Source organism: Staphylococcus hominis subsp. hominis, from assembly GCF_002901845.1.
Taxonomy (GTDB): domain Bacteria; phylum Bacillota; class Bacilli; order Staphylococcales; family Staphylococcaceae; genus Staphylococcus; species Staphylococcus hominis.
In genome coordinates this window covers 219,826-277,496 of the sequence record NZ_PPQE01000028.1, presented here as the reverse complement: position 1 = coordinate 277,496, position 57,671 = coordinate 219,826, and the positions used below count along the sequence as shown (strand labels likewise).

The following is a 57,671-nucleotide window of genomic DNA, read 5'->3' as shown; positions in this document are numbered from 1 at the left end:
CAAGAGGAAGGCGCACAAGTATTAATTGATTATATGACGCAACACGACGTATCTTATATTCCTCAAGTTGTCAATTTTAAGGTAATTATTTAACATTCATTTTACATTTTATAAAAAAGCGTTCTAAATTGAATTCACTCAATTTAGAACGCTTTTGATTAATGATCAAATGTAACATACTTTTTTTCATACAAATGATTAATTGTATTAATTATAATTCCTAAGATAATAATCCCGCCTGATACAAATGTAATCGTAAGATATGGGAATCCCATTGATAATAGTATTGATCCCACAATGGCACCTAAAAAGTTAGCAATATTAAAGACTGAAGCTGCAAGTGTACTTGCAAGTAATGGTGCCTCATGTGCACTTAAAATCACTTTACTATTTAATAGAGGCGTTGTACCGAAAGTGCCGAAACCAAATAAGAAACAAATAATAATTGCTAAAATCGCACTATGCACTGCTGTTACAAATAAAACAATCGTTATAAACAATAACACAAAGGTATAGAACAAGTACTGGGTAAGTTTATGTTCTGGTACATTACCTGTAAGCAAGTTACCAACCACACCGCCAAGGCCAAACATAAATAAACATACAGTTAAACCAACAATTCCAAATGGTGCATATTTATGAATCATTGGTTCCATAAACGTATAAGTTGTGAATACGCCTGAATAACCAAAGACAATAATTGCCATTACAATTAAGATATGTGGATTTTTAAATACTTTTAATTCTTTTTTCACACTCGCTTCTGTACTCAATGCAACATGAGGTACAAACTTCATCATTCCTAACATAGTAATGACAGCTAACAAAATCATGACGCCAAAGACAAAGCGCCAATTCGCAAATCCACCTAAAAATGAACCGAATGGCACGCCAATCATCACTGCAATTGTTAATCCGGCTTGAACGAGAGCAATCGCTTGTGGTTTTTTACCACGAGGCGCAACAGCTGCCGCCACACTCATACATACGCCAAAGAAAGGCGCGTGCATAGAGGCTGACAATAATCGAGATAACAGTAATATTGGAAAATTCGGTGCTAACATCCCTATTATATTACTTATAATAAAAATGGCCATCAATACTGGGAGTAAACGTTGTGCGCGCACTTTTAAAGTAAATACACGCATTAATGGACCGATTAATGCAACACTAATTGCATACACACTAATTAATAACCCTGCACTCGAAATAGGCACTTTCATATCGCTTGCAATTTGAGTTAATAATCCTGTAACAACATATTCTGCCATTCCAACTGTAAATGTACCTAACATAAATATGAAGAACATCATTCTGTTATCTTTCATTATTGTTTCCTCCTTTCTCTCTAAAAATCATATGAAAGATATACTACACAAAATTACATTCTCTGTGAAGAGATTTTTTTAAATTTTTTATTTCTCAAAAATATAGTAATGACAAGTTTTCATATTTTTTCATTATGTTAAAATTAAGACAACTTCAAAAGGCTTAACTAACGTTTTATATAACCTAATTTCTATTAATATATATATTTATATTCAATGTATTGAATATTGTATTTTATAAAATATTTTTCCTCGGTTGACGTTGAATTAACATTAATGCCACAACAACGCATAAACCTCCTAAAATTAAATGAAGCGTGAAGGGCTCTCTTAATCCTATAATTGAAAATAGTGTCGAAAATAGTGGTACTAAAAATAAGAAACTACTCGCCGTAGTTGCCCCTCGTTGGCTTAAGCTATAAAACCATAATCCAAATGAACCTACAGAAGCTGGAATAATAAGCCAAAAGAACCATATCCATCCCCAATGATTAAGCGAACTAAGTGTATAATGTTCTTTTAAAACGAGACTCATTATCAGCATAAACATACCACCAAATAATAGTTGCCATCCTGTTAAAACCCAGGGCCCTTTATCAAACACTACCTTTTTTGTCACTATTGTATTGATTGACCAACATAATGAACCAGCCAGTGCAAAAAGCGTTCCCCATCCAAATAATGTTTCATCTAATCCGAGACATAATCCTACTCCAAACACACCAAGTATAAGTGAAGTAATTTTAATTTTTGTTAACCTTTCATCTAAAATAAAATGGGCTAAAAAGGCCAGCCATAGCGGGTTCGTAAATAATAGAATAGATGATATAGAAGAAGACACGCCAAATGCCATTGCAAAATTTAATAATCCCATCGTCCCTGCTGTTTGTAAAAATCCAATAACGAACACTAATATAAATCCTTTATAACTATTCCCTTTACTTGTGGGTAGAATGCCCCTTTCCCCATTTCTCATAAATGTAAGGATTAACATCATACATCCTGCGATAACAAATCGCCATCCACCAAGAAGCATAGGTGGAACATGTTCATTTGAAATTAAATATTTGCCAGTTGGAAAAGATGATCCCATAAAAATAGTCGTAAAAAGAATGGACATATAAAATGTTATTGAAGTATTTAAATGTTTTTTCACTGCTGTCGTCTCCCTATTTTTAATTAAAGATAATTGAGATATATTTTGTCTTTAAATACAATTATATAGGAACTGCTTTATTTTTTAAATATAATATAAAAATATTATATAATAAGTTTGATAGGAGGCTTATATATGAAATTATCTACCGGTTGGGAACAAGCAATATATGTCTTATTAATTTTAAACCAACTCCCTCGTCAGTCAGTAATGACATCTACCGCTTTAAGCAAGCGACTTAAAGTTTCTGATTCTTACTTAAAAAAAATAGTAAAAGCATTAGTAAAAGAAAATTTGGTATATTCAACAACTGGTAAAAATGGAGGATTTACACTTAGAAAAAAACTCAAAGATATTACTTTTTACGATGTCTTTTTAGCTATTGAAGGTCGTGGCAATATCTTCTCAAGTCAACATTTACTTACCAACTTTTTAGGAGAAAAAGAAGGACACAAAGCACAACAATGTAACATCAGTATAGCTTTAAATCATATTGAACATACATTGATTTCTACACTTTCTAATATAAATTTAGACGATATATACCAAGATATTATCAAGCTTTATAATCTTGAAGACATTATACAGTGGATAAGATTAAATAGTAAGACGCTTTAGACATCCGGATGTCTAACATCAGACAATCGTTAGTCTTACCCATAATTTACTTTAGATACTTTTTGACAAATATATTTGTCAAAATGACTATGATAATATACACTGATTGTGAGGAGATGATGATGATTGCGAAATCGATTGAAAGAATTACGAGCAAGAGAAGGTTATAATCAAACGCAACTTGCTAAAAAAGCAGGCATCTCACGTCAAACTGTATCTCTCATTGAAAGAAATGACTTTACACCTTCTATTTTAACTGCTATAAAAATAGCTCGTATTTTTAATGAACCTGTTGAATCTATCTTTATAATTGAGGAGGAAGATTTATGAAAATAGGTCGTTTTATAATCACTTTGTTAATTGGCGGACTGATTGGAGGATGTATAGCTTTATTCATTGACTACAACCATAGCTTTCACTTCTTTGGAAATTATCATTATGCTACACATTCAAATGTCATTTTAATCTCATTAATCTGTGTGGCACTTATCCTAGTCTTAAGTATGTATTTAATTATGATTCAAAAAAAGGCCGTTCATTACAAACGTTTATCCGAAACACATATTGATGAAGATGAGGCGGATTCATATGATAAGAAAGCTAATTTAGCATATATGCAAAATTCATTTATTTATTATCTAGAATTAACAATTAGCTTTATTGCTCTTTTTATCATTGTCTTAGGAAATGGAAATTCTAGTGCTAGTAGTTGGGCATTACTTCCTTTTATGACAACGATTATTTCCTCGGTAATTACAGGATTATTTTATCGTAAATTTGATTCTCGCTATCCCAAATTAGGAGAAAAAAATTATGCTGAGAAATTAATTAATATTTTAGATGAAGGAGAACGACATATTTACTTTAACTCCTTGTTCAAAACATTCTATATTAACCTATCTTTAATTATGATTGGTGCAATATTTTTAGGCTTTTATTCATTAGAAACTGGCCATTCCCAAACATTAGGGATCTTTATTTTAATCATTTTGTTTATTTATAATGGATTTAGTCATTTATTAAAAACATATAAATTTTATCATTCATAGTTTTCATTTCTATAAAGAAAGGATCATTAGATGACACATTTACTTCAAGTACAACAACTTAATAAATCGTATAAGAATTCAAATTTCGAATTAAATGATATTTCATTTACTTTAAATCCAGGTGAGGTCATTGGCTTAATTGGTAAAAATGGATCAGGTAAATCCACACTTATTAACACATTAGTGGGTAATCGATTTAAAGATTCAGGAGAGATTTCTTTTTTCAATCAAATTATTTCCGAAAAAGATAAAGATTATAAAGAGCACGTGGGTGTAGTTTTTGATGATTTACGTGTACCGAATAAATTGACAATAACAGAGATTGATAAAGTATTTTTAAATATTTTTAAACATTGGAATAGTGATCAATTTTTCAATCTTATTCAATCATTTGAATTACCTAAAAATAATCAAATTTCTACTTTTTCTAGAGGGATGCGCATGAAAGCAGCATTAGCCATCGCACTTTCTCATGAGACAAAATTATTAATCTTAGATGAAGCAACAGCTGGTATGGATGTTTCAGGACGAGAAGAAGTGTTAGAAATTCTCGAAGATTATGTATCAAAAGGGCATGGTATTTTACTTTCATCTCATATTTCAGAGGATATGGAACAACTTGCTACAAAACTTATTTTTATGCGCGATGGTCATATTCTTTTACAAGAAGACAAACATATATTACTAACTGATTATGGCATTATCGAAACAGATGAAACTTCCCCTTTAGACTTACCTCAAGAGGTAATCATTGCTTCACGAATACGTCATGGTCAACGTCAAACGTTAGTCAAGCAACGTCAACACTTTGAACAAGCACGCCCGCTTCAAAGCATTGATGATGCTACAAAATTAATTATGCGAGGTGATAAATAATGAAAGGACTTATACTTAGTAGTTTTTATGCTTCTAAAAAATCGCTCATAACCTATTTAATTATTGGTATCGTATTAAGTATTGTGTTTGCATTTTTTAGTCCAATGATGTGTTGTTTCATGCTAATGGTCATGTTATTATCTCCCGTATCAGATAACTTAAAACGTGAAAAAGATTCTAAATGGATGTACTATGTGTCTACCCTTCCTACACATAGACATACTTATGTAAAAGCATACTTTGCCTTTTATGGTTTACTCATTTTACTTGGTTTGATAATTGGCGCCATCATTTGTCTTATCGTGACTCAAGATATTATGGTTACATTATTTTCAGCATTCATAGGTATTGGGATGGCTTGTACGTATGCATTAATGTTTCCACTCACATTTAAATTTGGTCCTGAGAATTCAAATGTCATTATGCTTACTACAGCAGTTGTTGCTGTTGCATTATTTTTATCCATGTGGTTCTTTGCTGTTATGCCAATACTCATAAAAGCAGGTTCAATAAGTAAAATCGCTTCAAACCCACTCGTTTTAGTAGCAACTGGTAGTTATGCATTGCTTGGTGTTATTATTTTTGTCATTTCTTATTTTTCATCACTATCTATTTTTAAGAAACAAGAACTATAATCACCAACGTGTGTTCATTGAAGAACACACGTTTGCTCTATTTTATATTTTGGATACATATTGATTAAGGAGGAGAAACTATGGATATTAAAGCAATTGAAGATTATTTAAATATTGAGTCTCAACGTTATCCTCAACCTACTTTAGATGCACTTAACTATTATATGGAACGCTTTATGCTAACCGTTCCTTTTGAAAATATTAGTGTTCAAAATAAAGAAAAGATTTCAGTTGATTTAGATTATTTATTTAATAAATTTATATATCAACATCGTGGTGGGTTTTGCTATGAAATGAATCACTTCTTCGGTAGCTACTTAGAAGCTAAAGGTTTTAAAGTGTTTCGAATGTCAGCAACCGTTCATCAGCCTAATGGCAACTACAGCCCTAAAGGCTCTCATTTATCACTAGTTGTTCTTATTAACAATGGTTACTATATTGCTGATGTGGGATTTGGCGATTTACCATTACAAGCACTCCCAATAACTTCAATTGAAGCGACACAAATTGTGTTTGAAAAGACAGGTCAATTTCGTGCCATTTTTGAAACCCCTACGATGTATCTTCTTCAAAAACTGGAAGAAACAACGTGGGTAACACGTTATAAAGCAGAGTTTATTTCTCGTGATATTCATGATTTTGATAAATTGATTAACTACAATACCTCACATCCTGAATCTATATTTGTAAAGCAACTCATGATTACAAAACCACAAAATTTTGGTCGAGCTACGATGTCTTATCATCACCTTACCCTTACTAAAAGATATAAAAAAGAGCAATTCGCTGTCACACGTGAAAATTATAAAGATTTTTTAAAAACCTATTTTAATCTTGACGTTACTATTCTTCCTTTAGAAAAGTGAATACATTTACTACTGTCGCGTAATAACAACAATGAGGTGAAAACTATGTCTGATATTGAAATTATTGAGCAAAACAAAATAACTTAAAAAATATTTATCTTTGATGAACCTACAACAGAACTTTACGAAGACGATTTACCTATTCTCGTTGACTACTTTAATCATTTGATTGATGAAGGGAATACTGTCATTTTAATCGAACATAATTTAACAATGATGACAGAAGCAGATGGATTTATTGACATTGGACCATTTGCTGGTAAACATGGAGGACAATTATTGTATGCTGGAGAACCTAAAGGACTCCTAGATATTAACAACTCTGTTACAGCAAAACATTTAAGACGATATATTGAATAATAATGATTTAACCCCCGCATGCCCTCAAACACGCGGGGGTTAACATTTACCTACACACTATTATAATAATTTATGTTGCTTCAAGAGTTCTTCTACAAACGTACCTTTTATTTTTTTCAAGAACGTGTGTAATGCAACTTGTTGTATTTTATTTTGCTCGGCTAATGTTTTCAAGTCTTTACGATCATTAAGTTCATACATCGCATCTAATAAGACACGAATATCAAATTCTGTCGCCATGACTTCTGGAACACCTCTATCTATGTCCAGTAATTGATAAACTGCTTCCATCGCTGTTCTTACAGAATATTCTGTAGTAAACACTGTATCTCTTTCTGTCTCTGCGAAGTTACCAATGAAGGCTAAGTTACGAGAGTGCTGAGGGACAACAAGTGGTCGATCGCCAATCGCTCTTGGCATGAAATATGAACAAATATAAGGCATATATACAGGAATCGTATTACAATGTTGTGTTGCGAGGCATTCTATTTGATCAATAGGTAATCCCATATGATATAACCATTCTTGACATATTTCATGACCACTACATTCAACAATCGGTTTATGGATATAATCGCCCTTCTCATCTGAATATAAAGCGTATACCCATACACTCACTTCATCTTTAGGTTGTTGTTTGAATTGTTGTTGACGATTCACAGTAAAACTCATTTGCCATTTAGAATCGTTCACTGTGATAATCCCACCTGTAACTGTTTTTCCAGCTAATGGATCCCGTTTACATAAACGTTCGATAGCTTCAATGACCGTCTTGTTATTTGTCGTTACCGTTGCTGAGACGAACCAACTTTTATCTGGTAAATCTTTATAAAACTTTTCAGGATTACCAAACTCAGGGCTTTGTTTGGCTAAGTTACGCCATAAGTTCCAACTTCCGCCAATATCTTTTGTAGGAGGTGCGGGTGTGTCATTATCACCATATGTTGAACTTTCTGTGATACTACCATTAGTAATAAATACGAGATCATCGGGTGTGAGCTGAATCGTTTCTTTATTACCATTTCGTTTTAGTTCAATTGTTTTAGCAACTTTGTCTTTGGTAGTAACATCTACTTTAACGTCAAGCACTTGAACATTATATTCAAATTGCACACCATGGGACGTTAAGTATGCAACCATAGGGCGTACGAGTGATTCGTATTGATTGTATTTAGTAAATTTTAAAGCACTAAAATCAGCTAATCCTCCAATGTGATGCACAAATCTCATTAAATAACGACGCATTTCCATCGCAGAATGCCAAGGTTCAAATGCGAACATCGTTTTCCAATAAATCCAAAAGTTCGAATTCATGAAATCCTCTGACAAGACATCTGAAATTGTTACATCATTTAAATCTTCTTCTTTCATCAAACATAATTGAAGTATGTCTTTCATTGCTTGTTTCGTTAAAGTAAAGTCTCCGTCTGTAGGCAAGCGTTGACCCCTTTCTTCAATAACACGACATCGTGAGTAGTTTGGATCTTCTTTATTTAACCAATAAAACTCATCTAAAACTGAAGCATCTTCAATTTCAAGTGATGGGATGGAGCGAAATAAATCCCATAAACACTCGAAATGGTTCTCCATTTCTCTGCCACCACGCATGACATAGCCTTTCATTGGAAGTTCAGTTCCATCCAAACTTCCACCAGATTTAGATAATTCTTCTAAAATGTGAATGTTTGACCCATCCATTTGCCCATCTCTAATTAAAAAACATGCAGCAGCTAAAGAAGCCAATCCAGAGCCGATTAAATAAGCAGACTTTTGTTCTACATGTTCAGGTTTCTTCGGACGTGCAAATGCTTCATAATTTCCATTACTATAGTACATATGATTCACTTCCCAATTTATATTTTTTAGTTATCTATGAAAAGTAGTAAACTATAAGTAAATGCTTTAGAAATTAATCTACCCTTCGCTTATATTATAATCATTTTATAAAATATTATTGTGAGTCAGTTAAGTGAAAATGTAACTTAAGTGACATTTTTGATAAAATGTCCTAAATGAGAGGTGAACAACATGAATAATCAAGATTTACGTGTACAACGAACAAAAAAAGCACTCATTACTACATTCTCAGATTTGCTTGAAACGAAATCTTTTGACAATATCACGATTCAAGATTTATGCGAAAAAGCAAATGTACGTCGTTCTACATTTTACCGTCATTTCAATGATAAGTATGATTTACTTAATCATATTGTTGGTACATTAATTGAATATTTTCGAACGTTACATTTGCCTGAAATTGATCCAAAAGATCCGAGACAATTTTTCAATAAATTTATGAAAGATATTTTACTTTTCATTAGTGATAACAAAGCAATGGTAAAAAGTGTCATTTCTATCAATATTTATAGTGAAGTTTATCAAATTTTATATAATCAAATTTATGCAGTGGTTAAACGACAAATTGAATTTGATAAACAAATTGGACAATTTTACATAGATGAGTTCATTTATGGAGAATTTCTAGCTGGAGGCATTTTAAGCGTTATTCTAAACTGGATTCAGTATGGTCAACAATCCATTGATGACGTGTCTTCAGATATCGTTACCATGATTTGTGGAGCGAGAGAAGTTCATTTAAAGTTATTAAAATAAAACGAGAGCGGGAAACAAATATCGTACTGACTTATTAAATTGTTTGACCTTCATCTCACAATTAATAGTACGGTAAAGGATATCCCGCTTTTATTTAGAACCATTTCCATACTTTTTTAGCATTTACTCGTGGATACGTCGTTTCTGGTAAGAAATCACGTTTATAATGCACATAGGCTTTTCCGTCTTTATTGATTCGTATATCCCATTTTTTATTATCTTTAGGAACGGTATCATATAAATTTTTATCTACTTTATATGTCTTACCGCCAATCTTATGTTCTCCTTTAGATAATACTTTTTTGTATTCATATTCTTTGCGATAATGTTTAAAAATCGCATTCCCTATTCGATTACGATTGTATTTAGCATTATTATCCATATACGGTGCCACATTCATAACCACTTCATTGAGTCGAAGGTGATTTTGTTGGTTAGTTAAAGCAATATTATATCCTTTATCACTCGTACCCGTTTTCAATCCATCTGTACCTTTTAAGTAAAGTGGCTCATGTTTAATTGATAAATTAGTATTGTTAAAAGTATAACCTTTTTGAGTATCTTGACTAAGTTGCGTTATGTTTAAAATTTTCGGATGTTTGGCGATTAAGTGATGAGATAATATCGCAATATCTTCTGACGTACTTTTAGGATAAATATCTTTTCTATATTTCTTTGGTGCTTGTTGTCCAAGTAAATCATTAGCAGCACCTGCTGGATTCACAAAATGTGTATGTTTCATATGAAAAGCCTTAGCTTGTGCATTCATTTTGTCTGTGAACGTTGACGTATTGCCGCTCACTTGTTCTCCTAAAATCATTGCGGCTGAATTGCTTGAAGGTAAGGCTGCCTGTGTTAATAAATCTTTAATAGTATATATTTGACCTTGATTTAAAGGGACAGATGTTAAATTTGGCTTTTTAGATAATTGATCATACGCGCTCGTGATTTTAACTTTATCGTCTAACTTAAGTTTTCCTTGATGAACTGCTTCTAATGTTAAATAGAGGGTCATCATTTTAGACAAAGAAGCAGGATCCGCTTCTTTATTTCCTTGGAAATTATATAATATTTGTCCTTGTTGTGTCGTAAGCGTTACACCATCAGGTTCATAATTTGAACTTACTGCAATATTACCTTCTTTATTTGTAATATCAACAGGTGTTTCTGCTGCATCAGAGATTGACGTTCCAAATAATGTAAATAAACTAAGTATTCCAATACTTTGTGTTACTTTCAAAAACATTATATTACCTACTTTTTATTTTTATAATATTGTATAATATATTTTATAACAACTTTATAAGCGAATTACAACTAAGTATCTAATATATATTCTTTAATTATAAAATAAAGAAGAGTTGGACAAATGGTCTTACGAATTTTATCCAACTCTTTTGGTTACAGTATACTATTGATAGGATTTATCTCCTTTAAAATATTGACGATCTGTCTCACTATAAACTTTACTCGGATCTAAAAATGGTTTTAATTTATATTTAAAATCATATAAATTTAATCCATCAATCGCAACACGATCTTGATAGACACTATCATTGCCGATATCTGTAAAATTATTGGGTCCTACACCTGCTAAAAATTTAAATCCTTCATCACGAACAAGATATTGATATGCTTTAGACCCTCTATCTTGAGCACCGTGTGGATAAATAAATACATCTGTTTTGCCAATAATTGGCTCTACTTCGTTTTTCCAACGTTTCGTATCACGAACAATTTGATCATATGAACTATTTGCAAAATCGATATGTCCCCATGAATGACTTGCAAATGTCCAACCATCTCGTTTCATTGCTTTGACAACTTTTTCAGCGTCTTTTTTACGTTTTAGATAATCTTTATTATTTAACTCATTTGTTCGATAACCTAACACGCCATTATATCCTGTTAGCGCAACGACGCCTTTTTGACCATTGAGTGAAAAGTCAGGATGGTCTTTCACGAATTGATTCAATATAGGTACAATATCATTTGTTTCACTTGTTGTTACCTTACCATTTTTATCTTTAGTTTCAGAAACGACATGTTGCTTCTGATCTAACACTAAACGATCTGCATATCCATGACCTCTCATGTACTCATAATAATTCATATCATCAATGGATAAAATTAATGGTTTCTTACCTTTAGGTAATTTTAATTCTTTTCTAGTAATTGTCTTTCCTTTTAAATCATAAGCCTCATGTGGATCTATTAATATGTAATGGTGTTTATAAAGTTCGTTTAATGAACGCTTAAACTCATCAGCTGTAATCATCCAATCAAAATTACCCTTAGCTTGATTCTTCTCTTGTGTAAAAGCTACTTTAGGTTCAGTAATCACTGGATGATAAAATACATGTGCAATATCACCTTGATACACTTGCCAATCTTTTTTATTCTGAGTACTTTTTTTCGCATATATATTTGCGATATTTTCTTTATCCTTTTTAGTGTCTTTCTTTGATGATGACAATGTTGAAAATTGACATGCACATAAAACTATAGATATTAAAACAATAAGCGTGCTAAGTAAATATGTCTTAGTCATATAGTTACTCCTTTAAGTTATAGAAATATTATAATACCTTCCAACATTATATAATAATTTTATATTATTTATAATAGATGTGTTTCAACTTTTGAATACGCTTATTTTAAAATAGACTTAACACGTTTATATACAAAACCTACATATCTAAATCTTGAGCTATATCATTTATTGTGGGCATACCACCTTGTGCGCCAAGTGCTGTAACTGAATGACTAGCGGCGACATTAGCAAATGCAATAGCTTTAGCAAGTGAATCGTCTTTTTGTAATCCGACTGCAAGCGCACCATTAAATGTATCCCCAGCGCCTGTGGTATCTTTTACTTCTCGTTCAATTCCTTGAATTTCAATTTGTTCTAAACCATCGTAAAATACAGCACCTAATGCACCTTGTGTCACAATCAATTTATCAGGATAACGTTCTAACGCTTGATCAATGTCTCCTTCAAACATATTTTCACTTTCAGTTTCATTTGGTGTTAAATATGTTACTTGTTCCAATATATCATCTGAAATGTCTCTATATGGAGCTGGATTTAAAATAGAAGTAAGTTCATGTTCATAGCAATAATGAACAGTGTGAGCAACAACATCAGCTGGAATCTCTTGTTGAAGTAACACAATATCTCCTTTATTTGCTTTTGATAAAGCTGAGTCTACCAAAGAGACTGTGACTTTATGATTTGCTGAAGGTACAACAATAATACTATTATCATTATCAGCTAGTGTAATGTGTGCGGTACCTGAAGGTCCTTTTACTTTTTTTACATATTCAACATTTACATGATTATGCTTTAGATTTTCAAGAATTTGTTTACCTAACATATCATCGCCAATACACCCTACCATGTGAACATGGTCACCTAATCTTGCTGCTGCCACTGCTTGATTCGCGCCTTTACCACCTGGTGTAGTGAAAAATGTATTTCCTAATACTGTTTCACCTTTACTGGGCACTTGGTCAGTCGACACAACCAAATCCATCGACATACTTCCCACAACATATATACGTTTCATATTAACCCTCTCCTTTTTCTTTCTCATCCATATCATATCTAAATTAGCATAAATAATAAAAAAAAGAGTGAGACAACACATTTAAAAAGAAATGCGGTCTCACTCTCATTAATATGTTCTAACTTTTAACTTCATGCTGCTCTTTACCTGCAAACATCACAAGCCACGTTGCAAAAATAAATGGAGCGGTGAAAATAGGAAGACCAATTGGGGCTAATGTTGTAGCTAATGCACCATGCATCACTACTGTTAATAATAAACCAGTAATCACTGCAAGAATCGGATTGAATTTTGTTTTAAACGTCGCACCCAACGCAATACCCGTTAATATTGAGTTATAGCCGTACAATCCATCAGTAATAGTGGGATAGTCTCCACCTAGTAATGTGATACATATCACTGCTAAAATACTTGATACTACTGCATAGATCCCGCCTTTTACTGAACCAATAAAAATACCAATAATAATTAACAGACTACCAATGATTGATGTCACTAAGAAAATTTCACTAAAGTTTGTAATGATACCGCTAATAAAATTCACATGTGAATGACTGATGTCTGGATGTTTAATTTTAGTAGGCAAAATATCTATTGTGATATGCATTTTTGAAAATTGCATGCCCATTGCTAAAATTAACCAAGTCATAAAGACAAATGGAAAAGTTAACATGGGTAGACCATATGGTTTTAAAATTTCTCGGATTGCAGCTCCAACTGGTAAAGTAAGAGTGGTCGCTACAATAAGTACAATCCAATTCACTAAAGATGCTTCTAAGAATAACGCTAACCCGATTGCTGTTAATACTGAATTGTATCCAGCTAATCCATCATGGACTTCATCCTCACTATAATTAAAGTGCGGCGCTAGAATAAGTGCAATGAGACTTCCCACTGTTGCTCCTAATCCAATCTTCCAATTTGCAATAAATAATCCTATCAGAATACACAGCCCTGACCATTTATTATTCATAAATATGACTTGAGCAATATTTTTTAAGAAAATCTCTACATATTTCATAAACTCACCTTTATTATTTTATTCATTCCCTTTCTAATTATTATACCTTTTAAACACTTTTGTAACATTAAAAATATATAGAAATTTAATTTAAAAAGTAATTTTAAATAAAGTTAAAAGATAAATTACTTGTAAAAAATATTCTACAGTTTTATGATTAATGTTGCAGTACTTATTTTTAAAAGAAAGAAGGCATAACAGTGCATTTTACTCAACGGGAACAAGATAAATTAATGATTGTCGTAGCTGCTGAAGTAGCGCGTCGACGCAAAGCACGTGGCTTAAAATTAAATTATCCAGAAGCATTAGCACTTATTAGTGATGAATTACTAGAAGGTGCACGTGATGGTAAAACTGTAGCTGATTTAATGAGTTACGGTAAACAAATTTTAAATAAAGATGATGTCATGGAAGGCGTCGATAGCATGTTGACTGATATTGAAATTGAAGCAACATTCCCAGATGGAACTAAATTAATCACTATCCATCATCCAATCGTGTAAGGAGGATTTATAAATGAAACCTGGTGAAATTAAAATAAAAAATACAGAAATTGAAATTAATCAAGGTCATTTTGAAACAGTGATCAATGTTAAAAATACTGGAGATCGTCCAATTCAAGTTGGTTCACATTTTCATTTCTTTGAAGCCAATAAAGGTTTAAAATTTGATCGTGAAAAAGCATATGGGAAACACTTAGATATTCCTGCCGGTGCTGCTGTTCGCTTTGAACCTGGCGACGAGAAAAAAGTTCAACTCGTTGAATATGCTGGTAACCGTAGAATTTATGGTTTCCGCGGTTTAGTTAACGGTGAAATTGACGAAGATCGCGTTTATCGTCCAACTGGTAAAAACAATGAATATGCTGCGCCAAAAGGTGATAATGGCGAAAAAAATATGAACAAAATGGGAGGTAAACAGTAATGAGCTTTAAAATGACTCAATCTCAGTATACAAGTTTATATGGTCCAACTGTTGGCGATGCAGTACGACTAGGTGACACCAACTTATTTGCAACTGTTGAAAAAGATTATGCAAATTACGGTGAAGAAGCAACGTTTGGTGGCGGTAAATCTATTCGTGATGGCATGGCTCAAAACCCTAACGTTACACGCGATGACCGCAAAGTGGCTGACTTAGTATTAACAAATGCATTAATTATAGATTATGACAAAATTGTTAAAGCAGATATCGGTGTTAAAAATGGTTATATCTTTGCAATTGGTAAAGCAGGTAACCCTGATATCATGGATAATGTAGATATTATTATTGGTTCAACAACTGATATTATCTCAGCTGAAGGTAAAATCGTAACAGCTGGTGGTATCGATACACACGTTCACTTTATTAACCCCGAACAAGCAGAAGTTGCGCTTGAAAGTGGTGTGACAACACATATCGGTGGTGGTACGGGTGCATCAGAAGGTGCTAAAGCTACAACCGTTACACCTGGACCATGGTATATTCATCGTATGTTAGAAGCTGCTGAAGATTTACCAATTAATGTTGGTTTCACTGGTAAAGGGCAAGCTGTAAACCACACTGCATTAATTGAACAAATTCATGCTGGTGTGATCGGCTTAAAAGTACATGAAGACTGGGGTGCAACTCCTTCAGCGTTAAGTCATGCATTGGATGTAGCAGATGAATTTGATGTACAAATTGCTCTACATGCTGATACATTAAATGAAGCAGGGTTCATGGAAGATACAATGGCCGCTGTAAAAGACCGTGTTTTACACATGTATCATACAGAAGGTGCTGGTGGTGGACATGCGCCAGATTTAATTAAATCTGCATCGTATCCGAATATTTTACCGTCATCTACAAACCCAACATTACCTTACACACATAATACTGTAGATGAACATTTAGACATGGTTATGATTACACACCATTTAAATGCATCTATCCCTGAAGATATTGCTTTCGCAGACTCACGTATTCGTAAAGAAACGATTGCAGCTGAAGACGTATTACAAGATATGGGTGTATTTAGCATGGTAAGTTCTGACTCTCAAGCGATGGGTCGTGTGGGTGAAGTTATCACACGTACATGGCAAGTTGCACATCGTATGAAAGAACAACGTGGTGCTCTAGAAGGTGATACTGACTATAACGATAACAATCGTATTAAACGTTATATCGCAAAATATACAATTAACCCTGCGATTACACATGGTATTTCTGACTATGTTGGATCAATCGAAAAAGGTAAATTAGCTGACTTAGTTCTATGGAATCCAGCTTTCTTCGGTGTAAAACCTGAACTTGTTGTTAAAGGTGGATTGATTAACTCAGCAGTGAATGGTGATGCGAATGCTTCTATTCCGACATCAGAACCTATGAAATATCGTAAAATGTATGGTCAATATGGTGCAAATAAACAACACACTGCGATTACATTCGTTTCTAAAACAGCATACGAAAACGGTATTTATAACCAACTAAACTTAGAACGTATGGTTCGACCAGTCCATGGTATCCGTAATCTTACTAAAAAAGATATGAAAAATAACGATGCAACACCTAAATTAGATGTTGATCCACAAACATATGAAGTATTTGTAGATGGTGAAAAAATCACAAGTGAACCAGCAACTGAATTACCATTAGCACAAAGATACTTCTTATTCTAGGAGGTACTCAGATGATAGTAGAAGACATTCAAGGCAATATCGCTAACCTTTCTGCAGAGGAAAAACAAAAGCATGTAGAAAAAGTATATCTTGAAAACTCTGATCTAGTTAAACGTATTCAACGTGTCACAACAGATCACGGTAATGAAATCGGTATTCGTTTAAAACAACCTATCGATTTACAATATGGCGATATTTTATATCAAGATGACAACAATATGATTGTAGTAGATGTAAACTCGGAAGATTTACTTGTCATTAAGCCACGTAACATACAAGAAATGGGAGATATTGCGCATCAATTAGGTAATCGTCATTTACCTGCGCAATTCACAGAAACTGAAATGCTTGTACAATATGACTACCTAGTAGAAGATTTATTAAAAACGCTAGGTATTCCCTATAGCCATGAAGATCGAAAAGTGAATAAAGCCTTCAGACATATAGGTCATTCACATGATTGATCATTCACATTTACGACTATTTCAGTTCTGTGATTCACAATTCCCTACTGGCGCATTTAGTCATTCATTTGGACTAGAAACATATATTCAACGTCAAGCTGTTCACGATGCAAATTCATTTAAAGAATGGTTAGAACTCTTTTTAAATGAACAGTTAACGTATTCAGATGGACTTGCAATGCGTTTAGTTTATAACGCTTTAAATAATGGTGATACAGAAAAAGTATTACAACTTGATCAATTAATTTATGTCCAAAGTTTACCAAGAGAAACACGCATAGGTGCAAAACAAATGGGTACACGTATGGTAAAACTGGCCATGGAACTTTATGATAGTCCATGGATTAAATGGTACCATCAACAGATGAAAGATAAACGTGCAAAACTGCATCCAGCTATTTGTTTTACAATGCTAGGACATTATTTAGGCGTCGATATTGAAACGATTATTGATTACTATCTATATCAGAACGTTTCCAGTTTAACGCAAAATGCAGTACGTGCAATTCCCTTAGGTCAAACAATAGGACAACAAGTTGTGACGGAGATGATTCCATATATCGAGCGTACACGACAACATATTCTCACATTAAACGAAGAAGACTTTGGTTTAACAGCTCCTGGTTTAGAGCTTAATCAAATGGAGCATGAAAACGTAAACGTGAGAATCTTTATTTCATAGGAGGTAATATACATGGCAAATCCAATTAAAATTGGTGTAGGCGGTCCTGTAGGTGCAGGTAAAACACAATTAATTGAAAAACTTGTACGTCGTCTATCAAAAGATATGAGTATTGGCGTGATTACAAACGATATTTACACAAAAGAAGACCAAAAAATCTTAGTGAATACTGGTGTTTTACCAGAAGATAGAATTATCGGTGTGGAAACGGGTGGCTGTCCACATACAGCAATTCGTGAAGATGCATCAATGAACTTTGCTGCAATCGATGAATTATTAGATCGTCATGAGGATATTGAACTTATTTTCATCGAATCAGGTGGCGATAACTTAGCTGCTACTTTCAGTCCTGAATTAGTAGATTTCTCTATTTATATCATCGATGTAGCTCAAGGTGAAAAAATTCCACGTAAAGGTGGACAAGGTATGATTAAATCTGATTACTTTATCATTAATAAAACAGATTTAGCAGAATTTGTTGGCGCATCACTTGACCAAATGGCAGAAGATACTAAAACATTTCGTGGCAATCGTCCCTTCACATTTACAAATTTAAAAACCGACGATGGTTTAGATAATGTCATTGAATGGATTGAACGTGATGCATTACTTAAAGGATTAGCTTAATGGTACAACATCAATTCGATTCGAAACCTTCTTGGACTGGACAATTGGATCTCACTGTTTTTAATAATGATGAGCGTTCTGTTGCCCGTAATATCTTTTTCGAAAAAGCGTTAAAGGTTATTCGTCCAGTTTATTTAAATTTCTCTAAGATTCCAACATTTTATATCGTCAATGTTGGCGGTGGTTATTTAGATGGCGATCGTTATCGTATGAATATTAATGTCGAAGAAGAGGCTAAAGTCACTTTGACCTCTCAAGGTGCAACTAAAATTTATAAGACGTTAAACGATTGCGTGAAACAATATCAAACATTCAATATAGCAAAAGATGGTTATATGGAATATGTAGGAGACCCTATTATTGCTTATGAAAGAGCAAAGTTTTTCCAACATAACGTCTTTAATTTAGATAAAAGTGCATCCATGTTCTATACCGATATTTTAACCCCAGGCTATTCTGAAAAAGACACACCATTCACTTACGACTACATGCATTTAATTAATGAAATTTATGTAGATGATGTGCTTATCACCTACGATAATTTACGAATGCACCCAAGTGAAACAAAAATGAGTTCGATTGGCTATATGGAAAACTATACACATCTTGGTTCGGCTTATTGTATACACCCTAATATAACGCAAAAATTCATTGAAGATGTGTATGATGAAATTAAAGATTATACAAAGCAATACGATTGCCGTATTGGTATTACGCAATTACCTACACATGGTTTTACAGTCCGTGTATTATCTAATCTGACACAAGAAATTGAAGAAGTGCTTACACGCGTCCAAGCTTATATTGCTGATAAATTATATCATCGTCAACTCGACTTTTTAAGAAAATATTAATAATTAATTAAAATACACCTTATATCACGAGTACAAAGACTCGATATAAGGTGTTATTCTTTTACACTTATTTTTCTATTTTTATTTATTATCATTAAATATATATTGATAGATATCATGCGACACTTGTTCAAAATCATCAACATTAAGTGAAAGATAGAATTTGAGTTTAGGCTCTGTTCCTGAAGGACGTAATGCGACAAATCCTTCATCAAAGATTAACCGAATCACATTTGACTTTGGTAAAGCTATCGACTCAGTAGTACCATCATCTTTATTTATTCTCTCTTGGCTTTGATAATCTTCAACTGCGATCACTTTTAATCCGCCCAACGTATCTGGAATGTGTTGACGAAGGTGTTCCATTAACGTTGCAATTTCTTGTTGCCCCTTTTTTCCTTCAAATATTTTAGATGTAGGTTGATCGCGATAATATCCTACTTCCTCATATATATCCGTTAAGGCATCATGTAATGTTTTACCTTCATTTTTTAAAATAGAAGCATATTTAATGACTAACGGAACAACTTGAATCGCATCTTTATCTCTTACAAATTCACCCGCAAGGTAACCATAACTTTCCTCATAAGCGAAAATAAATGTTTCATCCTCACGTAATTCGCGAATGGCCTTGGCAATAAATTTAAAACCAATTAAGACTTCCTTCACAGTGACCCCATGTTGCTTTGCGAAACGTTTCCCTAGTTCACCACTTACGATGGATTGAATCATGACTGGCTGTTTAGGAAGCGTCCTATAATCGACTAAATATTTAATCATTAACGCACCTATTTCACTGCCATTAAAATAGTGAATATGACCATCATGATCTCGTTCAACGAATCCCATTCGATCCACATCAGGGTCTGTCGCAATGATTAAATCCGCTTTAGAGTATTGGGCTTGTTTGATAGCTAGATCAAACGCTTCATGTTCTTCTGGATTGGCGCTTTTTACAGAACTAAAATCAGGATCAATTTTACATTGTGCGTCAACAAGTTCAATCTTATTAAAGTGAAGATGGCTTAGCACCTTCGGAATAATAGGTGTTCCTGTACCATGTAAACTCGTATACACCACATTTAAGTTTGATGGAGGTATGTCACCAATCAATTGGTTAATTTCCGCAAAATAGTACTGATTAATATCTTTTGGTAAAGGTAAAATATTTTCTTTAATTAACGTCTCATTTAATTCAATGTCTAAATGAAGTGGATCATCTAATTGTTCAATATACTTAGCTACTTCAAGTGAGGCGACATCGTCGAGCTGTGCTCCATCAGCACCATATACTTTAATGCCATTATAATCTTTAGGATTGTGACTAGCTGTAATCATAATACCTGCAGACGTTTGAAGATATCTCACTGCATAAGATAACTGCGGAGTCGTTTGATATGTATCCGATACATATACTTTAATATGATGAGACGCTAAAATATGCGCGATAATGTCTGCAAATTCTGCTGATAAATGACGAATGTCATAATGAATGACAATGGAAGGTTGTGCCATATTATCTTGTAAATAATATGCAATTCCTAAAGCTAGACGTTGAATGGTATATCGATTTAAACGTCCTGGACCTAAACCAAATTGACCACGAATACCTGCTGTTCCAAAGGAAAGTGTCGTTTCAAACCCTTCTTGTTGAAATTGATATGATTGTTGGTCATAGAATGATCCTACGAGACTATCTGCTTTATGTGTTATCCAATTGTCTTTCATCCAATACTCCTCTCATACATGATGTATGTCCTATTCTTTTCTTTAGTATAATCGATATCTATTTATGTTTCACATGATACTTATCTTTTTTTAATTAAAATCCTATCTACAATAATACAATTCAGAAACACCCTCACTACGATAAGTAAGGATGTTTTTAATTGTAATTTATAGCTATTTACGATTGAAATTGATAGCTTTCATGTCCTTTAGCGAATCCCTCAACTGTATAAATCATTGATCCACCTTCTGAATTATTCTCAATATCATTGGTACATATTAACAATTGATTTGTACCTGGAATAAATTGTGGATGTGTAGAACGCAACATTTTCCCTTCATCACGACCTGGCATCAAGATTTGACCAATAGGATACCCTCTCTTATTAAAGACCAGAACACGACCCTGCCCATACATTGCAACATATAAGTTGTCATCACTATCAATACAAACAGAATCAGGTCCTTCATGACCAGTGAAATAATACGGTATGGTTGCTCCAAACGGTGCAATAGTCACACCATCATCTTCTAATTGAATACGGTGAAGTCGGTTCGTCGTTGTTTCAGTTACCCACAGTACTTTTTCATCGGTACTAAGTGCGATACCATTAGCAACAGAAATATTTTGTATCACGGGTGTCACCGTTTTAAAATCAGGAGAAACGTAGTAGACGCCACCTTTAGGATTCGTTGAATACCCTCTAAAGTCGGTGAAATAAAACCCACCTTTACTATCAAATACCATATCATCAATACAATAATCTGTATTGATGTCTGAAATAATGTCTTCAAAGTATTCTCCATGTTCATCTGTTGCGAAAATACCACCTGTAGATTCAAAGTCACCTAAGTAACATGTAAACAATCGTCCATCTTTATGAATTTTTACTGCAGCTGGATTTTGTTTTTCTGATTGAAACGCTACAGAAATATCTTTGCTTGGTAGATTAACTTTGAAAATCTTTCCACCAAATACTTCACATAAAAATAAGTTGTGTTCTCTATCAAAAATAAGTCCTTCAAGTTGAAGTCCTTCATCTGAAATTTCTAACCATGGTTCAGCTGTGACTGTTTGTAATTCACTTTCAGAAACAATAGGAACTACACTTTTAGATTTACCACTATACGTTAATTTAGGTAATTTATTATCCAACATATTAAATAAGCCTCCTTATGTCATTCATTTACATAGTTTATTATACGCTTGAAACATTCTAAACTTAAGCTTACTATATGTAATCGATTTCAATAAGTAAAATGATTCTCCTTATATAGGTCAATTGACTGATTTATGAGCGCAAATATTGAAAGAAGTTATAATTTTGTTAAAATATTATAATGTCGATTTTTATATAAATAACAATTTAGATACGTTTAACATACAGATAAATTAACTTTTAGAGGAGAATCAGAAAATGGATTATAGAGTGTTATTGTATTACAAATATACAACAATTGATGACCCTGACACATTTGCTACTGAACATTTAGCATTTTGTAAAGAACATAACTTAAAAGGTAGAATCTTAGTATCTACAGAAGGTATCAACGGTACATTATCTGGTACAAAAGAAGATACAGATCAATATATTGAACATATGCATGCAGATGAACGTTTTAAAGATATGACGTTCAAAATTGATGAAGCTGAGGGACATGCATTCAAAAAAATGCACGTACGTCCTAGAAAAGAAATTGTTGCTTTAGGTTTAGAAGATGATGTTGATCCACGTGTGACAACTGGTAAATATTACTCACCTAGTGAGTTCAAAGCTGCATTAGAAGATGACGATACTGTTATTTTAGACGCACGTAATGATTATGAATTTGACTTAGGTCATTTCCGCGGCGCCATTCGCCCAGATATTACACGCTTCAGAGATTTACCAGATTGGATTCGTGAAAATAAAGAAAAATTAGATGGTAAAAACATTGTGACGTATTGTACGGGTGGCATCCGTTGTGAAAAATTCTCAGGCTGGCTTGTAAAAGAAGGCTTTGAAAATGTAGGACAATTACATGGCGGTATTGCTACGTATGGTAAAGATTCAGAAACAAAAGGTGAGTACTGGGATGGCAAAATGTACGTCTTCGATGAACGTATTAGTGTCGATGTGAACCATGTAGATAAAACAGTGATTGGTAAAGAACACTTTGATGGCACTCCATGCGAACGTTATATTAACTGTGCAAATCCAGAATGTAATAAACAAATTTTAGTATCCGAAAAAAATGAAGCAAAATATCTTGGCGCATGTTCATATGACTGTGCCAAACATGAACGTAATCGCTACGTTGCAAAACACCATATTAGTGATGAGGAATGGAATCGTCGTTTAGAAAACTTTAAAGATGTTCCTGAACATATTCACGCATAATGACATGTACCCTTTATAAGTATCAACCTACTTTTAAAGGGTACTTTTACATAATTACTGTGCTATAATAACTTAAATTGAAACTTACCTAAGGTGATTGTTATGAAGAAGCACAGTAAAGATTACTTCCATCTTTTTTATAGTCAGCTATTCGCAAATACTGGAGACGTGTTAACCGTTGTCGGCTTAATTTCGGTAGTATATAGTATGACCTCAAAAACGACTGCCGCTTCTATGATTCCAATTATTTTTACTTCCGGTCTCTTTGTTAGTAGCTTTATTTCAAATTATATTTATCAGTATTTTACTCAAAAACAAGTATTATGGATTTTCCAAGGGCTTAAACTTGTGAGTCTATCCATCATCGCAAGTCTACTTATATTCGAGGAATCTCCAATATTTATTTTTATTCTACTATTTATAAATGCTCTATTTGATGGATTTACCAATCCAATTAAGAACGCGATGATTCCTTTTATTGAAAAGAAAGAATACATAACTTCGGCGAACGCTTTAATGAATATGATGAGTAGTATGGTTCAATTGTCGACATGGGCATTAGGTGGATTTCTGATGAGTCTGATTGGCGCTAAATATTTATTTTTATTTGCGCTTGTACTAGAAATCCTATCCTACTTCTTTATTATTCAACTTTCAGAACGGCATATTTATAATAATGAAAAAGAAAATATATTAAATAGCTTTAAAACTGTATTACGTCATAACTATTCCAATAAACTGAGTTTATATCTAAATCTATCTATAATTTTCGAATCTGTCGCAACGTCCATTTGGGTTGCTGCAATTATTCTTACATATACGAGAACATTTTTACATGTCGATGATTTTTGGTTTGGACTCATCAATGCTGCTTTCTTTAGTGGGACAATTATTGCTGGGTTATGGATGAATGATAAAGATCAATTTTTCACAAAAATAAGTTACCCTATTATTATTTATATTCCGCTCATATTAGCTTTTATTAATGCCAGCTTTATCCTACATCAATCTGTGTTACTTGCTTTACTCATGTCATTATTAATGGGAATTTTCGAAGATTCACGCTATATTTCTTTAAACTCAGTTGTACAACGTGAAGTACCAAAAGAAGCCCTAACATCCACCTATATACTGAATAATTTATTAAGCAGTATATTTTTCTCACTTGGTACTTTAGGTATTTCTCTTGTTGTAGATAATCAAGGAGTGATGTGGGCATATGTAATTAGTAGCGTTGCTTATGTGTTAACATTTGTTTTAGGTTTATATTTTAAAACAGCAATTAAAAATTAATTTACGAGGAGACGACGATATGTGTACAGGCATTACATTTCAAGCCAGCAATGGAGATGTTATTTTTGGAAGAACGATGGATTACGATTATCCTTTGAACGGCTTTCCTGCAGTTCAACCTCGAGGATACTCCTTTAAATCGCATGTCGACTATGAAGGGGAAACGTTGTATGCCTTTGCAGGTGCTGGTTCTGATATGGAGGGATTTGTTTTTGGAGATGGCGTCAATGAACATGGACTTGCCATGTCAAATCAATACGATCGTGGATATGCGTCATATGCGACAGACATTCGTGAAGGCTATATCAATATTTCGCAAACAGAAGTCCTTGTGTGGGCGCTCGGCTATAACAGAACTATTGAAGAACTTATTGAAAATGCGAAACAAGTTAACGTTGTAGCCTATTCATATAGTGATATTAACGAAGTTCCTCCATTACATTATCATTTATCTGATGCGACAGGGCGCACTGTGGAAGTGACATTTGTTGATGGTCGCATCGTCGTGATTGATAATCCAATTGGCGTGCTCACAAATAACCCAGATTTAAATTGGCATTATGAAAATTTGAAACACTTTATGCATGTGACACCATATAACATTGACAATACATTTTCAAAACAATTGAACTTAGGGAATACGAATGGCACATTCGGTTTACCTGGAGGGTATACGTCTGGCGAACGTTTTGTTCGAGCTGCTTATCTTGTTCATCACTTATTACCAAATAGCGATGATCATCCTATCTTAGATGCATTTAGAATTTTAGACCATGTGAGTGTACCAAAAGGCGCTGTTCGCCCTTCAGACAATGGATTTTATTATACGTTATATCAAACTGTTTTTAATTTAACGACAAAAACACTCTATATTAAATATTATGACTCGAATACCATTACAGAATTACAACTTACCGATGACTTAATAAATCGTGACGATTTGGTAGTCTTTTCGAGAAAGAATAAAGGGTTATATACTGAAAAAGTGAATGACTAACATATTTTTAAATCTAATAAAGTACCTCTCTTACATTAAATTGTAAGAGAGGCTTGTTATTTTTTCACTTTTATCATTCTTTATTTTATCTATAAACTAGTCCACCATCAGTTAAAATGGCTTGTCCAGTAATATAATCTGAATCTGATGATGCTAAGAATGACACTAAAGAAGCCACATCTTGTGGTTCTTGATAACGTCCAAGTTTAATTGCTGATGAGAACTGTTCAAATGCTTCACCTGGTTTTAGATTACTGTCTAGTTTAACCATTTCAGCATCAATACGATCCCACATTTCAGTTTTAGCAACTCCAGGACAATAAGCATTCACCGTAATACCTTTTTCAGCTAATTCTTTCGCTGCAGTTTGAGTGAGAGAACGTACTGAATGTTTAGTAGCACAGTATGTACCTAATACCTCATAAGATTCATGTCCTGCAATACTGCATGCGTTAATGATTTTACCTTTACTATTTTGCTTAATAAACTGTTTTGCTGCCGCTTGAATTCCAAATAACGTGCCATATACATTTATATGGAATAATTTATCCAATTCATCTTCTGTAATATCTAAAATAGGTGATACCGCATCTACACCAGCATTATTTACAAATACATCAATTTGACCAAATTCTGCCACTGCAAATTGAACTAATTCTTCTTGCTCTTTTTTCTTAGAAACATCACTATGAAATGCTACCACGTTATATCCATTCTCTTTAAATTCTTGTTCTGTTTTTTCTAGAGCTTTTTGATTAATATCTTGAATCACAATATTAAATCCATCATTGGCTAAACGTTGAGCAATTCCTTTTCCTAATCCTGCTGCTGAACCTGTAATGACTGCTGTTTTTGTCATAATACCACTCCTTTTACATAATTATTTTACCCTTCTAGTTTAATTTTATTCTTAATTTTAAATAATTCACAAACTGTTCATATATCTTTTACGTTGCCTTATATCATCATCTGTTTAATGATGTAAATAAGTGTTTATACCTTACGTATTAAACTGTAAAAAATTAAAGGAGAGGTTTTCTTATGAATATTTTAGTTACTGCATTTGATCCGTTTGGCGGAGAAAAGGTAAATCCGGCATTAGAAGCGGTTAGACAACTGGACCCTACTATTGGGGCACATACCATTACAACATTAGAAATCCCAACTGTATTTCACAAATCAAAAGATGTGATTCAACATGAATTAGAACATCATCATTACGACGTGGTATTATCGATTGGACAAGCAGGGGGACGTTTTAATATTACACCTGAACGTGTAGGCATTAATATTGATGATGCACGTATTGCGGATAATAAAGGAAATCAACCCATTGATGTTGCCATTCATCCAGATGGTGCACCAGCCTACTTTTCAAATCTTCCTATAAAATCAATGACAGAAGCGATTAAAAAAGCGGGTGTTCCAGCAAGTTTATCGAATACCGCAGGCACATTTGTCTGCAATCATGTACTTTATCAATTAGGCTACCTTGCAGATAAGTTTTATCCTAACTTACTATTTGGCTTTATCCATGTTCCCTTTATTCCAGAACAAGTCATAGATAAACCTAATACACCTTCGCTGTCTTTAGATACGATTACAAAAGGAATTACAGCAGCAATCAATGCGATTTCAGACCTCCCTGATGTTAAAGTAGCTTTAGGAGAAACACATTAGAAAATAAGATAATTAGTGATATATAAGATACAAATTCTATAATTAAAACGATTCTTTTTGTCTACAAAATATATAATTTTGTAGACGTTTTTTATTTTCAAAATAAATATTACCGTGTATTATTAATAAGTGACAAATATAAATTGAAAGAGGTTTTAAATTTGAGAAAGCATCTGCTTTTGTCATTCATGATGTGTGCGTCTCTCCTATTAACTGGATGTACACATGATCATCATCAACACAAAGAGGTGAAAGTATCTCTTGCACGAGAATTTAACCCGAGCCAGTTAGATGCACAAGCGTTTGATGTTCCGATGCCTGTCTACAGTGCAATATACCAACCTCTTGTTACATATGGAGAAAATGGAAAGATTGAGCCTGGTTTGGCTAAATCTTGGAAAGTCTCTAATAACGGAAAAGATTATACGTTTCACTTAAAACACCATATTAAATTTAATGATGGTTCGAACTTTGATGCGAAAGCAGTCAAATTTTCAATTGAACGTGCGAAAGCGACAGATAAAACGAATCCTATGGAAACATTAGATAAACTGAAGTCGGTTACTATTAAAGATAACTATACTGTAGATATTCATTTGAAAATGCCATCAAATCAAGTATTAAATGAATTATCACAAATACGTCCGCTACGTATCATGAGTCCACATGCGGTAAAAGATGGTAAAACCACTGGAAAATTTGAAAAAGCGATTGGTACAGGACCATTCAAAGTAGCAGATTCAACAAATGAGACTGTGACTTTTAAACCGAATCCTTATTATCACAACCATCATCCATTGGATTACGATTTAATTTTTCAAACAATTGAAGATAGCGATTCGAGACATCTTGCAATGGAAAGTCATTCTATTGATATTACAGGGGGTTCACTAGGACATTTGACTCCTCAACAAATCAAGGAATCATACCGTAATCAAGATTTAAAGGTAAAACAATATCCAAGTACAGAAACACAGTTCATGGCCTTTAATCCAGAGGTCTCATTACTTCAAAATAAAAAGATGCGCGAAGCAATCAGTAAAGCGATTAATACTGATCACTTATCATCAAATAAGCAGCTTAAAGGATTATTCCAAGACGGCGTAGAATTCGTGAATGATACAAATCAACACACCCATTCATATAATCCTACTCAAGCGACACGCTTATTAGAACAATTAGGCTATAAAAAAAATGATCGGGGCTACTTTGAAAAAAATGGACGAGACCTTTCTTTAAAATTAGCGCTCCAAACTGATGAATTTCCTGAATGGAAAACAAAAGCAGAAATTATGCAACAAGATTTGAAAAACGTAGGTATTCATTTGGATATTAACGTTTTAGATGCCCAAACGTATTATGAAACACTCACTATCCGAAAAGATTATGATCTTATTTTCTATCGTTCTTATACGAATGCGCTCATGCCATATAACTTTTTAAATGCACGCTTTAAGCAAGACGGAGATAAGCCCGGTATGTTCGCAAACGATGTTCAGCTAACAACAATGCTTAACCGCTTCTCAACCATTACCAATAAGGATGATCAACAACGTGCATTTAATCACATCTCACATCGCATCAATCAACAGTATCTTGAAGTGCCAATTGCTTATCCAAACGAAGTGTTTGTTACAAGTCCTAAAATTAAGCAATTCGAATTCTCAGGACAAACGGATGCACCCATTAATTACGATAAATTGAAGGTATCTCATCATGATTAGTATGATTAAACATTTACTTAAACTTATATTATATTTCATTATTATTTCGTTTATCTTATTTGTGCTACTTGAACATACAACTGGAAATCCAGCGATTCAATATCTACATGAACATGGTGTCGCACAAATCACAGATGAACGAATTAAGATGGCTCAAGATAAACTTGGATTAAGCCAAGCATTGCCTATTCGTTATTTACAATGGTTAGGTCATGCATTTACAGGCGATTTAGGCACGAGCTTTAGTAACGGCGAGCCTGTCACTGACCGTATTGCTAAAGCCGTTGCTCCTACCTTGAAACTTATTTTTATCTCAGCCATCATCTTATTTCCACTTGGCTATATTATTGGCTATCTCTGTGGGAATTATCCTAAGAAAAAGTGGTCCATATTCATATTACGTGCGTCTCAAGTGGTGACATCACTACCAGAATATTGGTTAGCCATTATTTTTATTTACTATTTCGGTGTGAAATGGCATCTTCTACCATTTGTTGGAAGTTATAGCTTTGAATACTTTATTCTACCTATCGCTATTTTAGTCTTAGTTGAAGGGAGTCATATGGTTTTACTCAGCAGTCATCTATTTGAACGTACACTTCGTAATGAAGCATACCAACTTGCCTCATTACGTCAGTTTAAATTAAAAGATCGTATTTACGTACAAGTTAAAGACATCTTAGCGCCATTACTTACGATTACAATTAATAATTTTATTCGTTTATTCAGTCGAGTCATTATTTTAGAAGTCATTTTTAGTATTTCAGGGTTAGGAAAATTGCTTATTATTAGTATTAATCTTCGGGATTATCCACTCATTCTAGGTATTCTAATGATGATGATTACAATCATTATGATATTGAATTTCCTGGGTGATATTTTACTAGAAAAAAGTGACCCTCGTTTGAATATGTCGAAAACGTTAGGAGGGCGAGTAACGTATGAAGATTAAACATTTCATATGGCCTATTGCAATAATCATTTTAGCTGTACTCGCTTATGCCCTATATGATAAAGCAAATCAAATTCATCAATCTCAAGCATTACGTCCCCCAAGTTTACATCATTTACTTGGTACGGATGATTTGGGTAGAGATTTTCTAACACGACTATTTGTAGGTAGCTTGATTACACTTGGTCTTACTGCATTCATTATGATAGGGACAATCGTGCTTGGACTGATCATTGGTCTTATTTCAGCTATAGTAGGTAAATGGTTAGATTCTATCATTATGGCACTTGCAGATATGTTAATCGCTTTACCAGCTATCATTATCGCGCTTGTCGTCCTTGGTTTTATTAATAATTCTGTAGTAGGATTATGTCTTGCACTCATCATCGGCTGGCTCGGTCGCTATTTGCGGTATTTCAGAAATTTAGCACGTGACACGATGACACAACCGTTCGTTAAATTTGCGCCACTTAGTGGGATGTCGAAGTTCCAAGTTACAATACATCACATTGTGCCACATCTCATCAGTGACATTATGGCACTTGTTACTGCAGATTTTGGTAAGTTAATGTTAAGTATTTCCGGTCTCGCCTTTATTGGTTTAGGAGTAAAACCCCCTATTCCTGAATTAGGCGCCATTTTACATGACGGTAAAAGTTATTTCTATTCTGCGCCCTGGTTATTTATCTTTCCAGGTGTCTTATTAGGAGGGTTCGCACTCATATGTCAAATACTCAATCGTCGTCACCTACATTAGATACAGTCCTTTATATCAATGATGTATCTGTTTATCACAAACATGAACCATTACTTAAACAGATACATTTAAAGATTGAAAAAGGAAGCTTTCATTGTTTAATTGGAGAAAGTGGGAGTGGTAAATCTTTACTTACACGTACTGTACTGAATATGAAAGAAGATGATTTAACCTATCGTGGTGAGATTCATCTCGATTTAACACAAACGGATGCAATGTTCCAAGATGCGAATCGCAATTTTTTCCAAAATGTTCGTATCAACCGCCACTTTGATGCATTGTTTGACTCTATGTCATCTTCATTAACACGTGATCAGCAAAAAGCATTTGTATTACGTCAATTTAAACATCTCGGATTGGACCAACCTGAATCCATTTATTATCAGTATCCTTTTGAATTGAGTGGTGGTATGGCACAACGAGTTGCACTTGTCATGGCTATTGTAAGAGAAGCACAGTTTTTAATTGCAGATGAACCGACTAGTGCGCTAGATCAACACAATCGTCATAGTTTAATGGCTCTACTGCATCATGTAGTGACAGAACATGATATGACAGTGCTATTTGTAACTCATGATTTAAACTTAGTCTTAAACTATGCAACACATATCAGTGTCATGCTAAACGGAAACATTGTAGAAACAGGGCGTGCTTCTGATATTTTACGTGATCCTCAGCATGCTTACACGAAGCAATTGATTGAACTAGCTAATAGGAGATATCAATATGTTACAGATTAAACAGTTAAATAAAGCTTTTTCTAATAAACAGATATTTAAAAATTTTAATTATACATTAGAGACACACGATCATTTATTGATAAGTGGCGTAAGTGGAAGCGGAAAGTCTACTTTGGCTCAAATTATTGCAGGATTAGATTCAAATTATCAAGGTACACTCATATATAACGATTTAGAACTTGGCCATATTTCACAACACAAATGGATGAAACATATCCAATATGTGCCTCAATATCATTCGAGTACACTTGATCCAAATAAAACAGTTCATTGGATATTAAAACAACCTTTAATTCATTTTCATTATCCTAAAGCTATACATGAGGACAGAATAAAAGAAGTCATGTCGCAATGTAAGTTAGAATCACAATTACTTGGTAAAAAAGTGAGTACTTTAAGTGGTGGCCAATTCCAAAGGCTATGGATAGCAAAAGCTTTGCTTGTAGAACCAGATGTCTTGATTTTAGATGAAGCAACAACAAATTTAGATATGGTGAACGAAGATATCATCTTACAAATGTTAAGAGAATTTCAACATTTACAGTTAATTATCATTACACATGATTCATATTTATTGAAAGCTTTACCTGGTAAACATTTAAATATTGGTTAATTCAAAATAAAGAGTGGGACAACGAGTTTTGTCTCACTCTTTTCATAAATAGTTCAAATATTTTATAAAGTAAGTTGTAGGTTGAAATCAGAGTATGTTATGTTCAAGTTGCAGTATACGTAGTTCAAATAAAAACATTAGAGGTGATACAACCATGACTCAACAAGGTATTACAGAAACACGTATGCATTCAGATTCAAATCTTGACTCTCATTATCATAAAAAAGATGAACATTATCCTAAAGGGAATCGCTTCTTAAATGTTCTTATTTTTATAGGATGGATGTTACTTGCTCAGATTCCTATTGTTCTTATTTTATTTATTACTAATTTTTCTGCAAAAATGGATGTTACAAGTGGAACACTAGCAACATTATTATTTATGCTGTTAGCCGCTGTCGTTATTTGGCTGGTTAGACGTTATTATCAACGGCATACATATGAGCCAATTAAACCGTTTAAACGCAAAGATATTATGATTAATATCGGATGGGCACTATTACTTCGCGTTATTGTCATTGGAATGAGTTTTCTAATGATGGCAATAACAGGTCAAGCACAGACAGAAAATGATAAGGCATTACTGGGTAACTTTCAAGGCGCGAAACCTTCTCCCGATCAACTTGGACAAGCGTTTCCTGTCATAGTATTTGCACTCACCCTTACGTTTGTAGCTCCCTATTTAGAAGAATTAATTTATCGAGGTATCTTTAAAGAAACGCTATTTAAACGTAGCAGTTTCTGGTTACCATTTATTTTATCCTCACTTATTTTTGCTTCCCAACATGGTATTTCAAATTGGGTTGCGGTCTTAATGTATATCATAATGGGGATGGTGTTCTATCTCGCTTATCATCGTCGTCATAACGTTAGAGATAGTATGATGGTTCATATGATTCATAATGGTGTAACGGGTATTGTGATTATTGTGAGTTACTTTATCGCAATGTTTAGCTAAAAAAGGATACCTGTTAAATGAAGTCGACAACTATTTCGCCAAAAAAGGAGTGGAACGGAATTCATTTTGAATTCGTCGGTCCACTCCTTTTTTAATTCATTCGATCAATCTATATCAATATGATTTGAATCCTCATTAAATGTTTCAGTTTTAATATTTTTATCTTCCAAGAAATTGGCAATATCTTGTTTTTCTTGATCATTTACAATGTCTTGATCTTTATTCACTTGCTCAATATCATTAAAAATAGATGTATCATCATCCGATTTTAATGAGATTTCTAAACTTTTTTGCTCTATGCGATTGGCTGTTGAAATATAACGACTTATTTTATCAGTATAGATCACATAATCATTATTTGGCATCTGATTATTTTGAATGTATTGTGCAAAATTTGTATCATTCTCATTCTCTAATTGAACAAGCTTTTTTAATTTGTTCGCTTCTGTGTTGGATAACTTTTGATTGGAATATAATTTCATTTTATATGTATTCATCGTATCATTGATTTTTTTATCAATATTACTATACGTTTTAATATCTTTTTTAATCGTTTTTTCAGAAATCTGTACATGTCGTACTGATGTTTTTTCAAAAACATGATCCGGTATCTTTGTATCTGGTTCTAGACTGATATCTTGATCATCAGAATTCTTATTTTCTTCTGTTGAATGTTCTTCTTGTGTATTTGCTTTGTCCGAAGGGTCACTATCCTCTTTAGACAATCGATGACATCCCACTAAGCCAATAGATAATATGAGAATAAGTGTTACTATCACTATCTTTTTCATAACTTTTCTCCTTAACTACGTTTATTTATCTTTACTTTAAGTATAGAACAATTACAACTACTTTTGAATGCGTTATAAGTTGCTACCTTTATATGGCGTACGGCACATTAACAGAACAATAATCACCACGATATAGCCTATCGTAGAGACGATAGATGTTTCAAAACCAAACTGTCCTCCTGTAAGCACCATATTTTTAAAACGTAAAACATATTGAAAGACGTTATAGTCAGTTTCTTTTGTAGTGATATAAACGATTTGAAAGACATTCCAAAAGAAATGCAAGGTGATACTCGCCCAAATGGTGTTAAATCGATACGTTGCTATACCAAACATCATACCAACTAAAGTGCCACTAACTAACAATAAAAAGAAACTTGTCACATTTAGAGCACCATTCAATAAATGAATGACGCCAAAGAACAGTGAAGTAACGATGATTGCTATTCGAATGTTTGTTTTCTTTTCAATATAGCCCATTAAAAGACCTCGACACACCATTTCCTCGACAATAGCACCAGCTGCAGCTTGCATAAAAATAATGTAACTCAAGTCGTGTATCGTCTTACTGATTGAATTAAAATGATGTACCTTAAAATCTCCCGGTATAAAAATAAAATAAATCGCATATATTACGCACGGTAATGCAATCCCTAAAATCAAATAAATCGGATGAAATACAGGTTTTGTCATTCGATATGAAGATAGAGTTTCTTTAAATACATGAGTAATTATCCATCTTACGACGAGAAATGTAAGTAAAATATAAGTGATACTCGATAAAATCGTTCCGATTCCATAAAATGGTATAATTATATCAAATAATAGCGAGATTATTTGAGAAATTCCCATAATGATTATCGCTAAAAGAAACATACCAATAATTTTTATTATTTTCATTGTTATTCTCCAATATAAGTGATGTATATAAATTTATCATAGCATAGAAAAAAGAGTAAGATTGAATTGACAATGAATTCATTTTCCTACTCTCTTAATATTAAAAATCAATTTCTTTTTGCTATTTTAGATATATATGTAGAAGCTTTATTTTTGTCGTAAATCGTTAAACCAGTAATATCTTTTACATTTTTAGATGGTACAAGCAAGCTTACGATATAACCTAAAATAAAAGCAACTAAAAATGAAATAATTGATACGTAAAATGGTGAGTTTCCTCCACCTATTCCATGAAGTAAATAAGCGATAATTACTCCTGCAAATAGTCCGACAATGACACCAAATGTATTTGCACGTCTTGTGAATATCCCAACTGCAAATATTCCAGCTAACGGCACACCAAATAATCCAGTAATAAGTAAGAATAAATCCCATAAATTATTAGAATCTGCTGCAATTAAATACATCGAAATACCATAGCTTAATAAACCTGCTATCACAATAATTAATCGAGCAAATTTCACTTCTGATTTATCATCCTTTTTTCCAAAGAAGCGATGTTTAATATCTTCAGAAGTACATGCTGAAATTGAATTTAAACTTGATGAAATTGTTGATTGTGCTGCAGCGAATATTGCTGCAATAAGTAATCCACCAATAAATGGGGGCATTTCAGTCAAAATAAAATATGGAACAATTGATGATGTATTAAAACCTTTAGGCAATGTTTCTTGATGCTGATAAAATGAATACATCATCGTACCCATGCCATAGAAAATAGGCGCTGAAATTAGTGCTAAGACACCATTTGTCCATAATGATTTTTTGGTTTCTTCCATAGATTCTGATGCTTGATAACGTTGTACTACATCTTGGCTCGCTGTATATTGATGTAAATTATTAAAAATATTTCCCAGGAAAATAATTGGGATCGCCGCTGCTGCTGAGTTAAGTTTCCAATTATCTGCGCTAAGAATTTTTTTATTCGCAATAGCATCATGTACAATTGTGCCAAATCCACCTTTTATTTCAAAAGCACCGATGATAATGATAAGCAATGCTCCACCAAGTAAAATGACACCTTGGATAAAATCACTCCAAACGACTCCTTCGAATCCACCTAAAAATGTATATAAAATACATAAAATACCTACTAAACTTGCTACAATGTATGGATTAATATCAGATACAGCAGTTATTGCTAAAGTTGGTAAATAAATAACGATTGCAATACGTCCTAAGTGAAAAATAATAAATAATAATGATCCAATTAAACGTATACTTGGTCCAAATCGTGCTTCTAAATACTCATAAGCTGAAGTTACATGTAATTTTTTAAAGAATGGAACATAAAAAGCAATTAATATTGGAATGATTGCTACAATTGCAATATTTCCTGCTATATAGGCCCAATCAGTTAAAAAAGCTTTTTCAGGTGTAGACATAAACGTAATTGCACTTAATGTAGTCGCATAAATAGAAAAACCAATTGCCCACGATGGTAAACGTCCGCTTGCTTTAAAGAAACTATCAGTATCTTGGCTTGCACGTTTAGTAAAATAGGCACCTACTAATAACATTGCCACAAGATAGACGATAACTGCTATCCAATTCCATAACCCAAATCCTATATGTTGCATAAGGAACACCCCTTGTTTATATTCTGTCGTTTAAATTGTGTCGTAATTACAAGTTATAAGTTTCAATTAATTGATTTAATTCTTTACGATTTGCTTCATTAAATGGTGAAAATGGACGTTTAGGTACTCCACCATCGATGCCTCGTGTTTTTAATATTTCTTTTAAAGTAGGGTAAATACCCATGCTTAAAACTGTTTCAATAATATTATTAGTATCATGTTGAATTTTATAAGCTTCTTCAACTTTACCTTCACGAGCTAAATCATAAATTTGACGTGCACGACGGCCATTCACATTATATGTAGAACCAATTGCACCATCTACTCCAGAAATAACTGCTTGAACTAACATTTCATCAAATCCAGACAAAATCAACTTATCTGGAAATGCTTTTCTAATTCTTTCAAGTAAGAAGAAATTTGGCGCAGTATATTTTACTCCTACAATTTTTTCATTATCAAACAATTCTTCAAATTGGTTGATACTAATATTTACACCAGTCAAATCCGGAATGGCATAAATTATCATTTTATTTTGCGTTGCTTCAATAATATCGAAGTAATATTGCTTAATCTCTTCAAAAGAAAACGGATAATAGAATGGTGTTACTGCTGATAATGCATCATATCCTAAATTTGTGGCATACTTTCCAAGTTCAATGGCCTCATTTAGATCTAGTGAACCTACTTGAGCAATTAATTTCACATCATTTCCAACCGCTTCTTTTACAACTTTAAAGATTTGTTTCTTTTGTTCTTTACTAATTAAGAAATTTTCTCCAGAACTTCCATTTACATATAAACCGTCTAATTGTTCAACTTCTATTGCATTCTTTGCGATTTGTTTTAATCCTTCTTCTTTAACTTGACCATTTTCATCAAATGGGACAAGTAATGCTGCATATAATCCTTTTAATTGTTCTTCCATTCGAAATCCTCCAATATATGATCTGAATTTTTTATAATTTTATTATTAATTCAACAGCAATATATTCTATTTATATTTCGAATTGTAAACGCTATCATATTTTTATACAATACTATATGAAAAATATTAACAAATAATTCTAAATTTAATGAAAATATTTTTCAAATTAAAACTAGAGGACTAAAAATGATTTATAGTAGTTATAAAGAAAACTAAGGAGGTTTTTTATATGTATAAAATTGCAGTTGATATCGGGGGCACTAATATAAAACTTGCAGTAATTAACAATGAATTAAACATTATTGATTATAAAACCATTGCTACTCCAGACAATATTCACATTTTAATAACGAACGAAATATACTTAATCATTGATGCATTTATAAAAAAATATCAGCTTAAAAATCCTCACATTGGTATCTCAAGTGCTGGCGTTGTAGATTCAACTCGTGGAGAAATTGTTTACACTGGACCAACTATTCAAAATTTTGATGGTACAAATTTTTTAAATGTTTTCAAGGAATTGTCCTCAAATATAACTGTTTACAACGATGTAGATGCAGCATTACTTGGGGAGCTTTCTTTGCATAATTATGAAGAAAATAACATCTTTTGTCTTACTTTAGGAACAGGAATTGGCGGTGCATTTTATAATAAATCTATTGGAATCTATCAAGGTGCACGTCATCGAGCAAATGAAATTGGTTATTTGCTTTATCGTTCTTCCGATGACAAAACATTTGAACAAAGAGCTTCAACTTCAGCGCTAAAAGATTTAATGCTATTACATCACTTTAAGTATGACACTAACGTACCAAAATTATTTGAATTAGCTGAAGAAAATGACACTGTAGCAATCAATATTTTAGAAGAGTGGAGCCATTCAGTAGCTGAAGGTATCGCTCAATTACAAATTATCTATGATCCTGAACTTATCTTGATTGGTGGAGGTATCTCTTCTCAAAAAGATACACTATTAAAATATATTAAGCCTAAAATTCATTATTACCTTCCGCCTCATTATGGAATAGCACGTCTTCAGACGACTCGAAGCGGTAATAATGCAGCTTTGTACGGTGCAATACAATAGTAGTTATAAACATGGAGGACTACGCATTCTAGTCCTCTTATTTATTTGCTCCCATGGTTTAGCACAACTTGACGTGTTTGTTGATAGAGTTTATGCATGTAAGGATCTCCAAGAAGAATGTAACTCACAAGATCTAATAAAAAGTGAGTTGCAATTTGTGAATTAATAAATCTTGTATCATTATTATTGGACTGCGCAGACGTAATCAGCACTAAATCTGCATTTTTAGTAATTGTGCTTCCTTCAAAATTAGTAATTACAACAACATAAGCGCCTTGATTTCGTGCTATTTTAGCCGCATCGATAAGCTCACTTGTTTCCCCACTATTTGAAATTGCTACAAACATATCATTCGATGATAATAATGACGCAGAAATCTTCATTTGATGAGCATCTGTGGATACTAAACCTTTTATCCCCATACGCATGGCACGATAATAAAATTCACTTGCTGTTAAACCTGAACTCCCTAAACCTGCGAAATTCACCTGTCTACATGTTTTTAAATTATGTGCTAAGCGTTTAATTTTTTCCTCAGAAATAAACTCTCCAGTTTGTTGAATGATATTTTGATGATAACGATGTATAAGTTGTACTAATGGTGCATTTTCTACAGATTTCTCTGATTTTTCATGTTGCAAACTAAACTTCATATCTTGAAAATTATCGTAATTTAATTTGTTACTGAAACGCGTTATTGTAGCTGGCGATGTTTCAATTGCATAAGCCAATGAATTAATTGTTGAGAAACTATCATCAAGTGGATGCTTTTGTATATATTCTATAATTCGTTTATCTGTTTTTGTTAATAAATGACGACAACGCTGAACTCTATTTTCAAATTTCATTTTACAATCATCCTCTTTACTCAATTAAATAACTTATGTCTAATTTATTATAAATGAAAATATTTTTCAATTTATAATTTTAAATTGATAATAATTTTCTTAATGTTATGATATGAGTAAATCAATTCAACAGTATTGTATAAATAACCACAAACTCGATATATTCTATTTATAAATATAAATGTTACGGAGTGAATGATATGTTACCACAAGGATTAATCGTTTCTTGTCAAGCTTTACCTGAAGAACCTTTACATTCTTCGTTCATTATGTCAAAAATGGCTTTAGCTGCTTATCAAGGCGGTGCAGTAGGTATACGTGCTAACTCTATAGAAGATATTGTAGCTATTCGCAAGGAGATCAATTTACCAGTTATCGGAATTGTTAAACGAGATTACACTAACTCAAGTGTGTTTATAACTGCAACTTCAAAAGAGGTAAATGAACTCATTGAAAGCGGTTGTGAAGTCATTGCTTTAGATGCTACTAAACAAAAACGTCCAAAAGAACCTCTTGAAGAACTTGTGAAATATATTAGAGAAAAAGCGCCTGATATTGAAATTATGGCTGATATCTCAACGATTGAAGAAGCTATTTATGCAGATCAATTAGGTTTTGACTATATTGGAACCACTCTAAGAGGGTATACATCTTATACAAAGGGTCATATATTATATGAAAATGATTTTGAATTTTTAAAAGAAGTACTTAATCAAGTAAACACAAAAGTCATTGCAGAGGGTAATGTCATCACACCTGACATGTATAAAAAAGTGAACGAACTTGGTGTTCATTGTACAGTAGTTGGTGGTGCGATTACACGACCTAAACAAATTACCGAACGATTTGTTGAAGCAGTAAAAAATCATTCATAAACATATGGAGGCGTTTAGATGATGAAATTGATCAATTTAAAAAACAAATCTATCGCAAGTGATTATGTGGCAGTTGAGTTGTTAAAGTTAGTACAAAGTACGCCGACAGCTACTCTTGGATTAGCGACAGGTAATACGATGACAGAGATCTATCCACGATTATCTGAATTATTAACGGCAAATCGTGTGAATTTAAATGATATTAAAACATTTAACTTAGATGAGTATGTGGGTCTTAATTCATCACACCCTCAAAGCTACTACACATATATGCATGAGCTGTTATTTAATCATAACGAATGGAATGAAAATCATATCTACATTCCAAGAGGAGACGCACCTGATCTTGAAGACGAAGCACATGCTTATGAACAGCGTCTATCCTCTATAGGAGAACCCGATATTCAATTATTAGGTATTGGAGAAAATGGTCATATCGGTTTCAACGAACCAGGTACATCTTTTGATAGTCAAACACGAGTTGTAGATTTAACTGATTCTACGATTAAAGCAAATAGTATTCATTTTGATACGATTGATGATGTTCCAAAACAAGCCATTTCTATGGGATTACAATCTATTATGCGCGCAAAACGTATCATTTTATTAGCTTTTGGAGAACGTAAACAAGAAGCTATTGATCGTTTAGTGAATGGTTCAAAAACTGAAACATTACCTGCCTCTATTTTACAAACGCATCCGAATGTAGATATTATCATTGATGATGTCATATTTAATTATTTAAACCACTAAAAAGGACAGAACGTTCGAGTTCTGTCCCTTTTAATATGTTAACTTTACTTCCTATGGATGTTTAAATAATTTTAAAAGCAATGAAATAATAATACAAACTATCGCAATAATTGCGAAAGTAATTAAGAAAATTAAATCCGTTTGAGTGAATTTCACACTGATATCTGACCAACTTTTAAAAGAACTATTATAAAGCGCATTGACCACCACAACTGCTAATAAAGCAATGACCGATAACCATCCTAAAGTAGTAAAGAAATTTTTTGCACTTGGAAATCTCAAATCATTTTGCATTATCTATCCCTCCTTTACTTCAACTTCATATATTATGTAGATTTACTATGTATATACACTAAACTTCATATATATAAACCTAAAAAGATAAAGAGATACTAAATTATTCATTTTTCACTATACGGGGAGTCTTAAAAATGATGAATGGTACCTGATTTAATTGTTGTATCCACTTGTATATGGTCGTCAACAATTACGATATCTGCATCTTTTCCTATGCTTAAGCTTCCTTTTTGCTTATCTATATTAAGCGCAATGGCTTGATTTAAACTTGCCACTCGCCATAAGTGGTCTAAACTATCATGCGTAAATTGAATTAAATTATGCAGTCCTTCATTCATTTTTAAAATACTGCCTGCAAGTGCGCCATTTTCTAAACGTGCTTCTTTCCCTTTAACAATCACATTTTGTCCACCTAAATCATACTCACCATCTTTCATACCTTTGGCACGCATGGCATCTGTAATTAAATACATGTGAGTATATCCTTTTTGCTTATATGCAATATCTACAGCAGCAGGATGTGAATGAATACCATCACCAATAATTTCAGTGTTTAAACTTTGATTGGTCCAAGCGGCACCAAATACACCTGGATTACGATGCTCAAAAGGTGTTGCAGCGTTGTAAAGATGCGTTACATGTTTCGCACCTCGTTCTACCGCTTCATTTGCTTCTTCAAATGTGGCGACAGTATGTCCCATTGAAAAAATAATCTCATCACGCAATTCATTTAACGTGTCATGAGCGCCTTCGACTTCTGGCGCAAAAGTAATGATTTTAATTAATCCTTTCGCTACCTCTTGAAAATGTCGAATTTTATCAACAGTGGGACGTTGTACATATTTAGGATTTTGAGCACCCACTTTATGTTCAGAAATAAATGGTCCTTCTAAATGTACACCACTGATTTCAGCTGCTTCACCTAACGTTTGATTTTCATAACATGCGACAATATTTTTTAATGCTTTTTCAATATTCTCATCAGATTGCGTCATCGTTGTTGCTAAAAATGTTGTTGTCCCTTCAGACAATAATTGTTTAGCTAAATGATTTAAGCCGTCATACGATGCATCCATCGCATCTTCTCCATAGCCACCATGAATATGAATATCGATAAAACCTGGTAACACATGCTTTCCTGCTACATCTATTTGATTTAAATGACCTTTATAATCACCTTTTTGAATATCACTAATTTTGCCATTTTCTACGACAAGATACCCTTTTTCAATAACTTGTGCTTCCGTATAAATTCTTCCATTTGTAATGACATATTGAGACATGATACCCCTTCTTTTCTATAAAATTTCTTATCATTTCAAAGATATTATATCATTTCATATTGTCATCATTAGGCAATTTCTTCTTTTGGAAAAAATTTTCAAATTTAATGTTAACTTTCTTTAAAGTAATTTATAAACGATTAAAATGAATTTTGAAAATACTCATAATTATATGTATAATCAAAACAACTAATTTATAAAGGGATGACTTAATTGATTCATGAATGACAAACGTAAAAGAAATAACAGACTGGTTTATATCATTTCAGTGTCTATTATTATTATTATCACTGCAATTGCTGGTATATTTCCTAAGACATTTGGTACACACGCTCAAACGATGTACGATTTTATTTCAAATACTTTTGGTTGGCTTTTCTTACTTATTATATTTATTTTAGATATTTTTCTAATTTCTTTAGCTACTTCTAGATATGGTCGGTTCAAATTAGGAGACGATAATGAAGAACCTGAATTTTCTTTCATGTCATGGATTGGCATGTTATTTTCTGCTGGCTTAGGTGTTGGTATTGTCTTTTGGGGAGTTGCAGAACCACTGACACACTATCTTCATTCTCCTTTCCCAGGAAAAGTGCCAGATCAATCACCAGAATCTGCACGTCTTGCTATGGGTTATACCTTTTTTCATTGGGGAATCTCACAATGGTCTATTTTTGCAATGGCTGGGCTTATCGTCGCATACTTTCAATTCCGTAAAAAACGAAATGGTTTAATTTCTACTGCTATGGAACCTGTCTTCGGTGAAGCCTATAAACGTCCTTTTCGAAATATCATTGATATCTTAGCAATTATTGCTACCGTAATGGGGATAGCAACATCAATTGGACTGGGTATTATGCAAATTAGTGGTGGGTTAAATCATGTCTTCCAGGTACCAAATAACAATATCACTAAAATTTCGATTACAGTATTAATGATGATTATTTTCATTGGATCTGGTATTACAGGTCTAGGACGAGGCGTAAAATGGCTGAGTAACCTTAATATTATATTAGGCGCTTTATTACTTGTTTTCATGCTTATCTTCGGGGATTTAAAATTTATCTTTGAATCTTACACACTTGCTATCGGAGACTACATAAGACACTTTGTCGAATATAGTTTACGTATTGATCCGTATACAAATAACAATGCTTGGATTCAACAATGGACTGTCTTCTATTGGGCATGGGTTATTTCTTGGTCACCATTTATTGGAGGTTTCGTTGCACGTGTATCACGCGGTCGCACCATTCGAGAATTTATTATGTGTGTGCTTATAGTACCTCCACTCATTTCATTCGTTTGGATTTGTGGCTTCGGTGGTATGGCTGTCAAATTTGCTATGGGTGGCGATAAAATTGCTAGTCTTGTAGATAAAGATTATACGGTTGCTTTATTTGAATTATTATCAAAATTTCCATTATCTGATATTACAAGCGGTCTTGCCATTTTGTTAATCTTTTTATTCATTGTCACAAGTGCTGACTCAACAACGCATATTGTTGCTGGAATGGCAACAGGAGGTAGTGAGAATCCAAAAATAAAACATAAAGTCATTTGGGGTTTATTAATTGGTGCGATTTCAGTCGCAATGACCATTGCAGGTGGACTCACAAGTCTACAAACAGCCTCTGTTGTAACTGGCTTACCATTTTCAATTATTTTACTTTTGATGACTATTTCAATTATGCGTGCCTTACGACGAGAACATACAAAACATTTCCAAATGTCATATGTTAAGGATGATAAAGATTACTCTATTCCACTCGAAAAACGCGAAAAGGATAGTAAAACTCTAAATAATGATCATTCGGAAAAATCATAAACATAAATTTATATGTATTTAATTGACTCATTACTATGTAGTATGAAACTCTAATAACAAAAATAAAAACGTTCTCCCTATTTTTTAGTGAGAACGTTTCTTTTATCTATATATCATTACCCATCTATTTCAAATCCCATATCTTCAATCATTTGGTAATCAAGTTCATTAGGCTGTCCGCCTGTCACTAAGTAATCGCCTACAAAGATAGAGTTAGCCGCTTGAAGTGCAGTTGCTTGAAGTGAACGTAAATTGACTTCACGACCACCCGCAATTCGAATTTCTTTTGTGGGATTAATCAGTCTAAACAGAGCTAAGATACGTAAACACTTTGTTGGAGATAATAAGTCTAACCCACCAAACTTGGTACCTTTAATCGGATGTAAGAAATTTACTGGAATACTGTCTGCATCAATCTCTTTCAACGCAAATGCCATATCGATAATATCTTCATCTGTTTCTCCCATTCCACAAATCACGCCAGAACAAGGTGAAATGTGATGTGCTTTCATCACTTCAACTGTATTCACACGGTCTTCATATGTATGTGTTGTCACAACTTCCTCGTGATAACGTTCACTTGTATTTAAATTATGATTATACCGATCGACACCAGCTTCTTTTAACTGTGTTGCTTGTTCATCATCAACCAAACCTAAACACGCACAAATTTTAAGTTGTGGATGAATAGCTTTAATATCTTCTACCGTATCACAAATATGATTTACTTCTTTATTCGAAGGACCACGTCCACTCATTACAATACAATACGTCCCAATTTTATGGTCTGTCGCGACTTGTGCCCCTGCTTTAATTTGTTCTTGATTTACCAAAGCATAACGCTGTTTTTCTTTCATTTTGACAGATTGCCCACAGTAACCACAATCTTCTGGACAAATGCCACTTTTCGCGTTGAGAATCATATTAAGTTTTACTTTTTTACCATAGTAATGCTTTCTTACTATATAGGCTTCATTTAATAATTCAAACGTATCAATCGTCTCGTCTTGAAATAGACTTAGACACTCTTCTTTAGTTAACGCTTCTCCATTCAATACACGTTCTGCTAGATTTAATGTCATGATGTTTGTCACTCCTATCTTTTAAAATACACTAATAAAACTCATAATTGTAAACTTTATATAATTATAAGTTTACATTATTCCTTGATTAAATCAAAGGATGTTTTAAAATGAAATGGTCTATGAATATAACCTCAGACAACCCGAAGTGTAACTTGTAACCATTAGATATTTGAATAACTCATAAAAAAACTTGAGCCTACATATGTAAAATACATATATTAGGCTCAAGCGATTTAATATAACTATTTATTTTGTAATACGTGTACCAATTTTACCTTCTAACGCATCATCTAAACCTGATAAAGAAGTAATCAACACACTACCTTTGGGATTCTTTTCAATAAATTGAAGAGCTGCTTCTACTTTTGGCAACATACTGCCTTTCGCAAATTGATTATCGGCAATATATCCTTTCATATCATCGACTGTGACGTCACCTAGTCCTTTTTGATTGTCTTTTCCGTAATTAATATAAACATAATCAACGGCTGTTAAAATAATTAATTGATCCGATTGTAAATGCGCTGCAAGTAATGCACTTGTCTTATCTTTATCAATGACTGCATCGACACCTTGATAACGACCACTTTGTTCCTTAACAACTGGGATACCGCCACCACCAGCTGCAATCACAAGCGTGCCATGTTTAATGAGTGTTTCAATACTATCAAGTTCAACAATATTAATGGGTTGAGGAGAAGGCACAACGCGACGATATCCACGTCCTGCATCCTCCATAAATGCATATTCTTTTTCTTGTTTCATTTTATCTGCTTTTTCTTTTGTATAAAATAAGCCAATAGGTTTCGTTGGATGTTGAAACGCTGGATCATCGTTTGCTACTTCGACTTGTGTCACAAGTGTCACGACTTCTTTATTAATCCCTAGTGCATGTAATTCATTAAGTAAGCTTTCTTGCATCTGATAACCTATATACGCCTGACTCATTGCGCCACATTCAGGGAATGGGAAAGGCGGGCCTTGTTCATGTTCCGCTGCATAATTTAACCCTAAATTAATACTTCCCACTTGTGGTCCATTCCCATGACTAATGACCACTTCATATCCTTTGTTGATTAAACCGACTAATGATTGAGCTGTTCCTTTTACAAGCTCTAATTGTTCTTTCGGTGATTCTCCTAAAGCATTACCACCTAATGCGACCACGATTTTAGACATCCATAGGTCCCCCTTTTTCTCTATTCGCCTAAAGTTGCCACCATTACTGCTTTAATCGTATGTGCTCTGTTTTCGGCTTCTTGAAAGACAACAGAACGATCACTTTCGAAAACCTCATCTGTGACTTCCATTTCATTCAAACCATATTTTTCTTTAATTTGTTTACCAATTTCTGTTTCTGTATTATGGAAAGCAGGTAAACAGTGTTCAAAAATGGTATGTGGATTGCCTGTTTTTTCTATTAATTCTTTTGTTACACGATAAGGTTCTAATAATTTAATACGTTCTTCCCAAATATCATCGGGCTCACCCATCGACACCCACACATCTGTAGCAATCACATCCGATCCTTTCACCCCTTGGTCAATATTGTCAGTCACTAAAATAGTACCGCCATTTTTATCAGCCAATGACTGGCATGTTTCTAGTAACTCATCTTTAGGTCTTAACTCTTTCGGACACACAAGATGAAAAGTCATCCCCATAATCGCTGCGCCTTGCATCAATGCATTTGCCATATTATTACGTCCATCACCAATATATGTGAAATGAATGTCTTCATAAGGTTTTTTTAATACTTCTTTTGCAGTTAAAAAATCAGCAAGCACTTGTGTTGGATGATCTTCATTCGTTAAACCATTCCAAACCGGCACACCCGCATATTCTGCAATTTCTTCAATAGTACGTTGAGAAAATCCGCGATATTCGATACCGTCATACATACCACCTAAAACACGAGCCGTATCTTTAGCCGTTTCTTTCACTCCCATTTGTGTACCTGTCGGCCCAAGATACGTCACATGAGCACCTTGATCATAAGCGGCTGTTTCAAACGCACAACGTGTGCGTGTAGAATTTTTTTCGAAAATTAAAGCAATAGTTTTACCTTTAAGTTTTTGTTGTTCAATACCAGCATATTTTGCACGTTTTAAATCTTCAGAGAGATTAAGTAAGAATTCCATTTCTTTTTTTGAAAAGTCAAGTAATGTTAAAAAATTTCTATTTCTTAAATTTTGCATCTTGATCCACTCCTTTGTCAGAGATTTAACATTTAAAACCCAATACATATAATGTGTATTGATAGTACAATATGTGTAACTTTTTATTATATTATTACATAAAAAATATAAGATAGAAATTCAAAACATATAACAAAAAAACTTCTTTGCCATATTTTGACAAAGAAGTCACTCATATTTATGCTGTTTTAACTTTTCTTTTTGCTTCACGATCTATCATATCTTGTTTTGTAACAATTGGATATTTTTTGAATGCAAGAGAACCAAGGAAGCCTGCTAAACCACCTACAATGGCCATTACAACACCATAGATAATCACTTTCATTGGACTATTAAAGCCAAACATCACTAAGAATCCTGCAATTGGTGTTGCTGTCCCTGTTGCATCATTGATCATACCAGATAAAGCGATAATTAAACCTGCAGCAGCTCCTCCAAAGAAGTTTGTCACATACACTGGTATCGGATTAGCAGAGACAATATCAGCTTGAGATAACGGTTCAATACTTACTGAAATTGTTGATTTACGATCGCCTAATTTTAAACGATGGAAAAGCGTACCATTCATAAATGCCGAACTAAATGCAGCCATAGCACCAATGGCCATTGGCACGCCAGTTAAACCAAGTAATGCGGTTAAAGCCATTGAACTTAACGGTGCTGTACCTACAACGGTAATAATGCCTCCAAGAATAATCCCCATTATAATTGGATTTGTGTCCGTACTACTTTTAATAATGTCACCAATTTTTAGTAATGTATTATTCACTACTGGCGTTAAACCCGTCGCAATTAAACGTGCAAGTGGTGCAAGAAGAACGATTGAACCAATAAGATCTACACCATCTGGAACATATTTTTCTGTATATTTCATAAGATAACCTACAATATACCCAGCAAAGAACCCTGGAAGTAAGTCTAAACCACCACAAGCAGCTCCAATAACTAATGCATACACAGGTGAAACACCAATAGCTAAGGCCGTTAACCCAGCAGCAGCGACACCACCAAGACCTCCCGCAGCGTCACCTAGTTGTTCTAAAAATTTAATACCAAATACTTCTCCACCTACATATTTGTTAAAAGCTTCTACTAAAAATGTCGCAATAGCTGCGTTGGCTAAAGCTCCCATTGCACGCATACCACTAGGTGCTTTATATGTAAATAACGTAAAAATCACTAAGACTAAAACTAAAAACAACGTACCAATTAATAAATCCATAATCTACTGTCATCCCCTTATATTTAATTTAGATGTGAGGTATGGCTTCAAATCGAACAATATCTCACTACTTACTTTCTTCCTTAGTAGACAGTTTACTAAAAAACGAAATATATTTCACGGAATTTTTTAATTTTTTAAATTAAATTGAAAATTCCGTTTATTTTTTACTTAATTACTTCAAAATATATCTATCTTATACATTATGAAATGATCGACAAAATGATATAAATATACAAATGAAATAATCTGATAAAGTAAATGTAAACAAAATATCAGATTTAATTAACCTAGAATATATGTTATGTTAATGTATATAACAACATATTCACTAGGGGTGCGATTGATTGCTGAGAGAAAGTACTTACTTTCAACCCTTAAACCTGTTGGTTAGTACCATCGTAGGAAAGTGACTTACATATTACTTGACGTCTTTCAGTATTCACTTTTTTGCGTAGAAAATTGAGTTATTGGAGGATTTTTTTATGGAGAAATTAAGAGTTGGTTTAGAATGGTTTTTAAATCCTGATCACATGCCATTAATTTTAGGTATAGAAAAAGGATGGTTTAAGGAACAAAATTTAGAGATTGAGATGATTGAACCTGAAGAACATTTTGATGCTTTAGATGAAATCGAAAAAGGTACAATGGATATCGCAATTACAGAACCTATCCATTTAGTAGAAGATAAAGCATCCAACCAAAATGTTGTAGGCTTCGCAAGATTCTTACATACCAATGGCGGTATAATGTATAAAAAAGATAAAGGTATTAAAACACCAAAAGATTTAATTGGCAAACGTCTCCAGTACCCAGGAGCTCCAGGTCTTGGTGGTATTGCTATTGCAAAAACCATGATTGAAGCTGATGGCGCTCAATATACAGATGGTGATATTATACCAGTAAATAATAGTTTTTATCATACTGATGCATTGTTAAATGATAAAGCAGATGCAGCAACACTTATCTTTGAAAACTTTGAAATTTTAGAAGCAAAAAGTAAAGGATTAAATGTCGATTATTTCGCATTAAAAGATTACAATGTTCCTGACTTTTGCCAATTAATTTTTATCACTACCCCTGATAAGTTACACTCTGAAGAAGAAAAAATCAAAACATTTATTAAAGTTATACAAAAAGCAATTCAATATATTAAAACTAACCTTGAAGAAGCAATTAATATCTATTCTTCATATACGAATACAGACGTAAGTGAAGATTTAAACAAATCCACAATACAAGCCACAGCAAAATGTTTCACTAACGATTTATCAATGAGTTCTGACTTTTACAATGATTTACAATTATGGTTAAAAGAAACAGGTAAAATTAAAAAAACAATCGAACCTAAAGAATATTTCACAAATCAATTACTATTTAGTAGATATGCTAACTAAACTCAAGTTTATATTCAGAGTCTCTACAATTTTTAAATTGTAAGAGACTCTTTTACTTCTAAAATATTGCCATTCTCTTCAATATCTAAATATATTTCTTCATTTTTAGCATTGCCGCTACCTAGAACTGAACTACTTCATTTTTCCTTAATTGAGAAAGAACATGTAAGCTGTAGCACCAGTAACGCCACCAGATATGCCGTCAATAACAGCATCAGTAGCTGTACCTAAAGTACATTTATACCAATTTGTTTTGTCGTCTTACCATCTGATAGTGTTAAGATTTCATTATCATTTATTTTACCAGTAATATTACTATCGGTAATAGATAAATGTAGAACACTTTTATTTTTTTGAGTTAAGTTACTAATACCATCTTGTTTGTCAGCTGCATGAATTTGATCAGCATTAGATACTACTATTGGAGCTACAACAGACTCTGTTACAATAGATACACTTAACAATACTTTTGATAACATATATTGCTTCATACCTAAAATGCTCCTTTTTAATTATTCATAAATTCATATTATCAAAATGTTACATATATTAATTAAAAGATTCTCAAATGTATCAACATAGTTCTCAACTTCTATAGGAGCAAATATTGCTGGACCAATAGGAGCGGGATTAGATTTAGTAGTCGGTACAGGCATATTACTCTTGTCTGAATAGAAATTTTTCAGAGGTAAATCTGCTACTGATATTGTTAAGGATAAATCTAATGAAAAAGTGAGCGTTATAAGAAATTCTAATGTGTGGAAGAGTCTCAAAAATTTAATGTCTGATAACATAATTCTGATAGCATAATAATGTAAAACATTTTGGGACATCTATCAGTTCAATATTTTCATAAAGGTGGCTAAATAAATTGGAAGAATCATTAAATCGTTTAAGAAAACCAGCAATACAAGTAGTAAATATATTCTCATTATTGTTTATATTTTTCTCATATATACAATATCAATTTGATCTTACACTTGAAAGAACACCTAATTATCTAATCATTACTACAGGTTTTGCATTAGTTATTAATTTGCTTGGACTATTCCAATTTTTTGAAAAGAAAATTGATAATCCCATAAATAAAGCGAAGCGATATTTAATAGTAAATATATTAAGTCTCTATGTCTCGTATCTAACTTTTTATAATTTATATTTTTTTGTAGCCGCTGAACATCAATATTATTTGGATAAATATTGGTATATCGGTTTTATAACATTACTTGTTTGTACAACTATGCATATATTAAGTGTATTACTAATGAGATTCTCTCCCAAGTGGTTAAAATATGATAAAAGAATCGTCATTATTATTTTGAAGGCTATTGCTTCGTTGATATATATACAAAAAATTATAGAATATATAACAATTCCAAACATAGCCGATTCCCATTTTGTATTTTTAATATCAATATTGTATATTTTTGCCTGCAATTTTTTAGTAACTATTTATTATTTACTGTATGGTCGCGTGTACACAGAGACAAAAAAGACAAAAACCAAATAAAAAACAATAACAAGAAAGTAATAATGAAAATAAACGTATTGATAAGGTCTCATATAGCAAAATGGAATTTTCTATTCATCCATATTATTGGAAAGAGGCGATGAAAAAAATTCAAGCGTTTTTTATTTCAAATGATATTTATACAATGGTATAAATTTAACAAAAAAGAGCTTTCTCCATGAATTATTTTTTTAATTTTTTTAAAAAGTATAAATGAACATTGTATATCACTACTGCGCTTATTAGCATAATTATTATATAAAGTATCGTACCTAAAATATCATGCTGTTTTATAAAACTTAATTTTTTTAACACTACGGCTACGATAAAGATTATTATACAGTTAAGTTAATTACATGAAAGGTTGTATTAATGGTTACTTTTTTATTGTTCTTCATTAAAAAAACTCCTATTTCTCAAATAAGTGATTAGAATAATAAAGTAAAATCGTTAGTTGTTATTTGATTAATCTTATTTGTATTAGCTATATTAAGAAGAATATTCTCATTTTGTATCTTTATTCTGTTAATAAAATAAACAACAAATGTCCTAAAATAACTAAGATAATAGTCATTAAAATAATACTGATTGTTGATATTATTTTTATTGTTCTTCTACTAAAGTCAGTATTAGTATAAATCGAAAAATAGAACATTACCAAGTATCCAACGAACATGCCATACATAGATAATAAAAAATTCCATTCAATATCCATGTATCCTCCACGCATTAAAGCATACGTTCCTATAATTATAAAAAATAAAATAAGTTGGTATATAAAAGTTATCATTTATCTATTAGCCCCCTACATTTATGTTAACTATAAACAGAGGATTAAACGTTGATTTGATACGTTTTCATTTATTTTCATTCTTTAGTATATTGTATATTTATGCCGTTAGTAAAATAAACAGCAAATATCCTAAAACGACCGCAATTATAACAATTTTATTAACACTGCCCATATTACCCTACTCTATTGAATAAAATGCCTTCTGAAGGGTAAATACAAATGTAAAGAAAATTAAATTAACTTTTAAAATAGATAAAAAAGAGCGTAAATACTCAACCAAAGGAGGACTTCACTATTATGAAATACGTAGTAGTCGGAACATCACATGCAGGCTATGCTGTAATCGAAACATTATTAATATCAGATCCAGAGGCGGAAATCGAAGTATTTGAAAGTGCCGAGGCACCTTCATTCTTATCTTGCGGTATTCAAAGTTATTTAGAAGATGTTGCACCATCATTACAATCCTTACATTATGCAGATGCAGAATCATTAAAAGAACAAGGCGTGAACTTGCATCTTCAAACAACGGTAACGGATTTAAATACCCAAAATAAAACCGTGACTATTAGAAAAGATGGCCACACTTCAAAAGTCTCTTACGATAAATTATTCTTAAGCCCAGGTGCTGTACCAAACGAACTACCAATCAATGGCATCAACGATTACAATAATGTCTTATTTATGCGTGGTGAAGATTGGGCCGGCAAAATCAAAGAACGCATGCAAAATGCGAAGAAAGCCATTGTAGTCGGCGGCGGTTATATCGGTATCGAAGCAGCCGAAGCCTTTACCAAAGCCGGCATCGATACAACACTTATGGATGACCACGATCGTATTATCAACACTTATTTAGATAAAGAATTTACAGATATTCTAGAGAAAAACATTGCCGAACATGGCTTAAAATTTAAAGGAAATGCGAGCGTTAAAGCCTTAAAAGCAGACGATAATAACAATGTTACAGCCGTAGTCACAGATGACGGCGAATACGAAGCAGATACAGTATTATTTGCTGTCGGCGTTAAACCTGCAACAGAATGGTTAGATGGCAAAGTTGAACTTGGCAAAAAAGGCATTATCAAAATCAACGACCGCTTAGAAACATCAGAAAAAGACGTTTATGCAAGTGGCGACGCAACGCTTATTCCATTCGCGCCGATCAATGAAGACCGCTATATTGCACTTGCAACTAACTCTCGTCGTCAAGGTTACGTAGCAGCACGCAATATGGCAGGCAAAGACATGAAGATGCCACGCGTTTCAGGCACATCTGGTCTTTCTTTATTCGATTACAAATTCGGTCAAACAGGCGTACATGAAACAGAAAAAGACAGTTACGACGGCAACTTAGGAGCAAAATATATCGAAGTACCTGTGCGTCCTAAATTCCGTCAAGACGATACAACAGTTCACCTTAAAATCATGTTCGATGAAGATACACATCGCATTCTAGGCGGACAAATTATGAGTACGGAAGACTTAGTAGAATCTATCAACACACTATCGGTTGCAATCAATGCAGGCTGGACATTAGAAGAACTCGCATTAGTCGACTTCTTCTTCCAACCAGACTTTAACCGTCCATGGAACTACTTGAACATCCTAGCACAACGCGCACTAGGCGACGATGTCTTCCCTAAAGACAAACAACTCTTCTAAACCCTTACAGACAAAAAAGGTGCGTCTCTCCTCAAAGAGAGACGCACCTTTTTAATGAGCTTCATACCATTTTAAAGAGACTCCAACCCTTTGAAAGTATATAAAAGAATCGATAAGTCTGCATACCCACTTATCGATTCTTACTTTATTTAGAGATACATTTCTTTAATGTGGTGAGCTTGATTAACCTTCTCTTCTTTTTCCAATTCTTCACGATTTGCTTGATTTCACTAGTATCTTTTTTCATTTTTAAAATTTTAAATACCTTTATTTTGAAATTTAAGGGGTATTTTAAAGATTTAGGGGGGAAATCATACATTTTTTTATAAGCTCTTAAAACGCAAATATGAGTCAAATAACTGTATTTTAAGTACACCAACTAAAATTTGAACAAAACCAGTGAATAATTTTTAGACACTGTCCATTTATATACAAACTTAAAAGTTAGTATGAAAAGTGGTCAACCATGCCGGTTGAGCGCTATCATTCCCACAGAAACAAAAAAGCATAAAAAAACGTAAAAAACCTATAATATCAAAGTTTAAGAGTACTTTTTCATCTTTACTAGCCACTCATAGTTTCAAATCATCAAATTAATAAATAAAAAAAATAGCTGTTAATATTTATTAATTTGGTTTCATTATAAGCAATATTTTCAATAAATGTCTCAACAACAGTCTTAAAATATATATAACATACGAAATGACTTCCTATAAATCACTGATTATATCAAACAAATTAAAAGGCTTAAACATTGATTTAACAGCGTTTAAGTCTTTTTTTCTTTACTACTGTTTATTCCTCCTTTATATACCATTGATCTGACACTTTATTATCTATTTTTATTAGTTAATATTATATAGATTTATTCTGTTAGTAAAATAAACATTAAATAGCCTAAATGACCAAGATAATAGCCATTAGAATAATACTAATGGTTGGTTTTTGATTCTTCTTTTTATTGAATATAGAACTTTTATAGACTGATAATAAAAAAATTCATTTATGTAAATATTATTTTTTGTTAATTTAAATTTAGAGAAGGAGATGAGGAAAATAGATAAAAAGACTTTCAAAAACACTTTTAAAACAACATTAGTTGTAATTTTGATTTTATTGTATTCTTTATTTTCACTAAGCGACAAATATAGTATTATCTTACTTTGTTTATTAGCTATTATTTTAGGTACAATTATTCATTTTTTAGTAGAATTTATTGGTGACTATTTATATAAAAAATAAAAGGTGGACGCAAATTCGTTCTAAAACTTTATGATCACATTCGTGTATAAAATTTTAATCACTCAAAAATCAACTAAGTATTTTATTAGTTAAATGCTTTAGTTTTTATATTTTTATCTTTTAAAAATGTTTCTACTTCTTTTTGTTTTTTTCCATTTACGTCTTTTTTATATTGTTCATTAATTGAATTTATTTCATCAATATCTTTTATAGATAGATTATCTGAATTAGAATTTTTATTTACTTTTTGTATTTGTGTATTCAATTTGTTTAAGTACTGATTAGCAGTTGTTATATAATCTTTAGTTTTAAACACTCCATCTTTATATCCATTTGGTAAATTATTATTTTGAATAAAGTTAGAAAAATTACTATCATTTTTATCATTCATTTCAGTTAATGAATTTAATTTTTTTAACTCATTTTTATTTAAGTTATCTTTATTACTTAAACTTTTAATATTTTCAATTAAAGCATGATTTGTATCTAAATATTTTGAAACACTCTTTTTAATTTCTTTTTTACTGATATTTTCATTAATTTTACTAGATGAAAATACTTGTTTAGGTATTGCTGGTAGTTCACTTTTATTAGAAGTTTGATTTTTTGATTTTTCTGTAGAGTTACCACAAGCAGTTAATGAAAAAAATAAAAGAGAAATCATTATTAACACAAAAAATTTCTTAATATTCATTTAACATTCTCCTTTTTTAAGCTTTTCTTTATTCTCCCCAATCTTTTTCAAGTTGTTTTAAAAATTCTTTTCGATTATATTCTAAATCTTGATCGTACTTTTCACTTTGAACTTCTCTCATATCTCTACTTTTATTTAACCAATTAGGGGTTTTCTCTCGACTTCTCCCATGTGGCTCCTTGCGGTTAGGTTTTCGGTTTTTCCTAGCAGTATCGTCGCTAACCACAAATGTGTCTTGTTCACTCATTCATTCCCATCACGCTTTCTTCGAAAGTTATTACTTAACGTAACTTAAGCATATAAAACATGCAAAGGTTATTTAAGTAATATAGTGGTTTGGAGTACTGGCTTTTCTAGCCACATACATGGTAGTGTCTCCGGCTTGTTGGGGGAACATCTCCAAGCCCCTTAGGATTTTTTCTGACGAAAAAATAGTAACTAATTGCTAGCCACTATTATAAAATTTTATAAATAAATAATAAAAAATGTAAATTAGATGTTTAAATAGAATATGATTTTTTGTTAAGGTTTAAATATAAAAATATTAGGAGGCTAATCAAGAAGATTACAAAATCAATCAAAATATAGCCAATATTATTTATGATAATCTCGAAAGAAATGATAATGGTGAATTACAAATTATTGATAAAGAATATTTAAAGAATGAACTAAGCAATTCTAGTTTAGATGTTACAGTTAATGATGTTGAGAACTATGTGAATCAATATAATAAAACTATGCAAGGAAAAAATGGTAAAAAAGCAAAAGAAAATTTAGTAGCTTTTAAAAAAGAAGTTGAAAAACAACAAAAAAAATAGTACAAGTACGAGTAATAGAGATGCTTGCGATGCTATAACTGTAACTGGTTTTGCTCATACTACAGCTACATCAAGAGCAATGGCAGCATTAGGAGTCAGCGGACCTGTTGGCTGGGGATTTGCAGCAGGAATGGGAGCGTTATATGCTGGAGAATCTATTGCTTGTAATCATGCGTAGGTGAAAAGATGAAAAAATTAATAGATAAATATTTTTTCACTATAAGTCAAGCAACTATCTTATTTATTTTTGCAATTCCAATGACAAACTTAGTGATTAAAAGTCTTTTACTTTATATTTTATTATTTATTATCTTAATTGGAAGTACATTTTTTATTGAACGTGATTTAAGTAAAAAATACTCACTACAGGAAAAAGCAAAAAAAATGTGTTTCACATTGTTACCTATTAATATAGTAGTTGTTCTTATATTCTTTATATTTATACTTTAATATTATAATGAATATATAAGATTAAACTATAGCACATCAAATATTAAAATATTTGATGTGCTATATATTTTGTGGGAGAAAAAATATGAAAAAGAGTAACGTAATTTTAATAATATGTCTTGTTTTTATTTTAGTAGGATGCTCAAAAAGAAAATAATTATTTATGGATACTACAAGTGCCCTTATT

General features: G+C 32.7%; 59 protein-coding genes, 2 pseudogenes and 1 riboswitch (1 of these 62 running past the window's edge). Of the genes and pseudogenes, 36 read left to right on the top strand and 25 right to left on the bottom strand.

Features of this window, described 5'->3' with window-relative positions; all coding sequences use genetic code 11:
* Positions 1–93, top strand: the 3' portion of a protein-coding gene (locus tag CD034_RS08565) for a bifunctional metallophosphatase/5'-nucleotidase (protein ID WP_077699882.1). Its footprint begins 1,449 nt before the window's first position; only the last 93 of its 1,542 coding nucleotides appear in the window; its start codon lies off the left edge, out of view; the stop codon is at positions 91–93.
* 65 nt (positions 94–158) lie between these two features.
* On the opposite strand, the gene CD034_RS08560 is transcribed toward CD034_RS08565, so the two are convergent.
* Together CD034_RS08560 and CD034_RS08555 are read right to left on the bottom strand one after the other, a co-directional pair.
* Entirely contained in the window at positions 159–1,328 is a 1,170-nt protein-coding gene (locus tag CD034_RS08560) for an MFS transporter (protein WP_002454716.1), read from the bottom strand.
* A 235-nt stretch (positions 1,329–1,563) separates the two neighbouring features.
* A complete protein-coding gene (locus tag CD034_RS08555) occupies positions 1,564–2,484 on the bottom strand; it encodes a DMT family transporter (protein ID WP_002454715.1) in 921 nt (306 codons plus the stop codon).
* A gap of 135 nt (positions 2,485–2,619) precedes the next feature.
* Here CD034_RS08555 and CD034_RS08550 point away from each other — a divergent pair, with 135 nt between their 5' ends.
* The 7 genes and pseudogenes from CD034_RS08550 to CD034_RS08520 form a co-directional block, all read left to right on the top strand.
* Complete coding sequence (locus CD034_RS08550) at positions 2,620–3,102, top strand: RrF2 family transcriptional regulator (protein ID WP_048678939.1); 483 nt, start codon at positions 2,620–2,622, stop codon at positions 3,100–3,102.
* Positions 3,103–3,228: 126 nt separating this feature from the next.
* Positions 3,229–3,432 (top strand): helix-turn-helix transcriptional regulator, encoded by a 204-nt coding sequence (locus tag CD034_RS08545; RefSeq protein WP_002449521.1) that lies wholly within the window; start codon positions 3,229–3,231, stop codon positions 3,430–3,432.
* Positions 3,429–4,151, top strand: a complete 723-nt coding sequence (locus CD034_RS08540; RefSeq protein ID WP_002454713.1) for a DUF3169 family protein — start codon at positions 3,429–3,431, stop codon at positions 4,149–4,151. The genes CD034_RS08545 and CD034_RS08540 overlap by 4 nt, the downstream gene beginning before the upstream one ends.
* Before the next feature lie 30 nt (positions 4,152–4,181).
* Positions 4,182–5,027, top strand: a complete 846-nt coding sequence (locus CD034_RS08535; RefSeq protein ID WP_002449350.1) for an ABC transporter ATP-binding protein — start codon at positions 4,182–4,184, stop codon at positions 5,025–5,027.
* Entirely contained in the window at positions 5,027–5,662 is a 636-nt protein-coding gene (locus CD034_RS08530; RefSeq protein WP_002449477.1) for an ABC-2 transporter permease, read from the top strand. The genes CD034_RS08535 and CD034_RS08530 overlap by 1 nt, the downstream gene beginning before the upstream one ends.
* Before the next feature lie 80 nt (positions 5,663–5,742).
* Entirely contained in the window at positions 5,743–6,528 is a 786-nt protein-coding gene (locus CD034_RS08525; protein WP_054105647.1) for an arylamine N-acetyltransferase, read from the top strand.
* A 90-nt stretch (positions 6,529–6,618) separates the two neighbouring features.
* Positions 6,619–6,888 (top strand): annotated as a pseudogene (locus tag CD034_RS08520) (ATP-binding cassette domain-containing protein); the annotation flags it as partial.
* Positions 6,889–6,948: 60 nt separating this feature from the next.
* Here the strand turns inward: CD034_RS08520 and CD034_RS08515 are convergent.
* Positions 6,949–8,724, bottom strand: coding sequence for an oleate hydratase (locus CD034_RS08515; protein WP_002449505.1), 1,776 nt, complete (start codon positions 8,722–8,724; stop codon positions 6,949–6,951).
* Positions 8,725–8,916: 192 nt separating this feature from the next.
* On the opposite strand from CD034_RS08515, the gene CD034_RS08510 reads away from it, so the two are divergent.
* On the top strand, positions 8,917–9,501 hold the full coding sequence (locus CD034_RS08510) for a TetR/AcrR family transcriptional regulator (RefSeq protein WP_002449257.1): 585 nt from the start codon (positions 8,917–8,919) through the stop codon (positions 9,499–9,501).
* Between the two features lie 94 nt (positions 9,502–9,595).
* Here the strand turns inward: CD034_RS08510 and pbp4 are convergent, their stop codons facing one another.
* The 4 genes from pbp4 to yut all read right to left on the bottom strand — a co-directional run bounded on the left by pbp4 (position 9,596) and on the right by yut (position 14,091).
* Positions 9,596–10,747 carry a penicillin-binding protein PBP4 gene (gene pbp4, locus CD034_RS08505; protein ID WP_103288299.1) on the bottom strand — a complete coding sequence of 384 codons (1,152 nt, stop codon included), beginning with the start codon at positions 10,745–10,747 and terminating at the stop codon, positions 9,596–9,598.
* 165 nt (positions 10,748–10,912) lie between these two features.
* Positions 10,913–12,052 (bottom strand): polysaccharide deacetylase family protein, encoded by a 1,140-nt coding sequence (locus CD034_RS08500; protein WP_002449401.1) that lies wholly within the window; start codon positions 12,050–12,052, stop codon positions 10,913–10,915.
* 139 nt (positions 12,053–12,191) lie between these two features.
* Positions 12,192–13,070, bottom strand: coding sequence for a ribokinase (locus tag CD034_RS08495; RefSeq protein ID WP_002454710.1), 879 nt, complete (start codon positions 13,068–13,070; stop codon positions 12,192–12,194).
* 118 nt (positions 13,071–13,188) lie between these two features.
* Positions 13,189–14,091, bottom strand: coding sequence for an urea transporter (gene yut, locus CD034_RS08490; RefSeq protein WP_002449220.1), 903 nt, complete (start codon positions 14,089–14,091; stop codon positions 13,189–13,191).
* A 200-nt stretch (positions 14,092–14,291) separates the two neighbouring features.
* On the opposite strand from yut, the gene CD034_RS08485 reads away from it, so the two are divergent.
* The 7 genes from CD034_RS08485 to CD034_RS08455 are packed head-to-tail and all read left to right on the top strand — an operon-like array spanning position 14,292 to position 19,357.
* Entirely contained in the window at positions 14,292–14,594 is a 303-nt protein-coding gene (locus tag CD034_RS08485; protein WP_002449337.1) for an urease subunit gamma, read from the top strand.
* Positions 14,595–14,607: 13 nt separating this feature from the next.
* Positions 14,608–15,015: an urease subunit beta gene (gene ureB, locus CD034_RS08480; protein WP_103288298.1), complete on the top strand. Its 408-nt coding sequence runs from the start codon at positions 14,608–14,610 to the stop codon at positions 15,013–15,015.
* Positions 15,015–16,730, top strand: a complete 1,716-nt coding sequence (ureC, locus tag CD034_RS08475) for an urease subunit alpha (protein ID WP_002449517.1) — start codon at positions 15,015–15,017, stop codon at positions 16,728–16,730. Before ureB ends, ureC begins: the two co-directional genes overlap by 1 nt.
* A gap of 11 nt (positions 16,731–16,741) precedes the next feature.
* Positions 16,742–17,194 carry an urease accessory protein UreE gene (gene ureE / locus CD034_RS08470; protein WP_002449547.1) on the top strand — a complete coding sequence of 151 codons (453 nt, stop codon included), beginning with the start codon at positions 16,742–16,744 and terminating at the stop codon, positions 17,192–17,194.
* Complete coding sequence (locus CD034_RS08465; protein WP_002449186.1) at positions 17,187–17,876, top strand: urease accessory protein UreF; 690 nt, start codon at positions 17,187–17,189, stop codon at positions 17,874–17,876. The genes ureE and CD034_RS08465 overlap by 8 nt, the downstream gene beginning before the upstream one ends.
* Before the next feature lie 12 nt (positions 17,877–17,888).
* Positions 17,889–18,503: an urease accessory protein UreG gene (ureG, locus tag CD034_RS08460; RefSeq protein WP_002449460.1), complete on the top strand. Its 615-nt coding sequence runs from the start codon at positions 17,889–17,891 to the stop codon at positions 18,501–18,503.
* Positions 18,503–19,357: an urease accessory protein UreD gene (locus CD034_RS08455; protein ID WP_002449428.1), complete on the top strand. Its 855-nt coding sequence runs from the start codon at positions 18,503–18,505 to the stop codon at positions 19,355–19,357. Before ureG ends, CD034_RS08455 begins: the two co-directional genes overlap by 1 nt.
* An 81-nt stretch (positions 19,358–19,438) precedes the next feature.
* Here CD034_RS08455 and CD034_RS08450 read toward each other — a convergent pair whose 3' ends face one another.
* Together CD034_RS08450 and CD034_RS08445 are read right to left on the bottom strand one after the other, a co-directional pair.
* A complete protein-coding gene (locus tag CD034_RS08450) occupies positions 19,439–21,085 on the bottom strand; it encodes a phospho-sugar mutase (RefSeq protein ID WP_002449293.1) in 1,647 nt (548 codons plus the stop codon).
* Positions 21,086–21,263: 178 nt separating this feature from the next.
* Positions 21,264–22,244 carry an SMP-30/gluconolactonase/LRE family protein gene (locus CD034_RS08445; RefSeq protein ID WP_002449248.1) on the bottom strand — a complete coding sequence of 327 codons (981 nt, stop codon included), beginning with the start codon at positions 22,242–22,244 and terminating at the stop codon, positions 21,264–21,266.
* Between the two features lie 259 nt (positions 22,245–22,503).
* Between CD034_RS08445 and trhO the strand changes: the two genes are divergently transcribed.
* From trhO to CD034_RS08430, 3 genes are all read left to right on the top strand, one after another.
* Positions 22,504–23,466 carry an oxygen-dependent tRNA uridine(34) hydroxylase TrhO gene (trhO, locus tag CD034_RS08440; protein ID WP_002449550.1) on the top strand — a complete coding sequence of 321 codons (963 nt, stop codon included), beginning with the start codon at positions 22,504–22,506 and terminating at the stop codon, positions 23,464–23,466.
* Positions 23,467–23,568: 102 nt separating this feature from the next.
* Entirely contained in the window at positions 23,569–24,759 is a 1,191-nt protein-coding gene (locus CD034_RS08435; RefSeq protein ID WP_002488238.1) for an MFS transporter, read from the top strand.
* Positions 24,760–24,778: 19 nt separating this feature from the next.
* Positions 24,779–25,756, top strand: a complete 978-nt coding sequence (locus CD034_RS08430; protein WP_002449351.1) for a choloylglycine hydrolase family protein — start codon at positions 24,779–24,781, stop codon at positions 25,754–25,756.
* A gap of 85 nt (positions 25,757–25,841) precedes the next feature.
* On the opposite strand, the gene CD034_RS08425 is transcribed toward CD034_RS08430, so the two are convergent.
* Entirely contained in the window at positions 25,842–26,615 is a 774-nt protein-coding gene (locus CD034_RS08425; RefSeq protein ID WP_002449443.1) for an acetoin reductase, read from the bottom strand.
* 182 nt (positions 26,616–26,797) lie between these two features.
* Between CD034_RS08425 and pcp the strand changes: the two genes are divergently transcribed.
* From pcp to CD034_RS08390, 7 genes are all read left to right on the top strand, one after another.
* Complete coding sequence (pcp, locus tag CD034_RS08420; RefSeq protein WP_002454706.1) at positions 26,798–27,436, top strand: pyroglutamyl-peptidase I; 639 nt, start codon at positions 26,798–26,800, stop codon at positions 27,434–27,436.
* A 161-nt stretch (positions 27,437–27,597) separates the two neighbouring features.
* Positions 27,598–29,160, top strand: coding sequence for a nickel ABC transporter substrate-binding protein (locus tag CD034_RS08415; RefSeq protein ID WP_039984114.1), 1,563 nt, complete (start codon positions 27,598–27,600; stop codon positions 29,158–29,160).
* The gene (locus CD034_RS08410) at positions 29,153–30,112 is read left to right on the top strand and encodes an ABC transporter permease (RefSeq protein WP_002449445.1); all 960 of its coding nucleotides are present in this window, start codon (positions 29,153–29,155) and stop codon (positions 30,110–30,112) included. Before CD034_RS08415 ends, CD034_RS08410 begins: the two co-directional genes overlap by 8 nt.
* A complete protein-coding gene (locus CD034_RS08405; RefSeq protein WP_002449346.1) occupies positions 30,102–30,869 on the top strand; it encodes an ABC transporter permease in 768 nt (255 codons plus the stop codon). The genes CD034_RS08410 and CD034_RS08405 overlap by 11 nt, the downstream gene beginning before the upstream one ends.
* On the top strand, positions 30,836–31,609 hold the full coding sequence (locus CD034_RS08400) for an ATP-binding cassette domain-containing protein (protein WP_002449331.1): 774 nt from the start codon (positions 30,836–30,838) through the stop codon (positions 31,607–31,609). The genes CD034_RS08405 and CD034_RS08400 overlap by 34 nt, the downstream gene beginning before the upstream one ends.
* Positions 31,596–32,222: an ATP-binding cassette domain-containing protein gene (locus tag CD034_RS08395; RefSeq protein WP_002449241.1), complete on the top strand. Its 627-nt coding sequence runs from the start codon at positions 31,596–31,598 to the stop codon at positions 32,220–32,222. The genes CD034_RS08400 and CD034_RS08395 overlap by 14 nt, the downstream gene beginning before the upstream one ends.
* Before the next feature lie 154 nt (positions 32,223–32,376).
* Positions 32,377–33,180: a CPBP family intramembrane glutamic endopeptidase gene (locus CD034_RS08390; RefSeq protein ID WP_002449357.1), complete on the top strand. Its 804-nt coding sequence runs from the start codon at positions 32,377–32,379 to the stop codon at positions 33,178–33,180.
* Positions 33,181–33,284: 104 nt separating this feature from the next.
* Here the strand turns inward: CD034_RS08390 and CD034_RS08385 are convergent, their stop codons facing one another.
* The 4 genes from CD034_RS08385 to CD034_RS08370 form a co-directional block, all read right to left on the bottom strand.
* Positions 33,285–33,971 (bottom strand): NDxxF motif lipoprotein, encoded by a 687-nt coding sequence (locus CD034_RS08385; protein ID WP_002488241.1) that lies wholly within the window; start codon positions 33,969–33,971, stop codon positions 33,285–33,287.
* Positions 33,972–34,043: 72 nt separating this feature from the next.
* A complete protein-coding gene (locus CD034_RS08380; RefSeq protein ID WP_002454703.1) occupies positions 34,044–34,871 on the bottom strand; it encodes a CPBP family intramembrane glutamic endopeptidase in 828 nt (275 codons plus the stop codon).
* Between the two features lie 107 nt (positions 34,872–34,978).
* Positions 34,979–36,511, bottom strand: a complete 1,533-nt coding sequence (locus tag CD034_RS08375) for a sodium:solute symporter family protein (RefSeq protein WP_002454702.1) — start codon at positions 36,509–36,511, stop codon at positions 34,979–34,981.
* Positions 36,512–36,557: 46 nt separating this feature from the next.
* Positions 36,558–37,439, bottom strand: a complete 882-nt coding sequence (locus CD034_RS08370) for an N-acetylneuraminate lyase (protein WP_002449422.1) — start codon at positions 37,437–37,439, stop codon at positions 36,558–36,560.
* Positions 37,440–37,668: 229 nt separating this feature from the next.
* Here CD034_RS08370 and CD034_RS08365 point away from each other — a divergent pair, with 229 nt between their 5' ends.
* The gene (locus CD034_RS08365; RefSeq protein ID WP_002454701.1) at positions 37,669–38,529 is read left to right on the top strand and encodes an ROK family protein; all 861 of its coding nucleotides are present in this window, start codon (positions 37,669–37,671) and stop codon (positions 38,527–38,529) included.
* A 41-nt stretch (positions 38,530–38,570) separates the two neighbouring features.
* On the opposite strand, the gene CD034_RS08360 is transcribed toward CD034_RS08365, so the two are convergent.
* Positions 38,571–39,377 (bottom strand): MurR/RpiR family transcriptional regulator, encoded by an 807-nt coding sequence (locus CD034_RS08360; RefSeq protein ID WP_002454700.1) that lies wholly within the window; start codon positions 39,375–39,377, stop codon positions 38,571–38,573.
* A gap of 200 nt (positions 39,378–39,577) precedes the next feature.
* Here CD034_RS08360 and CD034_RS08355 point away from each other — a divergent pair, with 200 nt between their 5' ends.
* Both CD034_RS08355 and nagB read left to right on the top strand, forming a co-directional pair.
* Positions 39,578–40,252 (top strand): N-acetylmannosamine-6-phosphate 2-epimerase, encoded by a 675-nt coding sequence (locus tag CD034_RS08355; RefSeq protein WP_002454699.1) that lies wholly within the window; start codon positions 39,578–39,580, stop codon positions 40,250–40,252.
* A 21-nt stretch (positions 40,253–40,273) separates the two neighbouring features.
* A complete protein-coding gene (gene nagB, locus CD034_RS08350) occupies positions 40,274–41,005 on the top strand; it encodes a glucosamine-6-phosphate deaminase (RefSeq protein ID WP_002454698.1) in 732 nt (243 codons plus the stop codon).
* Between the two features lie 51 nt (positions 41,006–41,056).
* On the opposite strand, the gene CD034_RS08345 is transcribed toward nagB, so the two are convergent.
* Both CD034_RS08345 and nagA read right to left on the bottom strand, forming a co-directional pair.
* Entirely contained in the window at positions 41,057–41,299 is a 243-nt protein-coding gene (locus tag CD034_RS08345; protein WP_002449323.1) for a hypothetical protein, read from the bottom strand.
* Positions 41,300–41,430: 131 nt separating this feature from the next.
* On the bottom strand, positions 41,431–42,585 hold the full coding sequence (gene nagA / locus CD034_RS08340) for an N-acetylglucosamine-6-phosphate deacetylase (RefSeq protein WP_002449216.1): 1,155 nt from the start codon (positions 42,583–42,585) through the stop codon (positions 41,431–41,433).
* A 220-nt stretch (positions 42,586–42,805) separates the two neighbouring features.
* On the opposite strand from nagA, the gene CD034_RS08335 reads away from it, so the two are divergent.
* Positions 42,806–44,413 (top strand): BCCT family transporter, encoded by a 1,608-nt coding sequence (locus CD034_RS08335; RefSeq protein ID WP_002449514.1) that lies wholly within the window; start codon positions 42,806–42,808, stop codon positions 44,411–44,413.
* A gap of 116 nt (positions 44,414–44,529) precedes the next feature.
* On the opposite strand, the gene bioB is transcribed toward CD034_RS08335, so the two are convergent.
* The 4 genes from bioB to CD034_RS08315 all read right to left on the bottom strand — a co-directional run bounded on the left by bioB (position 44,530) and on the right by CD034_RS08315 (position 48,876).
* Positions 44,530–45,495 (bottom strand): biotin synthase BioB, encoded by a 966-nt coding sequence (gene bioB, locus CD034_RS08330; protein ID WP_103288297.1) that lies wholly within the window; start codon positions 45,493–45,495, stop codon positions 44,530–44,532.
* Positions 45,496–45,744: 249 nt separating this feature from the next.
* Positions 45,745–46,677 (bottom strand): carbamate kinase, encoded by a 933-nt coding sequence (gene arcC, locus CD034_RS08325; protein WP_002454694.1) that lies wholly within the window; start codon positions 46,675–46,677, stop codon positions 45,745–45,747.
* 20 nt (positions 46,678–46,697) lie between these two features.
* Complete coding sequence (argF, locus tag CD034_RS08320; protein WP_002454693.1) at positions 46,698–47,696, bottom strand: ornithine carbamoyltransferase; 999 nt, start codon at positions 47,694–47,696, stop codon at positions 46,698–46,700.
* Between the two features lie 178 nt (positions 47,697–47,874).
* Entirely contained in the window at positions 47,875–48,876 is a 1,002-nt protein-coding gene (locus tag CD034_RS08315; RefSeq protein WP_227945085.1) for a PTS sugar transporter subunit IIC, read from the bottom strand.
* Here CD034_RS08315 and CD034_RS11480 point away from each other — a divergent pair.
* Positions 48,836–48,919, top strand: a pseudogene (locus CD034_RS11480) (hypothetical protein); the annotation flags it as partial. The gene CD034_RS08315 and the pseudogene CD034_RS11480 sit on opposite strands and share 41 nt — an antisense overlap.
* A gap of 322 nt (positions 48,920–49,241) precedes the next feature.
* A riboswitch (TPP riboswitch) is annotated at positions 49,242–49,343 on the top strand.
* Between the two features lie 60 nt (positions 49,344–49,403).
* The gene (locus tag CD034_RS08310; RefSeq protein ID WP_002454691.1) at positions 49,404–50,315 is read left to right on the top strand and encodes an ABC transporter substrate-binding protein; all 912 of its coding nucleotides are present in this window, start codon (positions 49,404–49,406) and stop codon (positions 50,313–50,315) included.
* A gap of 227 nt (positions 50,316–50,542) precedes the next feature.
* Here CD034_RS08310 and CD034_RS08305 read toward each other — a convergent pair whose 3' ends face one another.
* Complete coding sequence (locus CD034_RS08305) at positions 50,543–50,806, bottom strand: hypothetical protein (RefSeq protein WP_002449319.1); 264 nt, start codon at positions 50,804–50,806, stop codon at positions 50,543–50,545.
* A gap of 380 nt (positions 50,807–51,186) precedes the next feature.
* On the opposite strand from CD034_RS08305, the gene CD034_RS08300 reads away from it, so the two are divergent.
* Positions 51,187–51,825 (top strand): DUF5079 family protein, encoded by a 639-nt coding sequence (locus CD034_RS08300; protein ID WP_087436669.1) that lies wholly within the window; start codon positions 51,187–51,189, stop codon positions 51,823–51,825.
* 517 nt (positions 51,826–52,342) lie between these two features.
* Here the strand turns inward: CD034_RS08300 and CD034_RS08295 are convergent.
* Complete coding sequence (locus tag CD034_RS08295) at positions 52,343–52,615, bottom strand: hypothetical protein (protein WP_002454688.1); 273 nt, start codon at positions 52,613–52,615, stop codon at positions 52,343–52,345.
* 300 nt (positions 52,616–52,915) lie between these two features.
* Here CD034_RS08295 and CD034_RS08290 point away from each other — a divergent pair, with 300 nt between their 5' ends.
* Complete coding sequence (locus CD034_RS08290; RefSeq protein ID WP_064207344.1) at positions 52,916–54,280, top strand: FAD-dependent oxidoreductase; 1,365 nt, start codon at positions 52,916–52,918, stop codon at positions 54,278–54,280.
* A 1,327-nt stretch (positions 54,281–55,607) separates the two neighbouring features.
* On the opposite strand, the gene CD034_RS08285 is transcribed toward CD034_RS08290, so the two are convergent.
* A complete protein-coding gene (locus CD034_RS08285) occupies positions 55,608–56,216 on the bottom strand; it encodes an NDxxF motif lipoprotein (RefSeq protein ID WP_103288296.1) in 609 nt (202 codons plus the stop codon).
* Between the two features lie 28 nt (positions 56,217–56,244).
* On the bottom strand, positions 56,245–56,463 hold the full coding sequence (locus CD034_RS08280) for a mobilization protein (protein ID WP_077699907.1): 219 nt from the start codon (positions 56,461–56,463) through the stop codon (positions 56,245–56,247).
* 548 nt (positions 56,464–57,011) lie between these two features.
* Between CD034_RS08280 and CD034_RS08275 the strand changes: the two genes are divergently transcribed.
* Together CD034_RS08275 and CD034_RS08270 are read left to right on the top strand one after the other, a co-directional pair.
* Positions 57,012–57,212 (top strand): hypothetical protein, encoded by a 201-nt coding sequence (locus CD034_RS08275; RefSeq protein ID WP_077699910.1) that lies wholly within the window; start codon positions 57,012–57,014, stop codon positions 57,210–57,212.
* 8 nt (positions 57,213–57,220) lie between these two features.
* Positions 57,221–57,484, top strand: a complete 264-nt coding sequence (locus CD034_RS08270; protein WP_002454682.1) for a hypothetical protein — start codon at positions 57,221–57,223, stop codon at positions 57,482–57,484.
* Positions 57,485–57,671 lie beyond the last annotated feature (187 nt).

What these genes read in the sequence shown, in the direction of transcription:
- CD034_RS08390 (WP_002449357.1), top strand. Translation starts at nt 32,377, where the DNA reads ATGACTCAACAAGGTATTACAGAAACACGTATGCATTCAGATTCAAAT.
- CD034_RS08535 (WP_002449350.1), top strand. Translation starts at nt 4,182, where the DNA reads ATGACACATTTACTTCAAGTACAACAACTTAATAAATCGTATAAGAAT.
- CD034_RS08465 (WP_002449186.1), top strand. Translation starts at nt 17,187, where the DNA reads ATGATTGATCATTCACATTTACGACTATTTCAGTTCTGTGATTCACAA.
- CD034_RS08495 (WP_002454710.1), bottom strand. Translation starts at nt 13,070, where the DNA reads ATGAAACGTATATATGTTGTGGGAAGTATGTCGATGGATTTGGTTGTG.
- CD034_RS08405 (WP_002449346.1), top strand. Translation starts at nt 30,102, where the DNA reads ATGAAGATTAAACATTTCATATGGCCTATTGCAATAATCATTTTAGCT.
- CD034_RS08270 (WP_002454682.1), top strand. Translation starts at nt 57,221, where the DNA reads ATGAAAAAATTAATAGATAAATATTTTTTCACTATAAGTCAAGCAACT.
- CD034_RS08335 (WP_002449514.1), top strand. Translation starts at nt 42,806, where the DNA reads ATGAATGACAAACGTAAAAGAAATAACAGACTGGTTTATATCATTTCA.
- CD034_RS08375 (WP_002454702.1), bottom strand. Translation starts at nt 36,511, where the DNA reads ATGCAACATATAGGATTTGGGTTATGGAATTGGATAGCAGTTATCGTC.
- CD034_RS08295 (WP_002454688.1), bottom strand. Translation starts at nt 52,615, where the DNA reads ATGATAACTTTTATATACCAACTTATTTTATTTTTTATAATTATAGGA.
- CD034_RS08550 (WP_048678939.1), top strand. Translation starts at nt 2,620, where the DNA reads ATGAAATTATCTACCGGTTGGGAACAAGCAATATATGTCTTATTAATT.
- CD034_RS08310 (WP_002454691.1), top strand. Translation starts at nt 49,404, where the DNA reads ATGGAGAAATTAAGAGTTGGTTTAGAATGGTTTTTAAATCCTGATCAC.
- yut (WP_002449220.1), bottom strand. Translation starts at nt 14,091, where the DNA reads ATGAAATATGTAGAGATTTTCTTAAAAAATATTGCTCAAGTCATATTT.
- nagB (WP_002454698.1), top strand. Translation starts at nt 40,274, where the DNA reads ATGAAATTGATCAATTTAAAAAACAAATCTATCGCAAGTGATTATGTG.
- CD034_RS08345 (WP_002449323.1), bottom strand. Translation starts at nt 41,299, where the DNA reads ATGCAAAATGATTTGAGATTTCCAAGTGCAAAAAATTTCTTTACTACT.
- CD034_RS08305 (WP_002449319.1), bottom strand. Translation starts at nt 50,806, where the DNA reads ATGAAGCAATATATGTTATCAAAAGTATTGTTAAGTGTATCTATTGTA.
- CD034_RS08455 (WP_002449428.1), top strand. Translation starts at nt 18,503, where the DNA reads ATGGTACAACATCAATTCGATTCGAAACCTTCTTGGACTGGACAATTG.
- CD034_RS08530 (WP_002449477.1), top strand. Translation starts at nt 5,027, where the DNA reads ATGAAAGGACTTATACTTAGTAGTTTTTATGCTTCTAAAAAATCGCTC.
- CD034_RS08525 (WP_054105647.1), top strand. Translation starts at nt 5,743, where the DNA reads ATGGATATTAAAGCAATTGAAGATTATTTAAATATTGAGTCTCAACGT.
- ureE (WP_002449547.1), top strand. Translation starts at nt 16,742, where the DNA reads ATGATAGTAGAAGACATTCAAGGCAATATCGCTAACCTTTCTGCAGAG.
- CD034_RS08515 (WP_002449505.1), bottom strand. Translation starts at nt 8,724, where the DNA reads ATGTACTATAGTAATGGAAATTATGAAGCATTTGCACGTCCGAAGAAA.
- argF (WP_002454693.1), bottom strand. Translation starts at nt 47,696, where the DNA reads ATGCAAAATTTAAGAAATAGAAATTTTTTAACATTACTTGACTTTTCA.
- CD034_RS08435 (WP_002488238.1), top strand. Translation starts at nt 23,569, where the DNA reads ATGAAGAAGCACAGTAAAGATTACTTCCATCTTTTTTATAGTCAGCTA.
- CD034_RS08450 (WP_002449293.1), bottom strand. Translation starts at nt 21,085, where the DNA reads ATGAAAGACAATTGGATAACACATAAAGCAGATAGTCTCGTAGGATCA.
- CD034_RS08285 (WP_103288296.1), bottom strand. Translation starts at nt 56,216, where the DNA reads ATGAATATTAAGAAATTTTTTGTGTTAATAATGATTTCTCTTTTATTT.
- CD034_RS08380 (WP_002454703.1), bottom strand. Translation starts at nt 34,871, where the DNA reads ATGAAAATAATAAAAATTATTGGTATGTTTCTTTTAGCGATAATCATT.
- CD034_RS08355 (WP_002454699.1), top strand. Translation starts at nt 39,578, where the DNA reads ATGTTACCACAAGGATTAATCGTTTCTTGTCAAGCTTTACCTGAAGAA.
- CD034_RS08500 (WP_002449401.1), bottom strand. Translation starts at nt 12,052, where the DNA reads ATGACTAAGACATATTTACTTAGCACGCTTATTGTTTTAATATCTATA.
- CD034_RS08540 (WP_002454713.1), top strand. Translation starts at nt 3,429, where the DNA reads ATGAAAATAGGTCGTTTTATAATCACTTTGTTAATTGGCGGACTGATT.
- CD034_RS08370 (WP_002449422.1), bottom strand. Translation starts at nt 37,439, where the DNA reads ATGGAAGAACAATTAAAAGGATTATATGCAGCATTACTTGTCCCATTT.
- pbp4 (WP_103288299.1), bottom strand. Translation starts at nt 10,747, where the DNA reads ATGTTTTTGAAAGTAACACAAAGTATTGGAATACTTAGTTTATTTACA.
- CD034_RS08360 (WP_002454700.1), bottom strand. Translation starts at nt 39,377, where the DNA reads ATGAAATTTGAAAATAGAGTTCAGCGTTGTCGTCATTTATTAACAAAA.
- CD034_RS08445 (WP_002449248.1), bottom strand. Translation starts at nt 22,244, where the DNA reads ATGTTGGATAATAAATTACCTAAATTAACGTATAGTGGTAAATCTAAA.
- CD034_RS08430 (WP_002449351.1), top strand. Translation starts at nt 24,779, where the DNA reads ATGTGTACAGGCATTACATTTCAAGCCAGCAATGGAGATGTTATTTTT.
- ureC (WP_002449517.1), top strand. Translation starts at nt 15,015, where the DNA reads ATGAGCTTTAAAATGACTCAATCTCAGTATACAAGTTTATATGGTCCA.
- CD034_RS08365 (WP_002454701.1), top strand. Translation starts at nt 37,669, where the DNA reads ATGTATAAAATTGCAGTTGATATCGGGGGCACTAATATAAAACTTGCA.
- nagA (WP_002449216.1), bottom strand. Translation starts at nt 42,585, where the DNA reads ATGTCTCAATATGTCATTACAAATGGAAGAATTTATACGGAAGCACAA.
- CD034_RS08510 (WP_002449257.1), top strand. Translation starts at nt 8,917, where the DNA reads ATGAATAATCAAGATTTACGTGTACAACGAACAAAAAAAGCACTCATT.
- ureG (WP_002449460.1), top strand. Translation starts at nt 17,889, where the DNA reads ATGGCAAATCCAATTAAAATTGGTGTAGGCGGTCCTGTAGGTGCAGGT.
- pcp (WP_002454706.1), top strand. Translation starts at nt 26,798, where the DNA reads ATGAATATTTTAGTTACTGCATTTGATCCGTTTGGCGGAGAAAAGGTA.
- CD034_RS08280 (WP_077699907.1), bottom strand. Translation starts at nt 56,463, where the DNA reads ATGAGTGAACAAGACACATTTGTGGTTAGCGACGATACTGCTAGGAAA.
- trhO (WP_002449550.1), top strand. Translation starts at nt 22,504, where the DNA reads ATGGATTATAGAGTGTTATTGTATTACAAATATACAACAATTGATGAC.
- CD034_RS08290 (WP_064207344.1), top strand. Translation starts at nt 52,916, where the DNA reads ATGAAATACGTAGTAGTCGGAACATCACATGCAGGCTATGCTGTAATC.
- CD034_RS08385 (WP_002488241.1), bottom strand. Translation starts at nt 33,971, where the DNA reads ATGAAAAAGATAGTGATAGTAACACTTATTCTCATATTATCTATTGGC.
- CD034_RS08425 (WP_002449443.1), bottom strand. Translation starts at nt 26,615, where the DNA reads ATGACAAAAACAGCAGTCATTACAGGTTCAGCAGCAGGATTAGGAAAA.
- CD034_RS08410 (WP_002449445.1), top strand. Translation starts at nt 29,153, where the DNA reads ATGATTAGTATGATTAAACATTTACTTAAACTTATATTATATTTCATT.
- bioB (WP_103288297.1), bottom strand. Translation starts at nt 45,495, where the DNA reads ATGACATTAAATCTAGCAGAACGTGTATTGAATGGAGAAGCGTTAACT.
- CD034_RS08395 (WP_002449241.1), top strand. Translation starts at nt 31,596, where the DNA reads ATGTTACAGATTAAACAGTTAAATAAAGCTTTTTCTAATAAACAGATA.
- ureB (WP_103288298.1), top strand. Translation starts at nt 14,608, where the DNA reads ATGAAACCTGGTGAAATTAAAATAAAAAATACAGAAATTGAAATTAAT.
- CD034_RS08560 (WP_002454716.1), bottom strand. Translation starts at nt 1,328, where the DNA reads ATGAAAGATAACAGAATGATGTTCTTCATATTTATGTTAGGTACATTT.
- arcC (WP_002454694.1), bottom strand. Translation starts at nt 46,677, where the DNA reads ATGTCTAAAATCGTGGTCGCATTAGGTGGTAATGCTTTAGGAGAATCA.
- CD034_RS08400 (WP_002449331.1), top strand. Translation starts at nt 30,836, where the DNA reads ATGTCAAATACTCAATCGTCGTCACCTACATTAGATACAGTCCTTTAT.